Here is a 57,342-nt window from a genome sequence, read left to right on the forward strand (position 1 = left end):
GGGATCAAAAGACATTTCGGCCGGGCCCACCTGTGGATCGGCTCCGGGCACGCGGGCCGCAGGCGCCCATGGGGTCGCAAGCCCTCCGGCCCTCCCCCTCGTCATCCGGCGCGCGCCAGACCGACGGCGATGGGCGTACTCTCCGCGAGCCCATTCTGGCCGACCGCGAACCGAGGATTTATTTTCGAGCTTTTGTGGTCGACCGGATCGTCGACATGATGAACGGGCTCGCCGTCGGAGATCGAAAGGTCAGCTGGCCGCGGAGACTGCAGGGTCTTTCCGACCGAATGTAGCGCCTGCAGTCTGAAGGGATCTCTCTAGACCGGTCTTGGAAAGCGCCGCCTTGGGCGCTGAAATCAGAACGTCCGGACGCCCTGCCCTCAAGGCAATTGGACGATCTGTCCCTCGCGGATCGTGACGCGCCGGTCCATGCGGGCGGCAAGGTCCATGTTGTGCGTGGCAATCAGCGCGGCGAGGCGGGAGGCGCGCACGATGGCGACGAGGGTCTGGAAGACCCGGTCAGCCGTGTGGGGATCGAGGTTGCCCGTCGGCTCGTCGGCCAGCAGAAGCCGGGGCGCATTCGCCACCGCGCGGGCAATCGCGACGCGCTGCTGCTCACCGCCGGACAGTTCTCCTGGGCGGTTCTCAAGGCGCTGGCCGAGCCCCAGAAAAGTGAGGATCTGTGTCGCCCGTTCCTTTGCCTCACCCCGGGGCAGGCCGCGGATGATTTGAGGCAGCACCACGTTCTCGATGGCGGAGAATTCCGGCAGGAGATGGTGAAATTGATAGACGAAACCCAGCTCTTCCCTTCGGAGCTTGGTTCGCTCCTGGTCATTCATGGATGCGGTCGGTCGCGATCCGACGAAGACTTCGCCGCCGTCTGGTTTCTCCAGCAGCCCCGCCACGTGCAGAAGGGTGGACTTTCCCGTGCCGGACGGCGCCACCAGGGCCACGATCTCGCCGGGCCAGATGGCCAGATCCGTGCCGCACAGCACTTCGAGCGCGCCGCCTGCCTGAGGGTAGCGGCGCTCGACCTTCGACAGGTAGAGAGCGGGTTCGGGTTGACCGTTTGCCATGGATCACCCGTAACGCAGGGCTTCGACCGGGTCGAGCTTCGCAGCCCGCCAAGACGGGTAGAGCGTCGCCAGAAGCGACAGGATCATCGACATGAGCAGAACCGAGATGACTTCCCCCGGATTGATGACGGCCGGAATCTCAGACAGGAATCGCACGGTCGGATCCCACAGCTGCCGATTGAGAGCCCAGGACAGGAAGTTTTGGATGCTCTGGATATTGAGCGTGAACAGCATGCCCAACGCGAACCCGGCAATCGTCCCGACTATGCCGATGGACGCGCCGGTGATGAGAAACACTCGCATGATGGCACCTCGCGTGGCGCCCATGGTCCGCAGGATCGCAATGTCGTTGGACTTGTCCTTCACCAGCATGATGAGGCCCGACACGATGTTCAGGGCCGCCACGAGCACGATGAGCGTGAGGATCATGAACATCACGTTCCGCTCGACCTCCAAGGCACCGAAAAACGTTCGGTTGCGCTGGCGCCAATCAGTCATGAGGATGGGACGTCCCGCCGCCTCGTCGATGGCGGCGCGAGCCTGGTCCACCTTGTCGGCATCGTCGAGATAGACCTCGATCAACTGCACGTCGCCGTTGCGGTTGAAGTAGCTCTGCGCTTCGGACAGAGGCATGTACACAAAGGTCGAGTCGAATTCCGACATGCCGATTTCGAAGATCGCCTTGATGGGATAGCCCTTCACGCGTGGCGCCGTGCCGAAGGGTGTCGCGGCGCCTTTCGGGGTGATGAGCGTGAAGGTGTCGCCAGCCTGAAGCGAGAGCGATTCCGCCAGCCGGCGCCCAATGGCGACGCCTTCGCCGGCATCGAAGTCCTGCAGGGAACCCTGAGTGATGTGATTCGCGATGTTCTCGATCTTGCGCAGATCGTCGCCCCGCACACCGCGAACCAGGACGCCACTGCCGCCATAAGGCGAGGACCCGAAGGCTTGTCCCTCCACTAGCGGAAGCGCCCGTCTCACGCCAGGCACGGCGGCGATGCGCTTCGTGACCTCGTCATAATCGGTCAATGGGGAGTCGATGGGCGCCACGAAGATATGGCCGTTGATGCCAACGATCTTGTTTAGCAGCTCGGCCCGGAAACCGTTCATCACCGACAGCACGACGATAAGGGTGGCGACCCCTAGCATGATGCCGAGGAACGAGAAGCCGGCGATGACGGAAACGAACCCCTCTCGACGGCGCGTGCGGAGGTATCGCCCCGCCAGCATCCACTCGAAACGCGCAAAAGGCTTGGTCGTGGAGGTGCCGGCTGTTGCCATGGAGGACCGTCAGGCGCCTTTCGTCAGCCGCGCCGCGACCGAGTCGAGGGGCAGGGTTTCACGGGCGCCGGTGGCGCGGTTTTTCAATTCGACTTGGCCCTCGGCCAGCCCCTTCGGACCGACGACGAGCTGCCATGGAATCCCGATGAGGTCCGCGGTGGCGAACTTCGCGCCGGGACGTTCGTCACGGTCGTCGTAGAGCACGTCTCGGCCGCCGGCGGTAAGTTCGCGATACAGCCTCCCGCAGGCCTCATCCGTTGCGGCATCGCCCGCCTTCAGGTTGAGAAGGGCAACGTCGAAGGGTGCGACGGCTTCCGGCCAGATGATGCCGTTCTCGTCGTGACTAGCCTCGATGATGGCCGCCAGCAGGCGGCTCGGGCCGATGCCGTAGGATCCCATATGCACTTCGTGCTCCTGCCCATCGGGCCCCATGACCTTGGCGCCCATGGGTTTGGAATACTTGGTGCCGAAGTAGAAAATATGGCCGACCTCGATTCCGCGCGCCGACATCTTCTTGTCCGCCGGAACGGCGTCGAAGGCGGCTTCGTCGTGCATCTCGGAGGTCGCGGCGTAAAGCGACGTCCACTTGTCCACCGTCGCCTGGAGGCCTGGGATGTCGTCGAAATCCGTATCGGCGCCAGGGATCCCGAAGTCGAGATAATCGGCGTGAGAGAAGACCTCGCTCTCGCCCGTCGACGCCAGGATGATGAATTCGTGGCTGAGGTCACCCCCGATCGGGCCCGTATCGGCCCGCATCGGGATGGCCTTCAGGCCCATGCGGGCGAAGGTGCGAAGGTAGGCGACAAACATCTTGTTGTAGGAGTGCCGTGCGCCTGCTTGGTCCAGGTCAAACGAATAGGCGTCCTTCATGAGGAACTCGCGGGAGCGCATGACGCCGAAGCGTGGGCGCACCTCGTCCCGGAACTTCCATTGGATATGGTAGAGGTTCAGGGGAAGGTCCTTGTAGGAGCGCACATATCCCCGGAAGATCTCCGTGATCATCTCCTCGTTCGTCGGGCCGTAGAGCATATCGCGCTCGTGCCGGTCCTTGATGCGCAGCATCTCCTTGCCATAGGCCTCGTAGCGGCCCGACTCGCGCCACAGATCCGCCGACTGGATCGTCGGCATGAGCAGTTCGATCGCGCCTGAGCGGTTCTGCTCCTCGCGGATGATTGCGTTGACCTTGTTGAGAACCCGCAGGCCGAGCGGCAGAAAGGCGTAGAGCCCAGCGGCCTCCTGGCGGATCATGCCGGCCCGCAGCATGAGACGATGGGAGACGATCTCGGCCTCCTTGGGAGTCTCGCGGAGGATCGGGAGGAAGTAGCGGCTCAAGCGCATGGAAGGCCTTCAAGATCGAAAAGGGTGAGGGGCCGGCTTCGGCCCGCGACTCGCTTTATGCACACAACACAGGCACCCGCCAAATGACAAGATGGAAGGGATTCCAGGAGCGGTCCTTGCCCTCCCGAGAACCGGCGGCCCCTAAATTTTCGGAATTTATTCCCCATCTCGGGGATTAGACGAAAGATTAACCTCCCGTCTGCCAATTCTTCGATCAGATCCTGCCAAAAAAGGTGACACGGCTTATTAAAGAAATTATACAGATCGGGCTGAACGTCTCGGTGTTTCTCATGCTGAGACGGCGGTCCGGTGTTTCGGGAGGAACAAGCATCCTCGCCCGCCTTTTTCAGGGTGGCGGCGCAACAAGCCAAGGATGAAATCATTGCCTAAAGGCAATACAGGCAAGGCGTGAGCCTTGCTTTTTTCTTTTCTGACTACCGTGCCTGCCCGCATCGGACGTGAACCTACGAGCCCTTAGCGGTCCATCAGGCCGATCTGCCAGGACACGCCAAAGCGGTCCACCACCCATGCGAACTGGCGGCTGAAGGGGTACTCGCCCAATGGCATAAGGTCCTTGCCTCCGTCGGACAGCTTCCCGTGCAGGAATTGGACCTCCTCGACGGATTCGCAAGTGATGAAGACCGACATGGACGGCGTGAAGGTGAACTCGTGCTTGGCCGGCGAGTCGATGCACATGAAACTCTGGCCGTTCAGCGCGAAGCTCGCCAGCATGACCCTACCCTCCGGACCGCCTTCCCCGGGACCGTAGCGCTTCAGGCTCGTAACGCACGCCTTGTCGAATAGGGAGACGTAAAACGTCATCGCCTCCTCGGCTTGACCCTCGAACATCAGAAACGTGGCGATTTGAGGCATGGTCACAAGCCCGAAAGTGGCAACGCCGCGCAAACGAAGACCAGGATGGGACTGGAAACCAGTGTCGTCCAGAGAGCCTTTTCTCGCAAGGCTGGAACAGATGGCGCGCCAGGTTCGGTCCCCGAGATGATCTCTCCGCTCTCATGCTGGCTGCGAACGCCGAATGGCAGGACGGCGAAGAGCGCAATCCACCAGATCACGAAATAAAGTGCGCTGGCGCCGGTTACCCGCAGACCGAAGGCCATGACGGCGATCGTGATGCCAATGCCGGAGATGAGGACGATCGCCGCAAGGGTGGCGAGGGTCGAGGAGGCGATGCGTTTGACGAGGCGGACCATGCGATTCTCACGCCTGCTCGAGTTCGACAAGGGTCCCGTTGAAGTCCTTCGGGTGCAGGAACAGGACCGGTTTGCCATGAGCGCCGGTTCTCGGCTCGCCCGAGCCGAGGATGCGGGCACCCTTGCGAATGAGTTCGTCCCGCGCGGCCAGGATGTCATCCACCTCGTAGCAGATGTGATGGATGCCTCCATCGGTTGACTTTTCTAGGAATTTCGCGATGGGAGACCCCTCTCCCAGGGGCTCGAGCAATTCGATCTTGGTGTTCGGTAGGTTCACGAACACCACCGTGACGCCATGCTCGGGCAAAGGATCCGGGTTCGACACGTTTGCTCCGAGCGTATCGCGATAGAGCCGCGTCGCCGCGTCAAGGTCCCGGACCGCGATGGCGACGTGGTTGAGACGGCCGATCATCCCCTACCCTTTCGTTCAGACTTCGATGACCAGCACATGGCAGGCCGGTTTCTTCCCCCAAACCTCGTTCACCTTGGCCCGGATGGCGCGCTGGACCGCGTTCTCAACGGCCTCGGCGTCCCGGCGCTTGGCTTTCGACAGCCCGTCGAGGGTATCCTCCACAACGGTGGCGACGAGTTCCAGGATCACCTCGCCCTGGCGGGTTTTTTCGGGCAGGCCCATGGCGTCGATGATCGGATCGCCCGCGAGCTCGCCGTCTTCCTCGATGGCGATGGCTGCCGTCACAATACCAGCGAAGGCGAGTTTGCGCCGCTCGGGGACAGCCCGCTCCGCCGCATTGGTCACCAAGTTACCATCCTTGTAGAGCCTTCCCGCCGGCAGCGTGTCGACGATCTCGGCACCCCCTGGCGCGAGGCGGACCATCGTGCCGTTCTTGGCCTTCACGACTTCCGGCACGCCCTGCGCGCGTGCGAACTTCGCGTGCTCGGCCAGATGAAGCGGCTCTCCATGGGCCGGTATCGCGATACGGGGCCGCGTCCATTGGTACATCTGGGCGAGTTCGCCGCGGCGGGGATGGCCCGACACATGGACGAGTTCGGTGCGGTCGGTAATGACCTCGACACCCTGCTCGATCAGGCTGTTGACGATGGTTCCGACAGCCTTCTCGTTCCCTGGGATTGTGCGGGAGGAGAAGATCACCCTGTCGCCTTGTGACAGCGCCAGGTCAGGATGCTCGTCCTGCGCGATCCGCGCCAATGCCGCGCGGGGCTCACCCTGAGAGCCCGTGAGGACCGCGACAACCTTATCGCGCGGAAGGTACCCGAAGGTCTCCGGGGTGCGGAACTCGGGCAACCCTTCCAGATAGCCGCATTCCTTGGCCACATCCACCACGCGGTCCATGGCTCGGCCGACCACGACGACCTCACGTCCGCATTCACGCGCTGCCTCGGCAATGGAGCGGATGCGGGCCACATTCGACGCGAAGGTGGTGATCGCCACGCGTTGTGGCGCGTCCTTGATCAGCACTGCCAAGTTTCTGGCGACGTCCGCCTCGGATGGGCTCGTGCCGTCTCGCACCACGTTCGTCGAGTCGCAGACGAGGGCCAAAACGCCTTCGTCGCCTAGAGCCCGGAACGATTCCTCGGAGGTCAGACTTCCAAGATAGGGCGTCGCATCGATCTTCCAGTCACCCGTATGGACGACAAGACCGTGCGGGGTGCGGATCGCCATGGCATTCGATTCAGGGATCGAGTGCGCCACCGGCACGTACTCGATCTCGAACGGCCCAAGCTTGATGCGCTGCCCCGGCGCAATCTCGTTGAGGTCGACCTTTGGAGCGTTCGCCTCGGATAGGCGGCGCGTCTCCAGGAGACCGATGGCGAATCGGGTGGCGTAGACCGGCGCGCACAGGCGCGGCCACATCTCCACCAAGGCGCCGATATGGTCCTCGTGGGCATGGGTGATGAAGATGCCCAGGAGATTGTGGCGCTCCTCCTCGATGAAGCGGAGATCCGGATAGACCAGATCGATCCCTGGAAGGTGATCCTCGCCCCCAAATCCCATCCCGCAATCGACCAGGATCCACTGGCGGTTAGCCTCTGGACCGAATCCGTACAGGGCCGCGTTCATGCCGATCTCGCCAAGCCCTCCCAGGGGCAAGAAGACCAGTTCGTCTTGGGCAGATGCCATCGTGGTTATCCTATTGGGCCCGGTCAGGGCCGAGTCGTATGATCCATCAGGTGGGGAAAATAGAGGTCGCCGGCGTCGATCAGACTGAGACCGTCCGGGCCCCTGAGCTGCAGGCGCCCTGCCGGATCCATCCCCTCGAAAACCCCCCTCCGCTCCCCCGAAGGCAGTCTCAGCACGACCTCCTGACCGAGTCCGGCGGCCCGTTCGAGCCACAGGGCTCTTATGGCCGAAAACGAGCCCGAGGCATTCGCACCCATGGTTCTCCGCCAAGCCGCGAAGGTACGGGCAAAAGATGCCGAGAGAGCCGCGAACGTTGTCTCACGATCTAGGCCTGGGCGGACATCCTGCAAGGTATTGGCCGGGTAAGGCGTTCCTGCCGGTGCAAAGGCGACGTTGATGCCGATACCGAGGATGATGGCCAGCGCGTTCGAGCCAGGGAGGCGATGCCCCTCCAGGAGCAGACCTGAAACCTTTGCACCATCGAGGAGGAGGTCATTGGGCCATTTGAGGGCGAGTCGGGGTGCTCCAATGCCCGTGACCGCCTCGATGGCCTCATGCAGGGCCAATCCGGCGACGAAACTCAACAAAGGTGCGACGGCAGCCTCGCAAGGGTCGATCAGCAGCAGACTGGAATAGAGGTTGCCGGGCGGAGAGGACCATTGTCGTCCGTGCCGACCCCGTCCCGCCCGTTGTTCACCCGCGACGATCCACAATTGGCCGGGCTCGCCCGCGCGAGCGGCCCGAAGAGCATCGTCATTCGTGGATTCCGTCGCCTGGAGCGAGAGAAGCCGATATCCGGCCGCCTCGGCCTCCAGGGACAGGCGCACGTCAGAACAAGGAGCGCGCAGCGGCGCCCGCCGCGCTATTGAGGGGACCGGGGACCAGGCCGAAGAGCACCACGAACACGCTCGTCAGTCCGAGCACGAGTTTCACGCCGAACGGCATGGCGTCGTAGCGCTCGGCCGGCTCGTCGAAGTACATGACCTTGACGATGCGCAGGTAGTAGTATGCGCCAACGACGCTGGTCACCACACCGATCACGGCAAGCGTCACCAAGTTCGCCTGGATCGCGGCGTTGAACACCGCGAACTTGGCGAAGAATCCGGCGAGCGGCGGGATGCCTGCCAGCGAGAACATCATCATCGCAAGGCAGAACGCGATGACGGGATGGGTGCGGGCGATGCCCGACAGGTCCTCGACGTTCTCGAACATGACGTTCCGGCGCCGCAGGCTCAGGATGCAGGCGAACGAGCCGAGAGTCATGGCGAGGTAGATCGCCATGTAGACAGCGACGCCCTGGATGCCTTCGGCCGTGCCGGTGGCAAGGCCGATCAAGGCGTAACCCACGTTGCCGATGGACGAGTAAGCCATCAGGCGCTTGATGTTGCGTTGGCCGATGGCCGCGAAGGAGCCCAGCGCCATGGACGCGATGGAGATGAACACGATGATCTGCTGCCACTGCCCGGTGATGCCCGGGAAGGCATCGATGAACACGCGGGTGGCCATCGCCATGCCGGCCATCTTGGGCGCGGCGGCGAAGAAGGCCGTCACAGGCGTGGGCGAACCCTCATAGACGTCCGGCGTCCACATGTGGAACGGCACGGCCGAGATCTTGAAGGCGATGCCGGCCGCCACGAAAACGAGGCCGAAGATGACGCCATTGCCTGCCTGTCCGCCGGACACGGCCGCCGCGATGCCCGGAAACTGGACCGAACCCGTGAAGCCGTAGACCAGCGACGCGCCGTAGAGAAGCATGCCGGACGAGAGCGCGCCGAGGACGAAATACTTCAGACCGGCTTCGGTGGAGCGCACATTATCCCGGTCGAAAGCCGCGATCACGTAGGAAGACAGGCTCAGCAGCTCGATTCCGAGGTACAGCGCGATGAGGTCGTTGGCGGATGCGACCATGAGCATGCCGATGGTCGAGAGCACGATGAGGATCGGATACTCGAACCGGAAGATCCCTTCGCGGCGCATGTAATCCATCGACAGGATCAGGCCGCCGATGGATGCGATGAGTGTCAAGACCTTCATGAACTTGGCGAAGCCGTCGATCACGAACGAGCCGCTCATGGTTTCTGTATGAGTGCCCGGAAGCATCAGCACGGCCACGAGGGCGACCGCGAGGAGGCCCATGGCCAGGATGCTCATGATGCCGGCGGAGCGCTCGCCGCGGATGGCGCCGAACAGGATCATCACGAGCACGCCGGCCGCGAGGATGATCTCCGGTAGGACGGGGCCGAAGGCGGGTATGGCGAAGGCGGGGTTCATCGCAACCTCAGTGAACGGCCACGGCCGCGGTTTGGATGGTTGTGAGCGCGGCCTGATAGGTTTTCATCAGGGCGTCCGTCGGCGCCGCGAAGGCGTCGAGGATCGGTCCGGGCTGCACGCCGTAATAGATGACGAGAAGGACGAGAGGTATGAGGCTGATCATTTCCCGGCGGTTCAGGTCCGTGATGGACTGAAGCTCCGGCTTCTCCAGCGGCCCGTAAACCACTCGACGGTACAGCCAGAGGGCGTAAGCTGCCGACAAAATGACGCCCGTGGTGGCCAGGAACGACACCCAGGTATTGGCCCGGAACGCGCCCATGAGGCTCAGGAATTCACCCACGAAACCGGACGTGCCGGGGAGGCCCACATTGGCCATGGTGAGGATGAGGAACACCACGGCATAGAGCGGCATCCGGTTCACGAGGCCGCCATAGGCCTTGATCTCGCGGGTGTGCATCCGGTCGTAGACGACGCCGACGCAGAGGAAGAGCGCGCCCGATACGAGGCCGTGGGACACCATCTGGAACATGGCGCCCTGGATGCCCTGCGGATTCATGCTGAACAGGCCCATGGTCACGAAACCCATATGGGCGACGGACGAATAGGCGATCAGCTTCTTCATGTCCTCCTGCATCAGCGCCACGAGGGACGTGTACACGATGGCGATGACCGAAAGAGCGAAGACCAGCGGCGCGAAGTAGATCGAAGCATCCGGGAACATGGGCAGCGACACGCGGATGAAGCCGTAGCCGCCCATCTTCAGCAGGATGCCCGCCAGGATGACCGAGCCCGCCGTCGGCGCCTCCACGTGCGCGTCCGGGAGCCACGTGTGGACCGGCCACATCGGCATCTTCACCGCGAAGGATGCGAAGAAGGCCAGCCACAACCAGATCTGCATGTTGGCCGGGAACTCGTGGGTCAGCAGGGTCGGGATGTCGGTGGTGCCGGCCGCCCAGTACATCGCCATGATGGCAAGTAGCATCAACACGGAGCCGAGCAGCGTATAGAGGAAGAACTTGAAGCTTGCGTAGATGCGGCGCTTGCCGCCCCAAATACCGATGATGAGGAACATCGGGATCAGGCCTGCCTCGAAGAACAGGTAGAACAACACGAGGTCGAGGGCCTGGAACACGCCGATCATGGTGGTTTCGAGCACCAGGAAGGCGACGAAGTATTCCTTGACCCGGTGGGTGATCGATTCCCACGAGGCCAGGATGCAGAACGGCATCAGGAACGTGGTCAGCAGGATGAACGGCATGGAGAAGCCGTCCACGCCGAGCTTGAACGCGATGCCTTCGGCGAGCCAAGCGTGGCTTTCTACGAGCTGGAAGCTAGAAATTCCCGTGTCGAAGCGGCCCCAGGCCACGAGGGACAACAGGAAGGTGATAATCGTCGTGATCAGCGCCGCCCAACGCGCGTTGGAACGGGCCGCCTCGCTGTCACCGCGCAGGGTCAGGATGAACGCCGCGCCGAGGAGCGGCAGGATCAATAGGCCGGAGAGGATGCCAAAGCCGAGCATCAGTGCGCTCCCCTGAACAGATAGAAGGTGACGAGAGCGGCGACGCCAATCAGCATCGCGAAGGCATAGTGATAGACGTAGCCGGTCTGGACCCGCACCACGCCGCGGGTCACGTCCATGACGCGCGCCGAGATGCCGTCGGGCCCCAGGCCGTCGATGATGCGCCCGTCGCCGGTGCGCCACAGGAAGCGGCCAAGCCACATGGCCGGGCGGACGAAGATGAGGTCGTAGAGCTCGTCGAAGTACCACTTGTTCAGGAGGAAGCGGTACAGGAGAGGGTGCTCGGCGGCGAGCTGGGCCGGCTTCTTGGTGTCGAGCATGTACATGTAAACCGCCAGAACGAAGCCTAGGATCATCATGACGGTCGGCAGCAGCGGCACCCAGCCCGGGAGATGGTGCATCTCCTCCAGGATGTGGTTGTCGGGCCGGGTATAGAGGGCACCCTTCCAGAAGTCGTTATAGCCTTCACCGATAAAGTCATGGTGGAAGATGATGCCCGCAACGAGAGCGCCCAGCGCCAGCAGAGCCAGCGGAATGAGCATCACCAAGGGGCTCTCGTGGGGCTTGTGATCCCCATGGCCGTGATGGCCGTGCTCGTGGTCCGCATGATGAGCGGGCTCCACGTCGTGATTATGGTCGTCGTGCTCGACTCCCTCGTGGGAGCCGTGCGCATGATGGCCGTGGGCATGATCGTGTCCGTGAGACCAGCGGGCCTTGCCCTCGAAGGTCAGGAAGAACAGGCGCCAGGAATAGAACGAGGTCATGAACGCCGCCACCACCGTGGCGATGAACGCGAAGGTGCCGGCCGCCGAGTGCTTGGCGAAGGCGGCCTCGATGATGGCATCCTTGGAATAATATCCTGCCGTGAACGGAAAGCCCGTCAACGCCAGCGTGCCGATCGCCATCATGGCGGTGGTGAACGGAATGTACTTCCGCAGCGCGCCCATGTTCCGCATGTCCTGCTCATGGTGCATCGCATGGATGACCGAGCCGGCGCCCAGGAACAGGAGGGCCTTGAAGAAAGCGTGGGTGAAGAGGTGGAAAACGCCAGCCCCATAGGCGCCGACGCCGAGGCCCACGAACATGTAGCCGAGCTGCGAGCAGGTCGAGTACGCGATGACGCGCTTGATGTCGTTCTGAACGAGGCCGACGGTCGCGGCGAAGAAGGCCGTGATACCGCCGATGATCGTGACCACCGTCAGAGCCGCCGGGGCATACTCGAAGATCGGAGACAGACGGGCGACCATGAAGACGCCGGCGGTCACCATGGTGGCGGCATGGATGAGGGCCGAGACCGGTGTCGGGCCCTCCATGGCGTCCGGCAGCCAGGTGTGGAGCAAGAACTGCGCCGACTTGCCCATGGCACCCATGAAGAGCAGCAGGGCCGCGATGGTCATGGCATGCCATTCGACCCCGAGGAACCGGAAATTGGCATTCGCCATATCGGCCACACGGGGGAAGATCTGCTCGAAGGTCACGCTGTTGAACAGAACGAACAGGGTGAAGATGCCGAGCAGGAAGCCGAAATCGCCCACGCGGTTGACGATGAAGGCCTTCATGGCGGCCGCGTTGGCGGAATCCTTCTGGTACCAGAAGCCGATCAGCAGATAGCTGGCGAGACCCACGCCCTCCCAGCCGAAGAACATCTGCACGAGATTGTCGGCGGTCACCAGCATGAGCATGGCGAAGGTGAAGAGCGACAGATAGGCGAAGAAGCGCGGCCGGTGCGGATCCTCGTGCATGTAGCCGATGGAATAAAGGTGCACGAGGGCCGAGACCGAATTCACCACGATCAGCATCACGGCGGTGAGGGTATCGATCCGGAAGGCCCAATCGACGTTGAGGTCACCTACCGACATCCACTGGGCCACCTGGACCCGCAGCATCGGCGTATCGCCCAGCGCCACCTGGAAGAAGGCAATCCAGGACAGGAAGGCGGAGACGAAGAGCAGGGCCGTGGTGACGATCTCGCTCGGCCGGGGCCCGATGAGACGCCCGAAGAGGCCTGCGATGAGGAAGCCGACGAGCGGCAGGAAGACGATTGCGTGATACATGGCGTGTGCCTGAGCCGATCCGTTTGAGCCTTAGCCCTTCATCATGTTGACGTCTTCGACCGCGATGGAGCCGCGGTTTCGGAAGAACACGACGAGAATGGCGAGGCCGATGGCCGCCTCCGCCGCCGCGACCGTGAGGATCAGCAGCGCGAAGACCTGGCCGACGATGTCGTTCATGTGGGTCGAGAAGGCGACCATGTTGATGTTCACGGCGAGCAGGATGAGCTCGACGGACATCAGGATGACGATGACGTTCTTCCGGTTCAGGAAGATTCCCAGCACGCCCAGGGTGAAGAGGACGGCGGCGACGGTGAGATAATGTCCGAGACCGATCATAATCGCTTCTCCTTAGACGCCCTGACGGAAGGGAACCTTCCGCACTTCGACGGCGTCCGCCTGGGTCCTGGCGTTCTGCTTCGAGATGTCCTGGCGCCGCACGCCCACCCGCTCACGCAGGGTCAACACGATGGCGCCGATCATGGCGACCAGGAGGATCAAGCCCGCCGCCTGGAAGAAATAGAAATACCGGGTGTAGAGAACCTGGCCGATGGCCTGGGTGTTGGTCATCACGTCCGCCGGGGGGATCGGCACGGCGGCGGTTCGCATGAGGCCGGGGTCGACCACGTAGGTGCCGATGACCAGGATCAGCTCCAGCAGGAAGACGATCCCGATGAGCATGCCGATGGGGAGATATTGCAGGAAACCCTGGCGCAACTCCGCGAAGTCGACGTCCAGCATCATGACCACGAAGAGGAAGAGCACCGCAACCGCACCCACATATACGATGACCAGGATCATCGCCAGGAACTCGGCCCCCATCATCAGGAACAGGCCCGCCGCGTTGACGAAGGCCAGGATGAGGAAGAGCACCGACTGAACGGGATTGCGGGACGCGATCACCATGAAGCCGGACGCTATGGTGATGGTCGCAAACAGGTAAAAGAAGGCGGCAGTGACCGTCATGCTTGCAGCTCAAGCCGCGCAAGGCGGCCCCTTCCGACGTGGCGCCGACAACCGGCGGTTCGTCTATAGTTTCCGAATCCGAACGGGACAACCCGCCGGAGTGCTTCATCCCCTCCCCTTGCGGGTCCGGGATCGTTTCGATGGCGTCCCCGGGCGGACGACTTCGTCCGTTCCGGCTCTTCCCTAGCGATAGGGCGCGTTCTTCGCGATGTTGCGCGAGATCTCACGCTCCCAGCGGTCCCCATTGTCGAGCAGCCGCGCCTTGTCGAACAGCAGCTCCTCCCGGGTCTCGACCGAGAATTCCAGGCTGGGCCCCTCCACGATGGCATCCACCGGGCAGGCCTCCTGGCACAGGCCGCAATAGATGCACTTCACCATGTCGATGTCGTAGCGGGTCGTGCGGCGGGTGCCGTCGTTCCGGCGCGGTCCGGCCTCGATGGTGATGGCCTGGGCCGGGCAGATAGCTTCGCAGAGCTTGCAGGCGATGCAGCGCTCTTCCCCGTTGGGATAGCGGCGCAGGGCATGCTCGCCCCGGAACCGAGGGCTACGGTAGGACATCTCGAAGGGATAGTTGATCGTGGCCTTCGGCTTGAAGAAGTACTTCACGGTCAGGAGGAAGCCCGTGATGAACTCCTGAAGCAGCAGGCCCTTGGCAACCTGATCGAGTTTCATGGAACCGGCCTCCGTTAGCGCATGCCCGGCGCGATGCCGAGGACGAAGAGAACAGCCGCCACGACGATCACCATCACGAGCGACAGGGGCAGGAATACTTTCCAACCGAGCCGCATGAGCTGATCGTAGCGGTAGCGCGGCACCAGGGCTTTCACCATGGCGATCATCAGGAACAGGAAGCTGGCCTTCAGGATGAACCAAATCGCGCCTGGCACCCATGTGAAGGGTGCGAAGGGGATCGGCGAGAGCCAGCCACCCAGGAACAGGATAGTGCCGAGCGCGCACATGGTCATGATGGCCACGTATTCGCCCAGCATGAAGAGCAGGTACGGGGTCGAGGAATACTCGACCATGTAGCCCGCCACGAGCTCGGACTCGGCCTCAGGCAGATCGAAGGGCGGACGGTTCGTCTCGGCCATGGCCGAGATGAAGAACACCACGAACATCGGGAAGAGCGGCAGCCAGTACCAGCCCAGGATGCCCAGGCGGGTGTTCTGCGACTCGACGATGCCCGAGAGGTTCAGGGTCCCGGCGCACATCAGAACCGTCACTATGACGAAGCCGATGGACACCTCGTAGGACACCATCTGGGCCGCAGACCGCAGAGCGCCCAGGAACGGATACTTCGAGTTCGAAGCCCAGCCTCCCATGATGACCCCGTAGACGCCCAGCGACGAGATCGCGAAGATGTAGAGGATGCCCACGTTAATGTTGGCCATCGCCCAGCCGGCGTCGAGCGGGATCACCGCCCAGGCGGCCAGTGAGGTGGTGCAGAACACCAGAGGGGCGAGCAGGAACATGCCCTTGTTTGCCGAAGCCGGGATGACCGGCTCCTTCAGCACGAACTTGAGCAGATCCGCGAAGCTCTGCAGCAGGCCGAAGGGACCGACTACGTTGGGACCGCGGCGCAGCTGCACCGCCGCCCAGACCTTGCGGTCGGCCAGCAGCGCGTAGGCGATGAAGATCAAGAGGGCTACGAGCAGCAGCAGGCTCTTGCCCAGCATGATCGCGATCGAGAGGAGAATGTCTCCGAGTTCCATATCCGTCGTCTCTTACTCGGCCGCCTCGAGCCGGATCTCACGGGCGAGCGCGGAGCACTCGGCCATGACACCGGACGCGCGGGCGATCGGGTTGGTGAGATAGAAGTCCTTGACCGGGCTTGCGAAAGCCTCCCGGCCTGCCGCCCCGCCGAGGCCCGCGAGCGCCGTCACGGCCGATGCCGCATCGGCCGGGGTGACCCGGTCGAGGGCCGCGAAATGCGGAAACTCGCCATAAAGCTTCTGACGCAGGGCATTGAGGGAGTCGAAAGGCAGGCGCTGACCGAGAACGTCCGAGAGAGCGCGCAGGATCGCCCAATCCTCGCGCGCATCGCCCGGCGCGAAGGCGGCCCGGTTCGCCATCTGGGCCCTGCCCTCGATGTTCACGTAGGTGCCGGACTTTTCGGTGTAGGTCGCGGCCGGCAGGATGACGTCCGCCCGGTGCGCGCCCTTGTCGCCGTGAGTGCCCTGATAGATCACGAAGGCGCCCGGCGTGATGTCAATCTCGTCGGCTCCCAGGTTGAACAGCACGTCCACGCCGCCTTGGGCCATCTCGATCGCGGTCTTGCCGCCCTCGCCCGGCACGAAGCCGAGATCGAGAGCGCCGACGCGGGAGGCTGCCGTATGAAGCACCGAGAATCCGTTCCAGCCCTCCGCGATGGCACCCACGCCCTGCGCGAGCGAGGCCGCCGCTGACAGGATCGCGAGACCGTCCGGACGGGCCAAGGCTCCGGGTCCGACGATGACCAGCGGACGCTTGGCCTCCTTCAGCTTCTCGGCGAAGCTGTGACGGCCGGCGACAAGTTCCGCCAGGGAATCCGGACCCGCACCCAGATACTCGTAGGGGTAGGTCAGGTCGACCTGCTCGCCGATGAGGGCGATGGGCGGGGGAGCGATGCGCCAGCGCTTGCGGATGCGCACATTGACGAGCGACGCTTCGATGCGCGGGTTGGACCCGATGATGAGGATCGCGTCCGCGTCCTCGATGCCCGCGATGGTCGAATTGAAGAGGTACGACCCACGGCCATGGGCCGGGCTCACAATCGAGCCGTCCTGCCGCGCGTCGACATTCCTCACCCCAAGGCCCTGCATAAGGAGCTTCAGGGCATAGGTCTCCTCGACGGCCGCCAGGTCGCCCACGATGGCGCCGATGCGGTCCGGGCTGGTGCCCTTCACCTTGGCGGCGATAGCCGCGAAAGCCTCCTGCCAGGAGGCGACGCGCAGGCGACCGTTCTCCCGCACGAAAGGTCGGTCGAGGCGCTGGAGCCGCAGGCCGTCCACGATGTGGCGGGCCTTGTCGGTGATCCACTCCTCGTTCACGTCCTCGTTCACGCGCGGCAAGATGCGCATGACCTCGCGGCCACGGGAATCCACGCGGATGGCGGACCCGACCGCATCCATGATGTCGACGGAATCGGTCTTGGCGAGCTCCCACGGACGGTAATGGAAGGCTTCCGGCTTGTGGGTGAGCGCGCCCACCGGGCAGAGATCCGCCGCGTTGGACTGCAACTCGGAACCCAGCGCCTTTTCCAGGTAGCTCGTGATCTCCATGTCCTCGCCGCGCCAGATCGCGCCGAGATCTTCCACGCCCGCCACCTCCGTGGTGAAGCGGATGCAGCGGGTGCAGTGGATGCACCGGTTCATGGAGGTCTTGATCAGCGGGCCGAGGTACTTGTCCATGACCGCGCGCTTGTTCTCATGGAAACGGGTCGTGTCGACGCCGTAGGCCATGGCCTGGTCCTGGAGGTCGCATTGACCGCCCTGGTCGCAGATCGGGCAATCGAGCGGGTGGTTGATGAGGAGGAACTCCATCACCCCTTCCCGAGCCTTCTTGACCGTGCCGGACTTGGTGAGAATCTCCGGCGGCTCGCCGTTGGGGCCCGGACGGCAATCGCGAACGCCCCAGGCGCAGGAAGCGACCGGCTTGGGCGCGCCCTTCACCTCGACGAGGCACATGCGGCAATTGCCGGCGATGGACAGGCGCTCATGGAAGCAGAAGCGCGGAATCTCGGCCCCGGCCGCCTCGGCGGCTTGGAGGAGCGTGTATTCCGGCGGGACGTCGACCTCGACGCCGTCAACGATGATTTTCGCCATCCTGTTTCTTACTCCGCCGCCATCATCACCGACTCGCTATGCGGATTGGCCGCATAATCGTCGATCCGCTTTTCGATCTCATGCCGGAAATGCCGGATGAGGCCTTGAACCGGCCAAGCCGCCGCGTCGCCGAGCGCGCAGATGGTATGGCCTTCGATTTGGGTGGACACTTCGAGCAGCATGTCGATCTCGCGCTTCTGAGCGCGACCCTCGGCCATGCGGTTGAGCACGCGCCACATCCAGCCCGTACCCTCGCGGCACGGGGTGCACTGGCCGCAGCTCTCATGCTTGTAGAAATACGAGATGCGGGCGATGGCGCGCACGATGTCCGTAGACTTGTCCATGACGATCACGGCCGCCGTGCCGAGGCCCGAACGCAGGTTGCGCAGGGTGTCGAAATCCATCGGCGCGTCGATGATCTGGTCCGCCGGGACGCAGGGCACCGAGGAGCCGCCCGGGATGACCGCCAGGAGGTTGTCCCAGCCGCCCCGGATGCCGCCGCAATGGGTGTCGATCAATTCGCGGAAGGTCAGGCCCATGGCCTCTTCCACATTGCAGGGCTTGTTCACGTGGCCCGACACGCAGAACAGCTTCGTGCCCACGTTGTTGGGACGGCCGATGCCCGCGAACCAGGCCGCGCCCCGGCGCAGGATGGTACCCGCCACCGCGATGGATTCCACGTTGTTCACCGTCGTGGGGCAGCCATACAGGCCCATATTGGCCGGGAATGGCGGCTTCAGGCGCGGCATGCCCTTCTTGCCTTCCATGCTCTCGATGAGAGCCGTCTCCTCGCCGCAGATATAGGCGCCGGCGCCATGGTGGACGTAGAGGTCGAAGGGATAGCCGTGGATGTTGTTCTGGCCGATCAGCCCGGCCTCGTAGGCCTCGTCCACCGCGCGCTGGAGGGCGTGCTTCTCGGCGATGTACTCGCCGCGGATGTAGATGTAGGCCGCGTGCGCCCCCATGGCGAAGGATGCCAGCAGGCAGCCCTCAACCAGAAGGTGCGGGTCGTGCCGCATGATCTCCCGGTCCTTGCATGTGCCGGGCTCGGATTCGTCGGCGTTCACCACGAGGTAGTGCGGGCGCCCATCCGATTGCTTGGGCATGAACGACCATTTCAGGCCGGTCGGGAAGCCCGCGCCGCCACGGCCGCGCAAGCCCGACTTCTTCATCTCGTCGATGATCCAGTCCCGGCCCTTCTCGAGCAGGAACTTAGTGCCGTCCCACGCGCCGCGCATTTTCGCGGCGGACAAGTCCGGCGAATGGAGGCCGTAGAGGTTGGTAAAGATGCGGTCTCTGTCCTGGAGCATGTCAGGTCACCTCTGTCAGGACGTCTTGTTGTCTTTGTCGACGGTCACGCCGGGCTTGCTTTCGCTGCCGTCGCGGCGGGTGTCGGCGTCGGAGGGCGGCGTTCCGGCGATGGGCGTCGTCGGAGCGTCGGGCACCGGGCGGCCCGCCTCGGGCTTGCTCGGCGTCGCCACGTAGGACTTATCGCTCTGGGGCGCGGGCTTGGCCTTGTCCTGCGTCTCGGGATCGATCTTAGTCGCCTTCGACGGATCGGACGCTTCCTTGCGGTCGGCCGGGTGGATGGGCGTCTCGCCTGCCTTGGCGCGCGTGGCCGGGGTTTCGGCGGCCTTGCTTTCTTCTGGACGGCCGGCCGGGGGCTTGGCGGCCTTTCCGCCTTCCGGAACGCTGGCCGTGGCGGCGGCTGCCTCGCCCGTGTCGGCAGTCTTTACGGCCTCTTCCTCGAAGCGCTTGCGCCAGGCGCCGATCATCGAGCCGTCATAGAGCTTGGGGTCCTGCAGGGTCTTGATGTCGTCCTGCGGTTCGGAGGCATGACGGCCGTTCTGAGGGCCCGTCTTCACGGGGCGGCCCGCGGCAAGGTCGTCCAGGAGCGTCTCGAAGGTCTCGGTGGTGAGATCTTCGTAGTAATCGTCGTTGATCTGCACCATCGGGGCGTTGCAGCACGCGCCGAGGCATTCGACCTCGAGCCAGGAGAATTTGCCATCCGCAGACACATGGTTCTGCTCTCCGACCCGGCGCTCGAGCACCTTCTTGATGTCGCCCGCGCCGCGCAGGACGCAAGGCGTCGTGCCGCAGAACTGGATGAAGTACTTCCCCACAGGCTCAAGGTTGAACATCGTGTAGAAGGTCGCCACCTCCATCACGCGGATGGTCGCCATGTCGAGCTTCGCGGCCACGGCCTCGATGGCGCGGCGCGGCAGCCAGCCGCCGGATTGCTCCTGCGCGCGCCACAACAGCGAGATCACCGCCGAGGCCTGGCGGCCCGCCGGGTACTTGGCGATCTGTCCCTCGGCCCAAGCCTCGTTCTCGGGCGAGAACGCGAAGCTTTTGGGCTGTATGTCGTCAGGCGCGAGCTTTCGAACGGCCATCGTATCCTCTTAACCTACCGCGCCGCCCTGCCTTTTCGGCCGGACGGTCACGACTATCGTGTGCGCCCGACAGGCGCGAAAGGCCGGGCGGACCCGGCCCGAAACCTTACCGATCCACCTCGCCGAAGACGATGTCGAGCGAGCCGAGGATGGCCGAGACGTCGGCCAGCATGTGCCCGCGGCACATGAAGTCCATCGCCTGCAGATGGGCGAAGCCCGGAGCGCGCACCTTGCAGCGATACGGCTTGTTGGTGCCGTCCGCCACGAGATAGACGCCGAACTCGCCCTTGGGGGCCTCGACGCAGGCATAGACCTCGCCCGCCGGGACGTGGAAACCTTCCGTGTAGAGCTTGAAGTGATGGATCAGGGATTCCATCGAGCGCTTCATATCCTTGCGGGACGGCGGCGCCACCTTGCCGTCGAGGGTCCGGACAGGCCCCTGCCCGGCCGGCTCGCGCAGCTTTGCGATGCACTGCTTCATGATGCGCACGGACTGGCGCATCTCCTCCATGCGGATGACCTGACGGTCGTAGTTGTCGCAATTGCGTCCGACGGGGATGTCGAATTCCATCTCCTCGTAGCATTCATAGGGCTGCGCCTTGCGCAGATCCCAGGCGGCGCCGGAGCCGCGCACCATGACGCCGGAGAAACCCCACTTCCAGCAATCCTCCAGAGTCACCACGCCGATATCGACGTTGCGCTGCTTGAAGATGCGGTTGCCGATGACGAGAGTATCGAGATCGTCGAGAACCTGCAGGAACGGGTCGCAAAAAGCTTCGATGTCGTCGATCAGGTCGGGCCCGATATCCATGTTCACGCCGCCGGGCCGCACGTAGTTGGCGTGCATGCGCGAACCCGATGCGCGCTCATAGAAGATCATGAGCTTCTCGCGCTCCTCGAAGCCCCAGAGCGGCGGCGTCAGGGCGCCCACGTCCATGGCCTGGGTGGTCACGTTGAGCAGATGCGACAGGAGGCGGCCGATTTCCGAGTACAGAACCCGGATGAGCTGGGCCCGGCGCGGAACCGAAATCCCGAGCAGCTTCTCCACCGCGAGGCAGAAAGCGTGCTCCTGGTTCATCGGAGCCACATAATCGAGCCTGTCGAAATACGGGATCGCCTGCGTATAGGTCTTGTACTCGATCAGCTTCTCGGTGCCGCGGTGGAGCAGGCCGATATGCGGATCGACGCGCTCGACGATCTCGCCGTCCAGCTCCAGCACGAGGCGCAGCACGCCGTGCGCCGCCGGGTGCTGGGGCCCGAAATTGATCGAGAAGTTGCGGATATTATGCTCGCCCATGGGACGCCCTCTCCGCTCTTTAAGCTTTGGCTTTTTCGTCGCCGGGCAGCACGTAGTCCGTGCCTTCCCATGGCGACAGGAAGTCGAAATTCCGGAATTCCTGGTTGAGCTTCACGGGTTCGTAGACCACGCGGCCCTGGCCGTCGTCGTAACGGACCTCGACGAAGCCCGTCATGGGGAAGTCCTTGCGCAAGGGGAAGCCTTCGAACCCGTAATCGGTCAGGATCCTTCGCAGGTCCGGATGGCCCGAGAACAGGATTCCGTACAGGTCGTAGGCCTCCCGCTCGAACCAGTTGGCGGACGGGAAGACCTCGATGATGGACGGGACGGTGGTGACCTCGTCCGTCGTCACCTTGAGGCGGATGCGCCGGTTATGGCTGGGGGACAGGAAGTGGTAGACCACGTCGAAGCGGGCCTCACGCCCCGGATAATCCGCTCCGCACAGGTCGATGAAGTTCACGAACCGGCACTGGGCATCGTCCCGCAGGAAGGTCACCGCCCGCACGACGTCCTCGGCGCGGACGATCATCGTCAGCTCGTCATAGGCAATGGCCCAGTCGGTCACGGCCTCTCCGAGGGAGGCGGCGACGTGTTCGCCCAGGGCCTGCAATTCCGCGTTCATGCGATGAACCTTCGCTCAGCGTTCGATCGTGCCGGTGCGGCGGATCTTCCTCTGGAGGAGGAGGACGCCGTACAGCAGCGCCTCGGCGGTCGGGGGGCAACCCGGAACGTAGATGTCCACCGGCACGATCCGGTCGCATCCGCGCACCACCGCATAGGAATAGTGATAATAGCCGCCGCCATTGGCGCAGGAGCCCATGGAGATGACATAGCGCGGTTCCGGCATCTGGTCGTAGACCTTGCGCAGCGCGGGAGCCATCTTGTTGGTGAGCGTGCCGGCCACGATCATCACGTCGGACTGGCGCGGGCTGGCGCGAGGCGCGAAGCCGAAGCGCTCGACGTCGTAGCGCGGCATGGAGAGCTGCATCATCTCGACGGCGCAGCACGCCAGGCCAAAGGTCATCCACATCAACGAGCCGGTGCGGGCCCAGTTGATCAGGTCCTCGGCCGAGGTGACGAGAAAGCCCTTGTCGTCGAGCTCGCCCTTGATCCCGAGGAAGTAGGGGTCCGTCTGGCCGATGGGCTGGCCGGTCGCCGGGTCGAGAGCGCCCACAGGCTGCGGGGCAATCAGGGGCGTCCGGGGGGCGTCAGTGATCAATCCCATTCCAGGGCTCCCTTTTTCCACTCATACACGAAGCCCACCGTCAGGACGCCCAGGAAGATCATCATGGACATGAAACCGAACCATCCCAGGCCGCCGAACGTGATGGCCCAGGGGAAGAGGAAAGCCACTTCGAGATCGAAGATGATGAAGAGAATCGCGACCAGATAGAACCGGACGTCGAATTTCATCCGGGCATCGTCGAAAGCGTTGAACCCGCACTCGTACGCGGAGAGCTTTTCCGTATCGGGACGCTGGTAGGCGACCAGGAACGGCGCCACGAGCAGTGCCAGCCCGATGAAGAGCGACACACCGATAAAGATCACGAGCGGCAGGTAGTCGGCCAAGAGATTCGTCATGCGACACCTAAGGAAGGAGACCCGGTCACAAATGGCCGGGCGGCAATTCCGGATTTAGAAAGACCTAAGCCTGAAAAAAGGCCCTGCGACAACCGAAATTATGGCCGGAGGCTTATCCGAGTTCTCCTTCACTGACAAGTGTTTGCCGCGCCGCAGAAAGAACGGTTCCAAACTGAAAATCGCAATTTCCGGATGGCTCCGACGGTCTCGATTCGGCCCCGGGAACGCCCTGCCGCGGGCGAAATTCGGCCAAGGTTGCCGCCCGGCCGGATGCGCCCGTGGAGGCCCGTGTCGAGCGATCCTCTGTCATGCCCTGAGCACCATCCTGCCGAGTCCCGAACACATGCCAGCTCTTCCGCGACTGGAGGAAGGAGCGCCGGAACCGAGGATCCCAGTCATCGTGGCAAACCTCACCAGCAGGCATGTACGCGACCGCTCACCAACGGCACCGCTCTGCGGTGCAGCTTCGTCGATTATCTATGTTTTTCAGGGAGATGAATGGCGCGGGCGACGGGGCTCGAACCCGCGACCTCCGGCGTGACAGGCCGGCACTCTAACCGACTGAGCTACGCCCGCGCATCGGACCGCCGAAGCGGTGTGGCGGGGTTTAAGGGGGCCTCCCGGAACTGTCAAGCGCCGTTCGCGGCTAAGTTCGGGAAAACTGAAAAACCTTTTTCTGGCGGACGTGGGGTGCCCCGGAAGCCGCGCATCGAACCCGGACGCGGGCTCGTGACGCTTCTGCGAGGACCTTCCCCTAAGCGTTTGCGGCGACCGGACGAAGACGGGATGCTAGCGGGGCCCCATGGCCGGGGAGCGCTCGGTCTGCCGAACCTCTTCGGACGAAACCGTCCAGAGTCGGACCATTGGGACCGAAACCAGATAGGCCAGGGAAAACGTAATGAGGCCGATGAAAATCGCGGTCATGAAGGCTGCCCTCTTTCGCCGAGGTAGTCTCATCCATCATGGTCAATGAGACGTTAATCTATTGCGATTCTTTTAGCCGTTGACCTCTCCCGCGTCCAGACGGACGTAACGTCATATACTTTCTTTTGCTTAACGTGACTTTTCCGAGACACGTTTGGACAGGCCCCGCATCGCTGTAGGGTCCTGGCGCCGCGTCTGGTAGATCCGGTCCATAACGATCTCGGAGGCTCCTATGACCAAGACGATTCTCGTGACCGGCGGCAGCAGGGGGATCGGCCGCTCGACGGCGATTCTGGCAGCCGCCCAGGGCTGGTCCGTGGGTGTCAACTATCTCGCCGATAGGGAAGCCGCCGAGGAAGTGGTTCAGCGGGCTGAGCAGGCGGGCGGCCGTGCGGTTGTCGTGCAAGGCGATGTCGCCGTCGAGGCCGACGTCCTCGCCATGTTCGACAGGACGGAATCGACGCTCGGGCGCCTCGACGGCGTCGTCGTGAATGCCGGCATCGTCGCCCCGCCCCTCCCCCTGGCCGACATGAGCGCCGAGCGCATGAGACGGATCTTCGAGGTCAATGTGCTGGGCGCCTATCTGTGTGCCCGCGAGGCGGCACGGCGTCTCTCCATGAGCCGGGGCGGACGCGGGGGCTCGATCGTCAACGTCTCATCCGTGGCGGCCCGCATCGGCTCACCGTTCGAGTATGTGGATTATGCGGGTTCGAAGGCTGCCGTGGACACGCTGACCCTCGGCCTTGCCAAGGAACTCGGACCGGACGGCGTACGGGTCAACGCGGTGCGGCCGGGGGTCACGGATACGGACATTCATGCGAGCGGCGAGCAGCCGGATCGAGCCAGTCGCATCGGCGTCCAAACGCCCTTGGGGCGTGCCGGCCAGCCGGATGAGATCGCTCAAGCCATTGTTTGGCTTCTGGGCGATGCTTCGTCCTATGTGAGCGGAGCGCTGCTCGACGCCTCGGGCGGCCGATGAACGAGCGGGGTCTAGAGGCTCGAACATGGAGTAAAGGCCGTCGCGCTTTCCTTGGACGGCCGGCCTGGAACGAGGGCGATGTGAGCCGACCGTGCTCCGATGCTCCGGCACCTGTCGTGCCGTTCCCGATCGCCCTTCGATGAGATGTACCGCAAGGGCCAGCCGCAGTGTCGGCCGGGCAATCCGGCTGGCATCGCTGCGCCGTCGAATCCTGCCCGTCTCCTGATGCTCGACGGTATGGATCGGTCACGAAAAGCCTGAGGCCGGGAGACCGGACGACGAGGGCGCTGTTTCGCTTCGGGACGGGGATGGCGCGCCTGTCCCCGGGATCGTGGTGGGCGATGACGGGCTCGAACCGCCGACCCTCTCGGTGTAAACGAGATGCTCTACCAACTGAGCTAATCGCCCTGAGCCACCCGACATAAAAAGAGAAGGCCGACAACGCAAGGCGGTCGGCCCTCTTTTATGGGATCGGCAATCGAAAAAGCGATTACTTGCCGTTCACGGCGTCCTTCAAGCCGGCGCCGGCACGGAATTTGGGCGTCTTGGAAGCCGGAACCTTGACCTTCTCGCCCGTGCGCGGGTTGCGCGCCTCGCCGGCGGCGCGGTTCGTCACCACGAAGGTGCCGAAGCCGACGATCTTGACCTCGTCGCCCTGCTTGAGGGCACCCGTGATGGCGTCGATGGCGGCGTCAATCGCCTCGCCTGCCTGACCGCGCGACAAACCGACCTTATCTGCCACGGCAGCAACGAGCTCGCCTTTATTCATACGTAGTCCTCCAAATATAACGGTGGCCGCGAAAATAGTCCTGGGCTGCCGTTTTAGGGACGAACCGTGTGGCGCAAAGGTTGAAACCTTGCAACCCCCGGAACGGCCCGTTTCCGGGCCTTTTCCCCCGATAGACGCAAAAAAAGCCCCCGGATCCGAGATCCGGGGGCTCTGAATGCACCTTCCGTAAGGAAAGACTTTAGTGAGCGACGACACCCTTCGATTCGTCGTCCGACCCGCTGACCTTAGGCGTCTGAGCGGCCGATTCATCCCACTCGATGGGCTCGGGCATGCGGGTCAGGGCATGCTTCAAGACCTCATCCATCCGGGAGACCGGAACGATCTCGAGACCGTTCTTCACGCTGTCCGGCAGCTCGACGAGATCCTTGGCGTTGTCCATGGGGATCAGCACCTTCTTGATGCCGCCCCGGAGCGCCGCCAAAAGCTTCTCCTTCAGGCCGCCGATCGGGAGAACCCGACCGCGCAGGGTCACTTCGCCCGTCATCGCGATGTCCCGACGGACGGGAATACCCGTCATCACGGATACGATGGCGCTTGCCATAGCGATGCCGGCCGACGGACCGTCCTTCGGGGTCGCTCCCTCCGGAACGTGGACGTGGATGTCCTTCCGGTCGAAGAGCGGCGGCTCGATGCCGAAATCGACGGATCGGGAGCGGACATAGGACGCCGCAGCCGAGATCGATTCCTTCATCACGTCGCGAAGGTTGCCCGTGACGGTCATCCGGCCCTTGCCGGGCAGGACGACGCCCTCGATGGTGAGCAGCTCACCGCCAACCTCGGTCCAAGCCAGACCCGTGACTGCACCGACCGAATCTTCCTCCTCGACCTCGCCGTAGCGGAAGCGCGGCGGGCCCAGGTAATCGGGCAGGTTGTCCGTGGTCACCTCGACGCGCGAGACCTTGGAGATCAGGATCTCCTTCACGGCCTTGCGGGCAAGGTTGGCGATCTCGCGCTCCAGGTTACGTACGCCCGCCTCGCGGGTGTAGCGCCTGACCAGCATGAGCAGGCCGTCATCCGTGATCGCCCATTCCTTCTCGTCCAGGCCATGCTTCTTCATGGCGGACGGGATGAGGTGCGTGCGGGCGATCTCCGCCTTTTCTTCCTCGGTGTAACCCGCGAGGCGGATCACCTCCATACGGTCGAGGAGCGGACCAGGAATGTTCAGCGTGTTCGCCGTCGTCACGAACATCACGTTCGACAGGTCGTAATCGACCTCGAGGTAATGGTCGTTGAAGGTGGAGTTCTGCTCAGGATCCAGAACCTCGAGCAGGGCCGCCGACGGGTCGCCACGGAAGTCCATGCCCATCTTGTCGATCTCGTCGAGCAGGATGAGTGGATTGGACGTCTTGGCCTTGCGCATGGACTGCACGATCTTGCCGGGCATCGAGCCGATATAGGTCCGGCGGTGACCGCGGATCTCGGACTCGTCGCGAACGCCGCCGAGCGACATGCGCACGAACTCACGTCCCGTCGCCTTCGCGATGGACTTGCCGAGAGAGGTCTTACCGACGCCCGGAGGTCCGACGAGGCAGAGGATCGGGCCCGTCAGCTTGTTGGCGCGCTGCTGGACCGCCAGGTACTCGACGATGCGCTCCTTCACCTTTTCGAGGCCATAGTGATCGGCATCGAGCAGGTCCTGAGCCCCCTTGAGGTCCTTGCGCATCTTGGAACGCTTGTTCCACGGAATGCTCAGGAGCCAGTCGAGGTAGTTGCGGACCACGGTGGCTTCGGCCGACATGGGCGACATCTGCCGCAGCTTCTTCAGCTCGCCAAGGGCCTTGTCACGCGCCTCCTTCGAGAACTTGGTCTTGTTGATCTTGTCCTCGAGCTCGGCCAACTCGTCGCGACCTTCGTCGTCGCCGAGCTCCTTCTGGATGGCCTTCATCTGCTCGTTGAGATAGTACTCGCGCTGGGTCTTCTCCATCTGGCGCTTCACGCGCGTCCGGATCCGCTTCTCGACCTGAAGCACGGAGATCTCGCTCTCCATGAGGCCGAGAACCTTCTCCAGGCGCTGCGCGACCGTCGGGATCTCCAGGATCGCCTGCTTGTCGGCGATCTTGATCGCCAGGTGCGACGCGATAGTGTCGGCGAGCTTGGCGGGCTCCTCGATCTGCGTCACGGCCGAGACGACCTCGGGCGAGACCTTCTTGTTCAGCTTGACGTAATTCTCGAACTCCGAGACCACGGAGCGCGCAAGAGCCTCGGCCTCGATCTGGTCGCCCATCGAGTCCGGCAGGGCCTCGGCCTCAGCCTCGTAATACTCGTCCGTCTGGGTATAGGCCTGCACCTGAGCGCGGCTGACACCCTCCACCAGCACCTTCACGGTCCCGTCGGGCAGCTTCAGGAGCTGCAGGACGCTCGCCAGCGTGCCAACCTTGTAGATCGCGTCCGTCTTCGGGTCGTCGTCGGTCGCATCGACCTGCGTGGCCAAGAGGATGTGGCGGTCGGATTTAACGACCTCCTCCAGGGCACGGATCGACTTTTCGCGTCCCACGAAAAGGGGCACGATCATATGCGGGAAGACGACGATGTCACGGAGCGGCAGAACCGCGTAGGTCCCCGTCGAGCCTGGAACGATAGGCTGGCGCGGCTTCGACTGTGTCATTGAGACAATCCTTTCGACATCGTCCGACAGGATCCCTCCATTGAGCGGATCTGCGAACGGAGAACCGGAACGCTCAGGCTTTGTATGGGATACTCGCTGCGTCCGGTACGTGGGGCCGTCCCTCGGGAATGAGCGGGCAGCGACCACGCAAGAGATAATGTGGCGTGGCGGAAACAGTCTTTCAAGGACAGGTCCGCCACGACCTTGAGGGGGCTCTGGAGGGCGACGATCAGGCGCTTGCGCTCGCGGTCTGGTCGGCCCGGTCGCCATGGATGAAGAGCGGCTTGGCCTTCCCCTCGATGACCTCGGGACCGATCACAACCTGCTCGACGGAATCGAGGCCCGGCAGGTCGTACATGGTCTCCAGCAGGATCGACTCCATGATCGAGCGCAGGCCGCGGGCGCCGGTGCGGCGCTCGATGGCCTTGCGGGCGATGAGCGTCAGGGCCTCTTCCTGGAAGGTGAGGTTGACGTTCTCCATCTCGAACAGGCGCTGGTACTGCTTGACCAGGGCGTTCTTGGGCTCCTGCAGGATCTTCTTGAGGGCATCCTCGTCCAGGTCCTCCAGGGTGGCCAGGACCGGAAGGCGGCCGACGAATTCGGGAATGAGGCCGAATTTCAGCAGGTCCTCGGGCTCCACCTCGCGGAAAATCTCGCCGGTGCGCCGATCGTCGGGCGCGCTCACGCTCGCCCCGAAGCCGATGGACGTTCCCTTGCCGCGGCCCGCGATGATCCGCTCCAGCCCGGCGAAAGCGCCGCCGCAGATGAAGAGGATGTTCGTGGTATCCACCTGCAGGAATTCCTGCTGGGGATGCTTGCGGCCGCCCTGGGGCGGCACGGATGCCACCGTACCTTCCATGATCTTGAGCAGGGCCTGCTGGACGCCCTCGCCCGATACGTCGCGGGTGATGGAGGGGTTGTCGGACTTGCGGGAGATCTTGTCGATTTCGTCGATGTAGACGATGCCGCGCTGAGCCCGCTCCACGTTGTAATCCGAGGCCTGGAGCAGCTTCAGGATGATGTTCTCCACGTCCTCGCCGACATACCCTGCTTCCGTAAGGGTCGTGGCGTCAGCCATGGTGAACGGCACATCGAGGATCCGAGCCAGGGTCTGGGCCAGGAGGGTCTTGCCCGAGCCCGTGGGGCCGATCAGCAGAATGTTGGACTTCGCCAGTTCCACGTCGTTGTGCTTCGTGGCATGGGCGAGGCGCTTGTAGTGGTTATGGACCGCCACCGAGAGCACCTTCTTGGCGTGCTCCTGACCGATCACATAATCGTCAAGGACGCGGCTGATCTCTTTGGGGGTCGGGACGCCGTCCCGGGATTTCACGAGGGATGACTTGGATTCCTCGCGAATGATGTCCATGCACAGCTCGACGCACTCATCGCAGATGAATACCGTCGGGCCGGCGATCAGCTTCCGGACCTCATGCTGGCTCTTGCCGCAGAAGGAGCAGTAAAGCGTGCTCTTGGAGTCGTTGCCGCCAGCCTTGCTCATATATTCTCTCTCCAATCGGTGCCCGGCTGGTGCAACGCCCGCCCGGCACTTCACTTAAATCTAGGAGCGACGGGCCTAATAAAAGGTTCCGGCGCCGAGATTCGAGGCTTTTGTTAATGACCGCCTCGAATCCTCATGCAAACACGCTGCGGGCGCGTGATCAATAGGAACGGACCTGAAGGCCAAAAGGACGCAGAGGCCAGTTCTTGTCCCCAACTTTAAGGAATTAGGTCCGATTTCCCTCTTGGGGAGAACCGGACCTGCGACAACCTCATACCGATCGTGGCACAGCCAGCCCGCTATATTAACCCTGGGGAACGGTGGGCTCCGGACGCTTGGACACCACCTCGTCGATCAGGCCGAATTCCTTGGCGGCGTCCGCCGTCATGAAATTATCGCGCTCCAGGGCTGCTTCCACGGCAGCCAGGTCCCGGCCCGTGTGGGTCACGTAGATTTCATTGAGCCGGCGCTTGAGAGCCTCGCTCTCGCGGGCGTGGATCATGATGTCCGTCACCTGGCCCTGGTAGCCGCCCGATGGCTGGTGGACCATGATGCGGGCGTTCGGGAGGGCGAAGCGCTGACCCTTGGCTCCCGCCGTCAGCAGGAGCGAGCCCATGGAGGCGGCCTGTCCGACGCAAAGCGTCGAGACGGGGCAGCGAATGAACTGCATGGTGTCGTAGATCGAGAGGCCGGACGTGACCACGCCGCCCGGGGAGTTGATGTAGAAGGAAATTTCCTTCTTTGGGTTCTCGGCCTCGAGGAACAGAAGCTGCGCCACGATCAGCGAGGCCGAGTAGTCTTCAACCGGGCCGGTGAGGAAGATAATCCGCTCACGCAGCAGGCGGGAATAGATGTCGAAGGCGCGCTCGCCCCTATTCGACTGCTCGACCACCATCGGCACGAGCGTGTTGTTGTACAACGCGACCGGATCTCTCATCGTCTCACTGCTCCAAAGTCGGCTGCGCGGACGCGCAGCCGTCGAGATAAAGCAAGCAGCGAGGCGGCCGGTCCGAGGCCTTACTCGCCCTTGCTGGCTTTCTTTCCGCCCTCTTCGGATTCGTCGCCGAACAGCTCGTCCTTGGAGACGGCGTTGTCGACCACCTTCACCTCCGAGAGGATTCGGTCAACCACCTTCTCCTCGAAGAGGGGGGCGCGGATCTCGGCCAGGGCCTGGGGGTTCTTCTGGTAGAATTCCCACACCTGCTTTTCCTGCCCGGGATACTGGCGGACCCGCTCGACGAGAGCCTGCGTGACCTCGTCGTCGGAGACCTTGATATCGGACGTCTCGCCGATCTGTGCAAGGACCAGGCCGAGGCGCACGCGGCGCTCGGCGATCTTGCGGTAATCAGCCTTGGCGTCTTCCTCGGTGGTGTCCTCATCCGCGAAGGTGCGGTTGTTGGTCTTCATCTCGCCTTCGACCTGGGCCCAGATCGCGGCGAATTCCTGCTCCACGAGGCTCGGAGGCAACTCGAAGCTGTACTTGGAATCGAGGGCATCCAGCAGGTCCTTCTTGACCTTGCGGCGGGACTGGGCGTCGAAATCGCGCTTGATGGCGTCGCGGACGGCATCCTTGAGCTTGTCGAGCGACTCCATGCCGAAGCCCTTGGCGAGCTCGTCGTCGATCCTCAGCTCGCCCGGACCCTCGACGTCCTTCACGGTCACGTCGAACTCGGCGGCCTTCCCGGCCAGATGGGCGGCCATATAGTTCTCGGGGAACGAGACCTTCACGAGCTTGGTATCGCCCGCCTTGACGCCCGCGAGCTGGTCCTCGAAGCCCGGGATGAAGGTGTTGGAGCCGAGCTCAACCCGGATGTCCTGAGCCGATCCGCCCTGGAACTCCTCGCCGTCGATCCGGCCCACGAAGTCCACGACGACCCGATCGCCGTTCTCGGCGGCGCCGGCCTTCGACTCGAAGGAGCGGTTCTGCTTGGCCATGCGCTCGAGCGATTCGTCGACCTCGGCGTCGGTCACCTCGGTGACGGGCTTCTTTACCTCGACGCCGGACAGATCGACCAGTTCGAAGGTCGGCAGGACTTCGAGTGACACCGTGAAGGCGAGGTCGCTCTTGGCGTCCATCACCTGCTCGACTTCTTCCTTGCTCTCGGGGAACTGGACCTGGGGCTCGAAGGCGAGCTTGAGGCTGTTGTCCTCGACGATCTTCCGGTTCGCCTCGTTGACGGCGTTCTGCACCACGTCGGCCATCACCGAGCGGCCGTAGACCCGGCGCAGGTGGGTCACCGGCACCTTGCCGGGACGGAAGCCGTTGATCTGAACGCGGTTCTTCAGGGTGGACAGCTCATTCGTGAGGCGCTGCTCCAACTCGGTCGCCGGGAGCACGACCTTGAATTCTTTCTTCAAGCCCTGGGACAGAGTTTCCGTCACCTGCATGGTTTTGACTGCCTTCGTTAAACGAGAAAAATCCTTGTCCGGACCCCGGTCGGCGAAGCCTCGAGGCTCCAACCTGGACCACGGCCCATCCGGAAACCAACCCTTGCGGGACTGGTGCGGGCGGAGGGACTCGAACCCCCACAACTTGCGTCGCTGGAACCTAAATCCAGTGCGTCTACCAGTTCCGCCACGCCCGCGCGGAAGGTGGCGCCACACATGCGCCGCCTCGTCCGGGACGCGGCTCTATAGCACGCAATCCGGGCCGTGCACCAAAAAAGTTAGCCGCAACGGAGATTTGAACGCCTCGCGCCACGGCCAAGCCGCGGGAGCGGCCCGCCCGCCGCAATGACCGCTAGGCCCACGACCCGTTCACGCCCTATGGTCGAAGGATCATTCCATGCGAGCGTATCGACCACACCATGCACACACCCTATCGTCCGTCACGACGCACGGCCCTCGGTCTGGGACTGGGATGGTTCTGCTGGACGCTCAACCCCTTAGGGGCGCAAGCTCAGACGCCGCCTCAGTCCAAGGAGGCGCCGGAATGGAAGGCTGGCCCGGTCAAGGTTCACCTGCGCCCGGATGCGGCCGATGAAGCGGAGCTGTGGCGCTTCGATGGCGGGCCCGCCCCTGTCCTGCGGGTCCGTCAGGGCGAGGAGGTGAGACTTCGTGTGTCCAATGGGACGCCCGCGCCGCTCTCCCTCCATTTTCATGGCGTCCGCGGCCCCAATGCGATGGACGGGGTGGCAGGCCTCACCCAAGCGGCCGTTGGACCTGGGGAAGATTTCGAGTACCGGTTCACGCCGCCTGATGCCGGGACCTTCCTGATCCGCCCCTGCATTCCGGGCGGCAGCGCCGAGGCCACGGAGCGCGGTCTGACCGGCCTCCTGATCGTCGAGGAGATCACCCCACCACCGGTCGACAGCGACATTGCCCTCGTGCTGGACGACTGGAAGCTGTCCGAGACCGGAGCTCTCGCGCCGTTCGGGGTCGATCAGGGGCCGTCGGGCCGCCTCGGAAACTGGCTGACCGTCAACGGTGGGCCGGTGCCGGAGCGGGTGGAGGTTCGGCCGGGCTCCCGGGTTCGGCTCCGCCTCGCCAACGCCTCCAACGCGCGCATCTTGCGTCTTCAGTTCGATGGTATGAAGCCCTTCGTGATCGCCGTGGATGGGCAGCCGACCGACACCTTCGAGCCCTTGCGCGCCTCCCTGCCCTTCCCGCCCGGCACCCGCTACGACCTCCTCGTCGACATGCCCCGGCAGCAAGACGCGACGGGCACCGTCAAGGCCTTGCTGGGCAACGGGATCCCGTTACTGCAGCTCATCGCGGCCGGAGAAGTCGCAGCCCCAAAGCCCGCGATGGCGCCGATTCCGGAGAATCGGAAACTGCCAGAGGCGATCAGGCTCCAAAGCGCGACCCGGGCCGACCTCGCCATCACGTACGACGAGGGCGCACGGGCGTGGCGGATCAATGGCAAGCTAGGCTCGGTCGAGACGCCAGCACTGCGGGTCAAGCGCGGGGCGCCGGTGGTGCTGGCACTCGACAACCGGACGCCCTACCCCCAGCCTTTCCATCTCCACGGCCATTCGTTCCGTCTGCTCCATGCCATGGACGACGGATGGGAGCCCTATTGGCTCGACACCCTGCAGGTGCCGGAGAAGCGGACAATCCGCATCGCCTTCGTGGCCGACAACCCCGGCCGTTGGCTCTTGGCCTCGACGGTTTTGGAGCGCTTCGACGCTGGGCTGTGGTGCTGGATCGAGGTGACCTGACGTCTCATGCACCAGCCATCCGGCAGCCTCGCGCCGGGCCGAACAGGCGACACCGGGTCGGGCATCAGGCCAGCAGCGTCCTGAGCACCTTCGGAAGTTCTTCCGGGAGATCCTCGGCGATGAGGCCGGGACCGAAGCTTGCCGCCGCCTCGGCGTGGAGCCAGGTGCCCGCGCAGGCGGCATCGAAAGCGGGCATCCCCTGGGCCAGGAGGCCTGCGATGAAGCCGCACAGGGTGTCGCCGGAACCGGCGGTGGCAAGATAAGGCGAGCCATTTTCGTTGATGGCAGCCCGTCCGTCGGGCGCCGCCACGACCGTGTCGGGCCCCTTGAGCAGAACCACGGCTCCCAGATAGGCTGCGGCGCGGCGCGCCTTCTCGAGCTTCGACGGCGCCTCGAGCATGTCCGGGAGCCCTTCGAACAGGCGGGCAAACTCCCCGTCATGGGGCGTGAGGACGGTGGGTGCCGACCGAAACGCCTGGTGCAGCTCCGAGGCGATGCCCTCGAAGGACGTCAGCGCATCGGCGTCCAGCACGAGGCGACGGCGGGCTTGGACGGCCACGGACACCAGAGCCCGCGTGGCGGCGTGGACGCCGAGCGCGGGCCCCAGGACGAGGGCGTTGAAGCGTTTGTCATCCAGGATGCGGTGGAAGCCTTCGGGGCCGTCATAGCCCCTCAGCATGATCGCGGTGAGGTGGGCCGCATTCACGGCCAGAGCCTCGGGCGGGCAGGCCACGGTGACGAGACCCGCACCCATTCGCAGGGCGCCCCGCGCCACCATGCGGGCCGCACCGGTCTTCGTGGCGCCGCCCGACAGCACGAGGGCGTGGCCCCGGTCGTATTTGTGAGACGCCAGGCTGGGCTTGGGAAAGACCGGAAACCAGAGGGCTTTCTGGTTCACGACGGTCTTGGGCCGCAGGCTTTCCACGATCTCGGCGCCGATCCCGATCGCGCCCACCTCCACGGGGCCGCAATGGGCGCGGCCCGGCATGAGGAGATGGCCGGGCTTGCGCGTCACGAACGTGACCGTGCGGGTGGCCCGGATCGCGATCCCCCTCACGGCCCCGGTCTCGCCGTCGATGCCCGAAGGAAGGTCCACCGCCAGGATCGGGCGATTCGCGGCGTTGGCTCGGCTGACGAGCCGGTGTGCGGCACCGTCGAGGTCGCGGGTGAGGCCGGCGCCGAAAAGTGCGTCGACAATGAGATCCGCCTCATCGAACGCCGTCTGCTCGGGCTCGACCAGCGGGCCGTCCCATTCTGCCGCCATGAGGGCGGCATCGCCCGTAAGGCGGTCTCGTGCGCCCAGGAGAGCCACGGTGACCCGATGGCCCTCCCCGGCCAGCAATCGGGCGGCCACGAACCCATCGCCTCCATTCTGACCAGGCCCTGCCAGAACCAGGATTCTGCCTCCCGGACTGATCATCCGGGAGGCAGCCCCGGCCACGCAGGCGCCGGCACTGCGCATGAGATCCGGGCTCGGAATGCCCGCCGCGATGGCTCTCGCGTCCGCCAGCTTCATTTCATAGGGGGTGAGGAGGGGTTGGGGCTGCATAAAATCCACAGATGGCTCAATCCCAGGCTAAAACGACTGCCACTCTGGCCTGTGCACAAACTTTAATCATATACTGCCTTCGCAATATGCATTTGCTGCACGTCATAGGGCAGGAGCACATGGAAGAGCTCCGGTTTTTGGTGCTAAGTGCCGCAAATGCTCGGATGAAGGCAGCCCAGCGACCATGAAAAAGATCGAAGCCATCATTAAGCCCTTCAAGCTTGATGAAGTGAAGGAAGCGCTCCAGGAGGTCGGTCTCCAGGGCATCACGGTCATCGAGGCCAAGGGCTTCGGCCGCCAGAAGGGCCACACCGAACTGTATCGCGGCGCCGAGTACGTCGTCGATTTCCTCCCCAAAGTGAAACTCGAGATCGTTCTCGGCGACGATCTCGTGGAAGGCGCCGTCGAGGCGATCCGCAAGGCCGCCCAGACCGGGCGGATCGGCGACGGGAAGATTTTCGTGTCGAGCGTGGAAGAAGCCATCCGCATTCGCACGGGCGAGACCGGATCCGACGCGATCTGATCCCGCCACACTCCGAACCGCGCCCATCAACGGGAGCGGACAATCTCAAACAGGGCAGAAGGACCACGAGACCATGCAGACCGCCAATGATGTGCTGAAGGCCATCAAGGATAACGACATCAAGTACGTCGATTTCCGCTTCACGGACCCGCGCGGCAAGTGGCAGCACGTCACCTTCGACGTTTCCATCGTCGACGAGGATGTGTTCGCCGACGGCATCATGTTCGACGGTTCGTCGATCGCCGGCTGGAAGGCCATCAACGAGTCGGACATGACCCTCATGCCCGATCCGGCCACGGCCCAGATGGATCCCTTCTTCTCCGCCGCGACGCTCTCCATCGTCTGCGACATCCTCGAGCCCGCCACCGGCGAGCCCTACAACCGCGATCCGCGCGGCATCGCCAAGAAGGCCGAGGCCTTCCTGAAGTCCACGGGCGTGGGCGACACCGTCTATGTCGGTCCGGAAGCCGAGTTCTTCGTGTTCGACGACGTGAAGTTCATGGCCGACCCCTACAACACGGGCTTCAAGCTCGACGCCTCCGAGCTGCCGACCAACGGCGACACGGATTACGAAGGCGGCAACCTCGGCCACCGCATCCCGATCAAGGGCGGCTACTTCCCGGTTCCGCCGCTGGATTCCGCCCAGGACATGCGCGGCGAGATGCTGGCCGCCATGGCGGCCATGGGCGTGAAGGTCGAGAAGCACCACCACGAGGTGGCGTCCGCCCAGCACGAACTCGGCATGAAGTTCGACACCCTCGTTCTCATGGCCGACCAGATGCAGGTGTATAAGTACTGCATCCACAACGTCGCCCAGTCCTACGGCAAGTCGGCGACCTTCATGCCGAAGCCGGTCTACGGCGACAACGGTTCGGGCATGCACGTGCACCAGTCGATCTGGAAGGGCGGCAAGCCGGTCTTCGCGGGCAACAAGTATGCGGACCTGTCCCAGGAATGCCTGTGGTACATCGGCGGCATCATCAAGCACGCCAAGGCGCTGAACGCCTTCACCAACCCGTCGACGAACTCCTACAAGCGTCTCGTCCCGGGCTACGAGGCTCCGGTGCTGCTGGCTTACTCGGCTCGTAACCGTTCGGCCTCCTGCCGTATTCCTTGGACGACATCCCCGAAGGCCAAGCGCGTCGAGGTTCGCTTCCCTGATCCGACAGCGAATCCCTACCTGGCTTTCGCGGCCCTGCTCATGGCGGGCATGGACGGCATCCAGAACAAGATCGATCCGGGCGCAGCCATGGACAAGGATCTCTACGACCTGCCGCCGCGCGAGCTGAAGAAGATCCCGACCGTATGCGGTTCGCTCCGCGAAGCCCTCGCCAGCCTCGACAAGGACCGCGCGTTCCTGAAGGCCGGCGGCGTCTTCAACGACGACTTCATCGACAGTTACATCGAACTCAAGATGACGGAAGTCGCTCGCTTCGAGATGACCCCACATCCGGTCGAGTTCCAGATGTACTATTCCTGCTAAACGCGGGTTTCCTCCCGGCTGCAGGCGAGCAGCCAACCTTGACCGGGGCCTCAGCGCCCCGGTTTTTTGTTGTCCGCCAGGGACCCTGGCAGGGTTCCGATGTCTGCTCTCGCAGGAGGGTCGAGCGCTCGACTTCGGCATCCATCGGGACAGACACCGCCTTGCCATTGGCACCTGCGAGGAACGCAACAGTGAGCGCCCGAGACGGCTTGGGCAATAACCTGTCGGCCCGTGCCGCCGACATCGGAACAACGGTCGTCTTCGCGCTCAAGCATTACCGATCCGCGTCAGCGACGGAGGCAGGCAAGAGGTCAGCGCCTTGCTCGGCCTTGCGGTGAGGCCCAAAAGAAAAGGCCCGGTGTTTCCACCGGGCCTCTCGTCGATCGCTTTCGAAGGATCTTAGTAGGTGCCGAACTTGAAGTTCAGGCCGGCGCGAACCACACCGAACTCGGTGTTGCCGTTGCCGGTGTAGTACAGGCCGCCCGTGTTCTTCGTGTCGAGGTTCACGTACAGACCTTCGACCTTGGCGGTCAGGTTGTTGGTGAACGCGTACTCGACACCGCCGCCGATCGTCCAGCCGCCGTTGGCATCGCTGCCACGGTCATAGTAGTACGGGGTGGTGGCCAGGCCGTAGTAGTTGTTGTTGCCGAGGTCGCCGTAAGCGAAACCGCCGGTCACGTAGATGAGGGCGCGGTCGAAGGCGACACCGGCGCGAGCGCGGACCGTGCCGAAGTAACCGTCATTGCTGCCGCCGCCATAGTAGTAAGCGCCGTAGTAGTTGCCCTTGTTGCCGACAGCGGCGTACTGCAGGTCGGTCTCGACGCCGATGACGAACGAGCCGATCTGGTAGTTGTAGCCGATCTGACCGCCGCCGATGAAGCCGCCGTCGCTGCCGCCGCCGGTGTAACCGAAGGCGGGGTCGAGGTAGCGGTTCTCACCGGTGCTCCAGCCGTAGCCGGCGTTCACACCGACGTAGAAGCCGGTCCAGGTGAAGACCGGAACGGCGGCGATGATCGGAGCCGGGGCGCGGCGGGAAGGAAGGTCGGCGGCCATGGCGCCAGCGGTGAGGCTGAGCAGAGCGACCGAAGAGAGAAGAATCTTTTTCATTGTTTGGTCCGTTTTTTGGAAGAAGTCCGGCTCCGCTCATAGCTCAGCCGCAGCGGCGGTGTCTGTCACCAATCTGCAACACACCCCCTCACCTTTCACCGAGATCCAGGGCTCCGGCGCCGTGGGCGGGAATTCCGATCCGGCCCACGCCCAGGCCGATGCGTCGCCGCCCGCATTTTCTGATTTTTCACAGTGACTTAACGGCATGACCATCAGACCTTAACCTAAGGTTACCTGGTAACGAATGATTCACCATGCCGGATCATCGGTGGTGGATGCTCTACTCCGTTTCGAGCCAGAGCCGCAGGGCTTCCGCCACCTGATCGGGCCGCTCCAGGGTGGACGTGTGGCCGCAATCGGGAATCATCACGAGAGAAGACCATTCGATCCGGTCGGCCATCTCCCGCGCGACCTCCGGCGGCGTGATCGCATCCTCTTCACCGACCAGAACGAGGGTCGGGATCTCGACCGAGGGCAAGAGATCCCGCGAGTCGGGGCGGGCCATGATAGCGCGCTGCTGACGAACGAAGACCTCGGGCCCGAGAGATTCGGCCATGGCTAGAACGAGTCCCTGCAGATCCCGATCGCCCTGCCGCGCCGGGGCGACGAGTTTCGGCCAGAGCGACGGGACCACGTCCCGAAAACGCCCGGCCTGGGCCAGGCCGATCAACCGGAGCCTGTTTTCCGTGGCCTCGGGCGTGTCGGCGCGCGCGCTGGTATCGAGCAGGGCAAGCCGCGTCACGCGGCCCGGCGCCTGTCGCAGGACCTCAAGGGCCACGTAGCCGCCCATGGACAACCCCGCCAGCGCGAACCGTTCGGGCGCGCCCCGAAGAAGGCGGGCCGCGATGGCCGGAAGGTCGTCGTCGAGCGTGGTATTGGCCACTTGAAACGGCCAGCGGGGCGCTAGGCGCTCGATCTGAGGAGCGAAAAGTCGCTCGTCGGTCAGCAATCCGGGAATCATTACAATCGTTTCGGCCATCCGTTTCCATCCTCGGATTGACAAGCGGTCCGCTTGTCCTATGGTCCCGCGCAGTTTTACTTGAGCCCGTGCTTCGGGCGAACCCGCCGCGCGCCTGTTTGTTGCCATAGAGAACGGCACGGAAAGCGTTATCTGGCCCTCAATGGTATTATGATCTCATGTCGTTCGCTGAACTCGGACTGAGCGAGAAGGTTCAACAGGCGGTTTCGTCCGCCGGTTACACCGACCCGACCCCGATCCAGGCCCAGGCCATCCCCCACGTGCTGGCGCGCAAGGATGTTCTCGGCATCGCCCAGACGGGCACGGGCAAGACCGCCGCCTTTACCCTGCCGATGCTCACCATGCTGGAGACCGGCCGGGCACGGGCGCGAATGCCCCGGACCCTTATCCTGGAGCCGACCCGCGAACTGGCTGCCCAGGTCGAGGACAATTTCGACAAGTACGGCATCAACCACCGCCTCTCCGTGGCCTTGCTGATCGGTGGCGTTTCCTTCGGGGACCAGGATGCCAAGATCACCCGCGGCGTCGACGTCCTGATCGCTACCCCCGGCCGGCTGCTCGACCATTTCGAGCGCGGCAAGCTCCTGCTTTCGGGCGTCGAGCTCCTCGTTATCGACGAGGCCGACCGCATGCTCGACATGGGCTTCATTCCCGATATCGAACGGATCGTGAAGCTGGTGCCGTTCACCCGGCAGACGCTCTTTTTCTCCGCCACCATGCCGCCGGAGATCCAACGGCTCGCGGACGCCTTCCTTCACAATCCCGTCAGGGTCGAGGTGGCCAAGCCGGCCTCGACCGCCAGCACCATCACCCAGCGCCTCGTGGCCACGGGCCGGGAGGATTTCGACAAGCGCGAGACCCTGCGCGATCTGATCCGGAACGCGACGGACCTCAAGAACGCGATCATCTTCTGCAACCGCAAGCGCGATGTAGCCATCCTCCACCGCTCCCTTCAGAAGCACGGTTTCAACGTGGCGGCCCTGCACGGCGACATGGACCAGAGCGCCCGCATGGCGGCGCTGGCCGGCTTCCGCTCGGGTGAAACCCCTCTCCTGGTGGCCAGCGACGTGGCGGCGCGCGGCCTGGACATTCCGGCGGTCAGCCACGTCTTCAATTACGACGTGCCCCATCATGCCGAGGATTACGTGCACCGTATCGGCCGCACCGGCCGCGCTGGACGCACGGGCTATTCCTTCACGCTGGTCGGACCCGGAGACGAGAAGTCTTTGGCGGCGGTCCAGAAGCTGACGGGACAGGATATCGAGTGGGATGGCCCCACGCTCGCGGAGCGCCCTGCCTCCCCGGCCCGCGAGGGCCGTCGGGTCCGGATTGAAGGCCGTGGAGAGCGCGGGCGGGGACGCCGCGACCGGGAACGGGCACCGCGCCGCGAGCGGGAAGCCGCCCCGGAGAGTGCCGAGGTCGAAATCGTTCAGGACGCCGCCCCGGCTCCCATGCGTGAAAACGGTGCCTCCGAGCGCCGGTCCGACCGTGGCGACCGGGGAAGAGAACGCACGGAGAGGGACCGGCCCGATCGGGATCGGCCGGACAGAGACCGCCGCCGCCGCTCGAACCATGACAGTGACGGCGACACGCCGGTCGTCGGGTTCGGCGACCACGTACCGACCTTCCTCACCCGTCCGGCGACCATCAAGAAATCGTCCTCATAGAGGCCTGGCGAGGCCCGCACCGTCGATTGGGCGGCCATCCGCTGAGCCAGACCGGAAATCCGCTCAGGTGCCGGTCTTGCGCCTCGACTTCTTGGCATTCCGGCCGCGCCGGGCCCTCAGCGCGGCCGCCATGGCGAGATCGGCGAAACGGGCTGCCTCATCGGGTTCGTCGAATCCGGAGGCCGGCATCAGCCAGTAGCTTGTGATGGTGGTCGTGCCGCCCTTCGTGTCGAAGGCGAAGGGCTTCGAGCCGAGGTTTCGAAACTCGTCGACGGTCTCGGCGTCCGCTTTCAGGTAAATCTCGTCGCGAGCCACCAGCGCGAACATCACGTCCCCCTGGTAAACCCCTTGGCCGCCGAACATCCGCCGGATCTGGAGAGGTCTCCCGACCGCCTGGAAGACGTCGCGGATCGCCTCCGAGTCCAAGGGCTAACCTGCCGCTTGGAGCGCTTCCGGGTTGGCCGGCGTGATGGCCACCGACTCGCCGCACCCGCAGGCCGAGGTCTGGTTCGGGTTCCGGAACACGAACTGGGACGACATCTTGGTTGTCTCGAAATCCATCTCCGTACCGAGCAGGAAAAGGATTGCCTTGGGGTCGACGAGAACCGTCACGCCCTTGTCCTCGAGCTTCTCGTCGAGGGGGTTCACGGTCTCGGCATATTCCATGGTGTAGGACATGCCGGCGCAGCCGCCGTTCTTCACGCCGACGCGCACGCCCATGATCGGGCGGTCTGCCTTGGCGATGATATCCTTCACGCGGGCGGCCGCCGCGTCGGTCAAGCTCATGACCTTGAAGCCTGGTAAAGCCATTGTTCTCTCCGGCAGCCGGGTTCAAGGCCCGGGCAGAATGAGGGTTGTTGACTTTATTTAGGTGATCCACGGCCATCCGTCGAGATTCATCACCACATGAAGGCACGGCCCGGTTGACGGAGAACCGTTTTTCCCAGCTTTAGTACGCGAAACCCGAGGGTTAGAAGGAGAGCGGATGCCGCACCACACCCCATTGATCTCAACGATCGTTGTCGGTCTCGTGCTGGCCTTCATCCTGGGCGCCGTCGCCCACCGCATCCGCATCTCCCCCCTCGTCGGCTACCTTCTGGCCGGGGTCCTCGTGGGCCCGTTCACGCCCGGCTACGTGGCCGACCAAGGCTTGGCCAACGAGTTGGCCGAAATCGGCGTCATCCTGCTCATGTTCGGCGTCGGCCTGCATTTCTCCCTGAAGGATCTCCTCTCGGTCAAAGCCATCGCGATTCCGGGCGCCATTGCCCAGATAGCCGTGGCGACCCTTCTGGGCATGGGCCTGGCCTGGGCCTTGGGCTGGGGGATCGCGGCCGGGTTCGTGTTCGGCCTTGCCCTATCCGTCGCCAGCACCGTGGTGCTCCTCCGGGCGCTCCAAGAGCGGCGCCTGATTGAGACGGAGCGTGGCCGCATCGCCGTCGGATGGCTGATCGTCGAGGATCTGGCCATGGTCCTGACCCTGGTGCTGCTGCCGCCCATCGCCGATCTGCTCAAGACCAGTTCGTCCGATCCGCTCATGCTGCTCGAACCGCTGGTGATCACCCTGGGCAAGGTGGTGGCCTTCATGGCCCTCATGCTCATCGTCGGCCGCCGGCTCATCCCGTGGATCCTACATTTCGTGGCCCATACGGGCTCACGCGAGCTGTTTCGGCTCTCCGTGCTGTCCATCGCCCTCGGCGTGGCCTATGGGGCCGCCGTGCTGTTCGGGGTGTCCTTCGCGCTGGGAGCCTTCTTCGCCGGCATGATGATGGCCGAGTCGGAGCTCAGCCACCGCGCCGCATCCGAATCGCTGCCGCTGCGGGACGCCTTCGCGGTGCTGTTCTTCGTATCCGTGGGCATGCTGTTCGATCCGACCATCGTATTCCGCGATTTCGGACCCGTCCTGGCAACCTTCCTGATCATCGTGGTGGGCAAGTCTCTGGCTGCTCTCGCCATCGTCCGCCTGTTCCGCCACAAGCGGGCGACCGCGCTCACCATCGCGGCCAGCCTGGCGCAGATCGGCGAGTTCTCGTTCATCCTGGCGGGGTTGGGCGTGGACCTCGCCCTGCTCCCGGAGCGCGGACGGGACCTCATCCTGGCGGGCGCCATCCTGTCGATCCTCGTCAACCCGGTGCTGTTCGCGATCCTCGACCGGCGGCTGGCGAAAACCGCCGATCCTCTCCCGCCGCCCGTCGACACACCCACGGCCGACACTCCAGCGGCCGCCATGGAGGTGAAGCCTCGCACCATGACGGATCTCTCCGGCCACGTCGTCCTCGTCGGTCACGGCCGGGTCGGACAGTTCGTCAGCGCCAAGCTGCAACGATCCGGCACGCCTTTTCTGGTCATCGAGACCAATGACGGCAAGACGTCCGAGCTGCGCCAGAGCGGCATCGAGACCGTCACGGGCAATGCGGCGGATCCGGAGGTCGCGGCGTCGGCCAACATCGCCGGCGCCCGGTGCCTGCTGGTGGCGATCCCTGACGCCTTCGAGGGCGGCCAAGTCGTGGAGCAGGCCCGCAAGATCAATCCCGGCCTGCCGATCATTGCCCGCTCGCACTCGGATGCCGAAGCGGAACACCTGCTCAAATACGGCGCCAGCACGGTGGTGCTGGGCGAGCAGGAGGTCGCGAAGGCCATGCTCGGAGCCATCTCGGACAGAACCGCGCCGGGGAACGCCGCAGCCGACGTACCTCCAGTCGATGAGCCTCCGGGGACATCCGCTTCCGGCCCCGCTCCGCAGCCGACCTGAACGAAAAAGCCCGCCTTTGGGGCGGGCTGATCTTCACCATTTGGCTCCCCGGGTGAACCCTGGGGCGGCTATCGAGCTACCACATGTCGAGGGCGACACGGGCTTCGTCCGACATCCGGCTCTGATCCCAGGGTGGATCGAACACCATGTTTACCTGCACGTTCTGGACGCCCTGCACCGAAGCGACGGCATTCTCGACCCATCCGGGCATCTCGCCGGCCACGGGGCATCCAGGGGCCGTCAGCGTCATGTCGATGGCGACGTTGCGGTTATCGTCGATATCGACCCGGTAGATCAGGCCGAGTTCGTAGATGTCGGACGGGATCTCGGGATCGTAGACCGTCTTCAGGGCCGCGATGATATCGTCAGTCATCCGGTCCAGCTCTTCCGGCGGGATCGCGGAGCTCGGCGAAACCTGCGGCGCGTTCGGGACGGCGGCGTCGGTAGGGTTGGAGGTATCCATGGGGCGTCCTCACGCGAACAGGGTTTCGGCCCGTTGCAGGGCCTCGGCCAGCTTATCGATTTCGGCAGGGGTGTTATAGAGCCCAATCGACGCGCGGCAGGTGGAAGTGGCGCCGAAGCGCTCCAGGAGCGGCATGGCACAGTGAGTGCCGGCACGGACGGCGACGCCCTGCCGGTCGATGATGGTCGCGACGTCGTGCGCGTGGGCGTTCTTCATCTCGAAGGCGATGATGCCGCCCTTGCCCTTGGCCTGCCCGATGATGCGCAGCGAATTCATGGCGCCGAGGCGCTCATGGGCATAGGCCGAGAGCGCCGCCTCATGGGCCTGGATGTTGTCCCGTCCCAGCTCCATCATGAAGCGCACGGCAGCGCCGAGGCCGACGGCCTCGATGATGGCGGGCGTTCCGGCTTCGAAGCGGTGGGGCGGGTCGTTATAAGTGATAGCGTCCAGGCGGACTTCGCGGATCATCTCACCTCCCCCTTGATAGGGAGGCATCCGCTGGAGCCATTCGCGCTTGCCGTAAAGGACGCCGATCCCGGTCGGCCCATAGACCTTGTGGCCCGTGAGCACATAGAAATCCGCGTCCAGATCCTGTACGTCCACGTTCAGGTGAACGGCCCCCTGAGCGCCGTCGATGAGGACCGGAACCCCATGAGCGTGGGCGATGCGCACGATCTCCTTCGCGGGTGTCACCGTGCCGAGCACGTTGGACATATGCGTGAGCGCGACGAATTTGGTGCGGGGCGTGAAGAGCTTCTCGAATTCCTCGACCAGGAAGTTGCCGTCCTCGTCCACGGGCGCCCACTTGATCACCGCGCCCTTGCGCACCCGCAGGAAATGCCAGGGCACGATGTTGGAGTGATGCTCCATGATGGAGAGGATGACCTCGTCCCCCTCCCCGATCCCGGCGCCGTCCGTCATGCGGCCGAAGCAATCCGCCACGAGGTTGTAGGCTTCCGTGGCGGATTTGGTGAACACGATCTCGTCCACCGTGCCGGCATTCAGGAAGGCCCGCACGCTCTCGCGGGCGGCCTCGAAGGATTCGGTCGCCGCATTGGCCATGTAGTGAAGGCCGCGATGGACATTGGCGTAGCCCGTCTCCATCGTGTTGACCATGGCGTCGATCACGGCGCGGGGCTTCTGCGCCGAGGCGGCGTTGTCGAGATAGACGAGCGGCTTGCCGTAGACCTGTTGCGACAGGATCGGAAACTCGGCCCGGATGGCCTCGACGTCGTAAGTGCCTTTGAACGGTGCATTCATGGCTTCATCCACCATTTGGGTCTCATCCCTTCCGGGGAAGCTTTTCGTTTCGCAGTCTCATCGCGAGGGATCTGCGAAACAATTCGTATCGCAGCCTCATCCTGAGGGAATGGCGCAGCCATTCGTCTCGAAGGACGAGGCGTCTCCAGTGCTCTCTGGACCCTCCTTCGAGACGCGACTTTCGCCGCTCCTCAGGATGAGGGTGACCGCAGCGGAAACCCTTATCCCCGCGCCCTGAGCCAAGCCTCGACGGACGCGATCAGCGCCTCGCGGAGGCTGTCGTTCTCGACGAACTCGATGGCCTCGCCCAGGAAGGCCTGGACCAGAAGGCTTTCCGCCTCGGGCTTCGGCAGGCCGCGCGCCATGAGGTAGAAGAGCAGATCGTCGTCGAGCTGACCGCAGGTGGCGCCGTGAGCGCATTGCACGTCGTCGGCGAAAATCTCGAGTTCCGGCTTGTTGTTCATGGCGCCGCCCTCCGACAGGAGGAGCGCGGCCGACATCATGCGCCCGTCGGTTTTCTGCGCGTGCGGCGGCACGATGATCTTGCCCTGGAACACGCCCGTGGCCTCACCGTCGATCACCGTCTTGAACAGCTCGCGGCTCTCGCAATGAGGCGCGGCGTGCTCGATGATCAGCGTCGTGTCGCCGTGCTGGCGATCCTTCAGCATCGACGCGCCGTTGATCTGAGCCGTCGTGTTCTCGCCCGAGAATACGCCGAAGACCTGGTGGCGGAACACGGACGAGCCCACGGCCACGTTGATCGTGTTGAGCGACGCCTCGGCGCCGAGCTTTACCGCGAAGGTGGACAGCGCGATCGCCTGGTCGCCCTCGGCGTTGAGACGGACGTGGCGCACGTGCGCGCCGTCGGCCGCGATCAGCTCCACCACGTCGTTGGGCTGGTGGGCCGCACCGTTCGTGCTCTCGTGGCTCTCCACCAGGGTCACCGACGCCTCCGGCTCAACCACGACCAGCACGCGGGTGGCGGTGGCGACCGGGGTCGTGCTCGACGTCACGAACTGGAGGTGGATCGGCGTCGTGACTTCGCCGACGACACGGATCATCACCCCATCGGCCATGAAGGCGGAGTTGAGCTGATAGACCGGGTTTTTGCTCGCCCAGTCGACGGGGCTCAGACGCGACAGCCATTCGTGGCCGGACGCCAGGGCGCTCGCGAGCGGGACGACATCGATGCCTTCCGGCAATCCGTCGAACGCGATGGCGGAATCCACCAGGTGGCCGTTCACGAAGGGAATGCGAACCGCGTCCACGCCTGCGAAGGACTTCGCGTCGAGGAGCGCCCGCTTGGCCTCGTCCAAGGACGGCTTGGCCGCGAACGGCGCCGCCTCCCGCACGAGCGCGCGGAGGTCCGTGTACTTGAACTCCTCCACCCGGCGGTGGGGAAGGCCGTTGCGGTTGAAGGTTTCGAAGGCCTGGGCGCGGGATTCCACGTCGCCAGGCAGGGTCGCCTTGGCGGCCTCGAAAGCCTGCACCAGCGCGGTCTCGGCCGGTGTCTTCATGAGAGTGATCGCGGCCATGTCAGGCGGCCTCGCTTTCCCGGTAATCGGCATAGCCGTTGGCCTCAAGCTCGAGCGCCAGCTCCTTGCCGCCCGAGCGCACGATGCGGCCCGAATGCATCACGTGCACGGTATCGGGCACGATGTGGTTCAGGAGACGCTGATAGTGCGTGATGACGAGGAACGAGCGGTCTGGGGACCGCAGGGCGTTCACGCCCTCAGACACGATGCGGAGCGCGTCGATGTCGAGTCCGGAATCCGTTTCGTCGAGGATGCAGAAGGACGACCGGAGAAGGGCCATCTGCAGGATCTCCATGCGCTTCTTCTCGCCGCCCGAGAAGCCGACATTGAGAGCGCGTTTGAGCATGTCCTTGGGGATTTCGAGCTGCGCCGCGGCCGCATTGACGCGCTTGATGAAATCCGGCGTCGACAGCTCGCTCTCGCCGCGCGCCTTGAGCTGCGCGTTCATGGCGGCCTTGAGGAAGGTCATCGAAGCGACGCCGGGGATCTCTAGGGGATACTGGAAGGCGAGGAACACGCCTGCGGCGGCGCGCTCGTCCGGCCCCATCTCCAGGATGTTCTCGCCGTCCAGCAGGATCTCGCCGTCGAGGACCTCGTAATCCTCCTTGCCGGCGATCACGTAGGACAGGGTCGACTTCCCCGAGCCGTTCGGGCCCATGATGGCGGCAACCTCGCCGTTATTCACGGTGAGATTCAAGCCGTTGAGAATGCGCTTGTCCTCGATCTGGACAACGAGGTTCTTGATTTCGAGCATTGGTTTATTCCATTCGCGTCATCCCGGGCGAGCATAGCGAGACCCGGGACCGATATCCGAATTTTGAACTGGTTTCCGCGATCCCGGCTCTGCGCTACGCTCCGGCCGGGACGACGCCTGTTTGGTTAACCCACCGAGCCTTCCAGCGAGATCGAGATTAGCTTCTGGGCTTCCACGGCGAACTCCATCGGGAGCTGCTGGAGAACATCCTTCACGAAGCCGTTCACGATGAGCGCCGTCGCCTCCTCATCCGAGAGGCCGCGCTGCTGGCAGTAGAACATCTGGTCTTCGGAGATCTTCGAGGTGGTGGCCTCGTGCTCGAAAACGGCGGTCGCGTTCTTCGACTCGATGTAGGGCACCGTATGGGCCCCACACTCGTTGCCGATGAGGAGCGAGTCGCAGTTCGTGAAGTTGCGCGCGCCCGTGGCCTTCCGGTGAGCCGAGACGAGACCGCGATACGTATTCTCGGAACGGCCCGCCGCAATGCCCTTCGAGATAATCCGGCTGGTCGTGTTCTTGCCGAGATGGATCATCTTGGTGCCGGAATCGACCTGCTGCATGCCGTTGGACACCGCGATCGAGTAGAACTCGCCCCGCGAGTTGTCGCCGCGCAGGATGCAGGACGGATACTTCCAGGTGATCGCCGACCCCGTTTCAACCTGCGTCCAGGTGATGACCGAGTTCTTGCCCCGGCAATCGCCGCGCTTGGTCACGAAATTGTAGATGCCGCCCTTCCCTTGCGCATCGCCCGGGTACCAGTTCTGGACGGTGGAATATTTGATCTCGGCATCGTCGAGAGCGATCAGCTCGACCACCGCCGCGTGGAGCTGGTTCTCGTCGCGCTTCGGGGCCGTGCAGCCCTCCAGGTACGAGACGTAGGAGCCCTTGTCGGCGATGATGAGGGTGCGCTCGAACTGGCCAGTGTTCTTCTCGTTGATGCGGAAGTACGTGGACAGTTCCATGGGGCAGCGGACGCCCGGCGGCACGTAGACGAAGGACCCGTCCGTGAAGACAGCCGAGTTGAGGGTCGCGAAGAAGTTGTCCGTGACGGGGACCACCGTGCCGAGATATTGCTTCACCAGATCCGGGTATTCGCGGATGGCCTCCGAGATCGGCATGAAGATCACGCCGGCCTTCTTCAGCTCCTCCTTGAAGGTCGTGGCAACCGAGACCGAGTCGAACACCGCGTCCACGGCCACCCGGCGCTCCGGCTCGACCCCGGCCAGGATCTCCTGCTCACGCAGGGGAATGCCGAGCTTCTCGTAGGTGCGCAGGATTTCCGGGTCGACCTCGTCGAGGGACTTCGGAGCCGGATTGTTCTTCGGCGCCGCGTAATAATAAATCTCGTTGTAATCGATCTTGTCGTAGGACACGCGGGCCCAGTTGGGCTCCTGCATGGTCTGCCAGCGCTTATAGGCGTCCAGGCGCCATTGCAGCATCCATTCCGGCTCGCCCTTCTTGGCCGAGATGAAGCGGATCACATCCTCGGAGAGGCCCTTGGGGGATTTCTCCATTTCGACTTCGGTCTCGAAGCCGTACTTATACTGGTCCACGTCGATCAGGCGCACCTGATCGATGGTCTCCTGCACTGCAGGCATCTGTCTCTCCCACCTCTCACGGCTTCAAGGGCCGCGGGTTGACGACGACGAAAGGCTCCGCAGCCCCTTCAGGCCGCGCTCGCCCTTCTCTTATATAGGTTCGATGCCACCCTTTCGCACGTCTCCACGAAGCGGGAAACGTCCTCTTTGGTGGTCATCCACCCCAAACTGACGCGCAAGGCTCCCTCGGCGAGAGCCGGCTCGACCCCCATGGCATCGAGCACATGCGACCGCCTGACCTTGCCGGACGAGCAGGCGGACCCGGACGAGAGCGCGATTCCAGCCAGATCGAACGCGATGAGCGCCGTCTCCGCCCTCAGGCCCGGAATGGCAAAGGCAAGCGTGTTTGGCAACCGCCGGGTTCCGTCCGCGAAGACGACGGCCTCCGGCGCCACCCGGCGAAGCTCCGCTTCGGCTTCGTCCCGCAGGGCTTCGAGCCGGGCAGCCTCTTCCGCGAGATGACCTGCCGCAAGGGAAGACGCAACCCCGAAGCCCGCGATGGCCGCGACATTTTCGGTGCCGGCTCGATAGCCCCTCTCCTGGCCGCCGCCGCGGATGAGCCGGTCTGCGATCTCGAGCCGGTCGGAGGCCAGGATCACCGCCCCGGCTCCCTTCGGACCGCCCAGCTTGTGGGCCGAAAGGGTCAGGACGTCGGCTCCGAGGGCTTCCAGGTCGAGCGGAATCTTGCCGGCCGCCTGGACGGCATCCGTATGCAGGAGCCCGCCCTCCTCGCGCACCAGCGCCGCCGCCTCGGCGATCGGCTGCAGGGCGCCGGTCTCATTATTGGCGGCCTGGATGGAGACGAGCGCGCGCGGACCCGCTTGGAGCTGGGCCCGCAGCCGCGCCAAGTCCACGACCCCTTGGCCGTCGACCGGAATGGTCTCGACCGCGCCGGGATCGAATCGATGTCCAGACAGGACGCTGGGGTGTTCGCCGGCGCTGATCAGGAGTCGTTCGGGGCCGGCCTGGCCGGACTGGCGCAAGGACGGCGACAGAGCCAGATTGTTGGCCTCCGTGCCGCCGCTGGTGAAGATCACGTTCTTCGGCCTCGCACCCGCCAGCGCTGCGACCTGTTCGCGGGCGGATTCCATCTCGGCGCGGGCCGCCCGGCCCTCCGAATGAACCGACGAAGCGTTTCCGGGAAGCCCGAGCGCGCGCAGGACCGCCTCGGCGACCATGGGCCTCAGGGGCGCGGTCGCATTATAGTCGAGGTAGACGCGCTGCTGCGTCATGAGGCCTGCGCCCTTTCCAAACCCGCTCTGCGAGGCCCTCGCACGAAATCCTTGCATTGGCCCCTGGTAGACGTGCTAAAGCACCACGACATCCGCGTCAGGCCTCGGCCCGACAGAGTGCTGCCGCGCGCAGTAACGCGATAACAGCCCTCTTTAGAATAATTCTAAGGCGGTTTTAGGGAAATGAAGCACCTCAAGTCAAGGGTGCTTGCTCATTCTATCCTTCATCGGAAGGGTAAGTCCATTCAAGAGGTTCAGAATGCCAGAGGTCGTCTTCACGGGGCCCGCCGGTCGTATTGAAGGTCGCTACCAGCCCGCGAAGCAGAAGGGCGCGCCGATCGCCATCGTGCTGCATCCCCACCCGCAGTTCGGGGGCACGATGAACAACCAGATCGTCTACAACCTCTACTATAATTTCCTGAACCGGGGCTTCTCGGTTCTTCGCTTCAACTTCCGGGGCGTCGGCCGCAGCCAGGGCGCCTTCGACCATGGCCAGGGCGAACTCTCCGACGCCGCAGCCGCCCTCGACTGGGCCCAGTCCATGAACCCGGACGCCCGGGCTTGCTGGATCGCGGGCGTGTCCTTCGGGGCCTGGATCGGCATGCAGCTCCTCATGCGCCGCCCGGAGATCGAGGGTTTCATCTCCATCGCCGCCATGGCCAACCGGTATGACTTCTCGTTCCTGGCCCCCTGCCCGTCCTCCGGGCTGTTCGTCCATGGTTCCGAGGACCGGGTCGCGCCCGTCAAGGACGTGGTCAGCGTCATCGAGAAGGTGAAGACCCAGAAGGGCGTCAAGCTGGAGCACGCCGTGGTGGACGGCGCCAACCACTTTTTCGACGGAAAGGTGGACGAGCTCATGCTCTCGGTCGATGAGTACCTCAACAAGCGCCTCGGCACGGCCGAGGAAGCGGCTTGAGCGTGACGGCGCAGATTTGAAAGAAAAAAGGCCGGGCGCGATGCCCGGCCTTTTCGTTGGGTGACGTGCCGTCTCAGATGAAGACGAAGTCGTTGAGATGCAGGGCGGTCTTGCCCACGCCCGTCAGGGTGAGGCTGAACTCGCCCTTGGCGATGACCGTGTTGCCCCCCGACTGATAGGCCGTGCTCATAAGAGCCGCGTAGTCGGCAAACACGCTCTTGTAGACGATGATCTTCTCGTAATCGTCAGGCCCGGCGGCAAAGTCCGCAATGGTGGTCTTGGCCCAGGGGCGGATGTGGTAGGTGTCCCGGCCCCAGCCGCCGATCAGCAGCGAACCCACCCCGTCGCCGATGAGGATGTCGTCGCCGTAGCCCCCGTCGAGGGTGTCCGCCCCGGCCGATGAACCCGCATCCATGTCGAGGTAGTCGTTGCCGTCGCCGCCCATGAGGAGATCGCTGCCCGTGCCGCCGATCAGGCTGTCGTTGCCGAGATCGCCGTAGAGTGCGTCGTCTCCGCCCGCTCCCGACAGGAAGTCGTTACCGGCGTTACCGTACAGAGCGTTGGCCATGTGGTCGCCGAACAGGCTGTCGTTGTAGCGGCTGCCATGGATACCCTCGACTCCGCTATAGGTGTCCCCCGCCGCCTCTCCGGTGTTCATCGACGGGCTTGCCAGGCTGACCACGAGTCCGGTGCTCGACCTGTCGTACATGGCATAATCATGATTGCCGCTGCCGCCGATCAGGCGGTCCGCTCCCGCCCCACCGTAAAGAAGGTCGTTGCCGCCGTTGCCTTCCAGCGTATCGTTCCCGCCGTTGCCCGTGAGCGTGTTGGCGGCGGCATTGCCCGTGATCCGGTCATTGCCGGAGCCCCCGATGGCGTTCTCGATCAGGGAGCGTGGGTCGTCGTTGTACTGGAGGGCATTGTACACGTTGCCCCGGACGAAGAACGAGCCATTGTCGATCGACGCCAACTGGGCGAACGAGAACTGGGAATGCCCCCCCGGCGTCAGGTCGATGACGGCATTGCTGCCGTAATTTGACATGTCGTAGGTGTCGTTTCCGCCTCCGTCCCACAGGGTCAGGAAGATCGTGTTGTCATAAGGCAGCCCTTGCCCGACGCCATTCACGAGCGTTTCACCGGTCTGCGGATCCCACTTGTAGACGGTGTTTCCGGCGTTCGTCGTGAAGTCGGCGCCATAGAGGGCCTGCAAGGCGGCGATATCGTAAGCCATGAATGTCTGCGGCTTATCGAACGACGCCGCATAGGACATGACCGTGTATTCCGGCGAGTCATGCAGGGCGCTCATGGCCGGCAGGTTGCCGCCCGCTTCATGGGGATGCTTCAGGCCGAGGGCGTGACCCAGCTCGTGCAGGACATAATAGTTGGCCCGAGCGCCGGGAGCGGCGCTTGTGGACGACCCCATGGTCAGCCACGTATCGCCTCCAAGGAGCGGAATGCCAGGATAATAGGCATGGTTGCGGTTGATGAGATCGCCCGGCACGTAACCGCTGACCTGGATATTGGCGTCGTCGCGTCCAACGTAGTCGAGGTTCAGGTTCGTGAAGCCCTCGACGGACATCAGTGTCATCCTGGGACCGCCACTGAGCGGGCTGTACCCTTCCAGGACGTGCCGGATCGCCTGCTCGTTCTCGAACGACAGCGGCGCATAGCCCGCCGCGCTCGGATTGAGCCAGTGGAAGTCGGACCGTGAGTCCGGGAAGGAATAGGTGACCGTCGCGTTGCTCCACTGAGAGCCGGAGAACAGCGCCTTGACGTCGGCATCGGCCGTATATGGGATGCTGTACTTTGCGTTTGCGACGGGAACGTTGGGGAAGTTCGATGCGATGGCGGAGAATGCCTCGAGCGGGACGGCCGAGATGTTCTCGGAGATGGTGTCGTAAACCCTCTCGACCCTGTCGCCGAACCAGGACGTGACGCTGTCCCAGATCGGAGCCGCGCTCGCGAAAGCTCCCATGGCCGCATAGGCTCCAGTGCCCGTGGACGCCGTGAAGAGCCCGAGGCCGTGTCCCGAAAGAGCCGAGTCTTGTACGGGAGAAGCCCAAAATCCGCTTTGGGCTTGGCTGTCGAGGCACGCATAGCACATGGTAAACGCTCCCTGTGTTCCTATCTGAACTATATAACATATCTTAAGCATAAGCTTGTCAATAATTTTCTCCTCAGGAAAATTTCAACTAAAGCACATTGTATTCGTCGAGTTCATATCCCTAGGTTGCAATCGTCTGTGCTGGACCTGGTCCTAAAAGCTGATAAGAGGCGAACGATGCCGACACCCGAGCCCCGATCATGAACGCGCCCAAGTCCGAATTCCTCAAGGTCCTCACCGAACGGGGCTTCATCCATCAGACCTCCGACTTCGACGGCCTCGACGCCGCCGCCTTGGAAGGGCGCCTGACCACCTATGTCGGCTACGATTGCACGGGCCCATCGCTCCATGTCGGCCATCTGCTGTCGATCATGATGCTGCACTGGCTGCAGAAGACGGGCGCGGGCAGACCCATTACGCTGATGGGTGGTGGCACGACGCGGGTGGGAGACCCGTCCGGCAAGGACGAGAGCCGCAAGCTCCTCACCGTCGAGCAGATCGAGGACAACAAGCAGAGCATCAAGGGCGTTTTCACGCGCTTCATCGGCTTCGGCGAGGGCCGGCACGACGCCATGATGGCGGACAACGCCGAATGGCTGACCAAGCTCAACTATATCGAATTCCTGCGCGATGTCGGCCGCCACTTCTCGGTCAACCGGATGCTGTCCTTCGACAGCGTGAAGCTACGGCTCGACCGCGAGCACGAGCTGTCGTTCCTGGAATTCAACTACATGATCCTCCAGGCCTACGATTTCGTGGAATTGCACCGGCGCTACGGCTGCGTTCTCCAGATGGGCGGCTCGGACCAGTGGGGGAACATCGTCAACGGCATCGATCTCGGACGCCGCCTCGGCACGTCTCAGCTCTACGCCATCACCTGCCCTCTCCTCACGACAGCGTCCGGCGCCAAGATGGGCAAGACGGCGTCCGGCGCGGTCTGGCTCAACGCGGACCTGCTGAGCCCGTACGATTACTGGCAATTCTGGCGCAACACGGAAGATGCGGATGTGGGGCGCTTCCTGAAGCTGTTCACGATCCTGCCCCTGGACGAGGTCGCGCGGCTGGAGGCCCTCGCCGGCGCCGAGATCAATGAAGCCAAGAAGGTTCTGGCAACCGAGGCCACCGCCCTCCTCCATGGCCGGGACGCGGCGCTCCAGGCGGAGGAGACCGCCCGGAAGACCTTCGAGCAGGGCACCCTGGCCGAGACGCTGCCCACCATCGAGGTGCCGGCGAGCCTCCTCGATGCGGGTCTCGGCGTCCTCACGGCCTTCGGGCCAGACTATGCCAAGCTCGTGCCGTCCACGGGCGAGGCTCGGAGGCAGATCAAGAGCGGCGGCCTGCGGGTCAACGACGAAGCCGTGTCCGACGAGCGGGGCGTGCTCCGGGCGGAAGACCTGACCCCCGAGGGCGTGATCAAGCTCTCCTTCGGCAAGAAGAAGCACGTCCTGCTGCGGGCGGTCTGACGCGAAACCGCACGGCGCCGTGTTTGAAAGCCGCCTCTCGGGGCGGCTTTTCGCTAGGCGATGGGATGCGGCTCAGCGGTCGGGGGTCGCGGGGAGCGGGTTGCCGGCCTGTGGCGCCTCGCCGGCGCCGAAGAGCTTGCGCAGGAAGCCCGGCGCCACCGCCGAGAGCGGGTTGACCGTCAGCGTCGGGGAGGTGGCGGCACCCGACACGCGGAAATTCACGGCGAACAGGCCCTCGTACTGGCTGCCGCCGAGGAGCGGACCGAAGAGGGGCACCTGGGCGAAGGCGTTGTTCAATCCATAAGCCGGCACGAAGGTGCCGCTGATGTCGAGCTTGTCCCGCGCATAATCGACATAGCCCCCCAGGGTAAAGCCGATGGACGCCCCCCAAATGGCCGCATCCTTGAAGTCGAGCCGCCCGGCATTGCGCTGGAAATCCACCCGCGCCTTGCTGAAGTCGATCCGGTTCGTATCGACCTGCACGACCTTCGGCCGGCCCGCCGCATCCTGCCCCGAGACGACCTGGGTCTGGGTGGGAATGATCCGGCGCAGGGCAGGCTCGTTGGTCAGCGTGAATTCCCGCAGCATCACGTTGCCGGATTGCGGGCCGTCCCCCGTGCTCATCTGCAGGATCAACTCGCCCCCCGTCATGCGGCGGTAGATGTCGAGGAAGCGCAGCAGGGACCCGGCGTCGTCCGATTGCAGCAGGATGAGCGGCGTCGTACCGGGCTGGCTCACCGTGCGGGACACGAGATTGGTGGCGCCGAGGCGTCCCTTCACGTCGAGCTGGCGGATGTTCTCCTTGCGGATAGAGGCCTTGACCACCGCGTTGGTGACCGCCTCGTCGTTGTATCCAGTGAGAATGTTCAGAGCGAGATCGAGGTCGAAATCCTTGGAATCCTTGGCCGACTGGCCGGAGCTGCGCCCCCCGCCAGCCGTCGGAGACGGCCCGCTGAGAGTCTTCGTGAACGGGCGGGCGTCGCCCACGTTGCCGCGCACGATTACCTTGTAGACATTGCCCTGGCGGTCGAGCTGGGCTCGCATGTCGTCGCCGGGCGAGAGCTTGAAGGTCGTCAGGTCGGCCTTGTCCAGACTGCCGTCTCCCGACAGCACGGCGGAGCCGCGGATTTGTACCGAACCGCTGTCGAGCTGCAGGTCCTGGACTTCGCTGGTGGCTCCCTCGACCAGCGTGAGACTGAGCTTGCCGGGGCGACCGGCCGCCTTCGTCCAACCGGGAATGAGCTGGTCCACGGAGGTCTTGGCGAGGTCGGCCTCGATGCGGATGCCGGCTTTGGCGTCCCGGCCCATCGGCACCGTCGCCTTGACGGCGAGGGGGCCCGTGAGCTGCGATCCGAAGGAGAGCCCCCGGCGCTGCCGGGCCGCCTCGTCGAGCGTGAAGGCCACATTGGCTTCGCCGACGCCCTTGGCCCTCTTGACATCGATGGTGGCGGGGCTGCCCGCGAGTTTGCCTTCACCCTTGATCGACAGGCTGCCCCGGTCGTAGGCCAGGGCGAGGTTGGCGTTCTCGAGCTTGTCCTTCCCGAAAAGCTTGTCCACCGTCATGTCGCTCACGGTGCCGTTGACGGTGATGGGCAGGTCGACGAAGGGCGGGATATCGTTCACGGCGAGGTCGATCCCGACCCGCAGCTCGGTAGCGCCCTTCATGGTCGCGGGATCGACGTCGAACCCCGTGATTTCGCGGATGCGCGGGGCCTGGAGCAATCCGCCCAGACCTTCGGCGCTGCCCTTGAGCCGAAAGCCGATCCGCGCCAGGGAAGCGTCGTCCCAGTAATTCTTCAGATCGAAGGTCCCGTCGATGGCCTGAAGGCTTCGACCCTCGGCCATCTCGACAAGCCCCGAGGCGGCGCGCAAGGTTACGCTCGTTCCCGTGACGCTGCCCGTGACCGGAACCCGGGCGATGGGCGGCAGCCCTTGCGCAGCGACCAGGGTGGCGCCCGCGATGCGGAAGTCGATGGCGAGCGACTTGTCCGGAACAGGCCCTCCCGAAATGGACTTCTCCACATCGGCGCCCGACATGTCGACCTTAAGGCGGATATCCTCGACGGTGCCGGCCTTGAGGTTATCCACGAGGAAACGACGCACGGGAGGCGCGACGGCC

Annotated in this window: 49 protein-coding genes and 3 tRNA genes (1 of these 52 running past the window's edge); 8 read left to right on the plus strand and 44 right to left on the minus strand. The window is 64.0% G+C overall.

What is annotated here, in order from left to right:
• Nucleotides 1-380: 380 nt before the first annotated feature.
• The 24 genes from ILT42_RS17370 to ILT42_RS23110 form a co-directional block, all read right to left on the minus strand.
• Complete coding sequence (locus ILT42_RS17370; protein WP_204216966.1) at nt 381-1,076, minus strand: ABC transporter ATP-binding protein; 696 nt, start codon at nt 1,074-1,076, stop codon at nt 381-383.
• 3 nt (nt 1,077-1,079) lie between these two features.
• Nucleotides 1,080-2,354, minus strand: a complete 1,275-nt coding sequence (locus tag ILT42_RS17375) for a lipoprotein-releasing ABC transporter permease subunit (RefSeq protein WP_204216967.1) — start codon at nt 2,352-2,354, stop codon at nt 1,080-1,082.
• A gap of 9 nt (nt 2,355-2,363) precedes the next feature.
• On the minus strand, nt 2,364-3,692 hold the full coding sequence (gene proS / locus ILT42_RS17380) for a proline--tRNA ligase (RefSeq protein ID WP_204216968.1): 1,329 nt from the start codon (nt 3,690-3,692) through the stop codon (nt 2,364-2,366).
• Nucleotides 3,693-4,166: 474 nt separating this feature from the next.
• Nucleotides 4,167-4,565 carry a VOC family protein gene (locus ILT42_RS17385; protein WP_204216969.1) on the minus strand — a complete coding sequence of 133 codons (399 nt, stop codon included), beginning with the start codon at nt 4,563-4,565 and terminating at the stop codon, nt 4,167-4,169.
• 2 nt (nt 4,566-4,567) lie between these two features.
• On the minus strand, nt 4,568-4,903 hold the full coding sequence (locus ILT42_RS17390; protein ID WP_204216970.1) for a DUF1467 family protein: 336 nt from the start codon (nt 4,901-4,903) through the stop codon (nt 4,568-4,570).
• Nucleotides 4,904-4,910: 7 nt separating this feature from the next.
• Nucleotides 4,911-5,315: a methylmalonyl-CoA epimerase gene (gene mce / locus ILT42_RS17395; protein WP_204216971.1), complete on the minus strand. Its 405-nt coding sequence runs from the start codon at nt 5,313-5,315 to the stop codon at nt 4,911-4,913.
• A 15-nt stretch (nt 5,316-5,330) separates the two neighbouring features.
• Complete coding sequence (locus ILT42_RS17400) at nt 5,331-7,004, minus strand: ribonuclease J (protein WP_204216972.1); 1,674 nt, start codon at nt 7,002-7,004, stop codon at nt 5,331-5,333.
• A 23-nt stretch (nt 7,005-7,027) separates the two neighbouring features.
• The gene (locus ILT42_RS17405; protein WP_204216973.1) at nt 7,028-7,831 is read right to left on the minus strand and encodes a biotin--[acetyl-CoA-carboxylase] ligase; all 804 of its coding nucleotides are present in this window, start codon (nt 7,829-7,831) and stop codon (nt 7,028-7,030) included.
• A gap of 1 nt (nt 7,832) precedes the next feature.
• A complete protein-coding gene (nuoN, locus tag ILT42_RS17410; protein ID WP_204216974.1) occupies nt 7,833-9,275 on the minus strand; it encodes an NADH-quinone oxidoreductase subunit NuoN in 1,443 nt (480 codons plus the stop codon).
• A gap of 7 nt (nt 9,276-9,282) precedes the next feature.
• Nucleotides 9,283-10,794 carry an NADH-quinone oxidoreductase subunit M gene (locus ILT42_RS17415; protein ID WP_204216975.1) on the minus strand — a complete coding sequence of 504 codons (1,512 nt, stop codon included), beginning with the start codon at nt 10,792-10,794 and terminating at the stop codon, nt 9,283-9,285.
• The gene (nuoL, locus tag ILT42_RS17420) at nt 10,794-12,848 is read right to left on the minus strand and encodes an NADH-quinone oxidoreductase subunit L (protein WP_204216976.1); all 2,055 of its coding nucleotides are present in this window, start codon (nt 12,846-12,848) and stop codon (nt 10,794-10,796) included. The genes ILT42_RS17415 and nuoL overlap by 1 nt, the downstream gene beginning before the upstream one ends.
• A gap of 30 nt (nt 12,849-12,878) precedes the next feature.
• Nucleotides 12,879-13,187, minus strand: a complete 309-nt coding sequence (gene nuoK, locus ILT42_RS17425) for an NADH-quinone oxidoreductase subunit NuoK (protein ID WP_324617749.1) — start codon at nt 13,185-13,187, stop codon at nt 12,879-12,881.
• Between the two features lie 9 nt (nt 13,188-13,196).
• A complete protein-coding gene (locus ILT42_RS17430; RefSeq protein ID WP_204216978.1) occupies nt 13,197-13,811 on the minus strand; it encodes an NADH-quinone oxidoreductase subunit J in 615 nt (204 codons plus the stop codon).
• 183 nt (nt 13,812-13,994) lie between these two features.
• A complete protein-coding gene (nuoI, locus tag ILT42_RS17435) occupies nt 13,995-14,483 on the minus strand; it encodes an NADH-quinone oxidoreductase subunit NuoI (RefSeq protein ID WP_204216979.1) in 489 nt (162 codons plus the stop codon).
• Nucleotides 14,484-14,497: 14 nt separating this feature from the next.
• On the minus strand, nt 14,498-15,523 hold the full coding sequence (nuoH, locus tag ILT42_RS17440; RefSeq protein ID WP_204216980.1) for an NADH-quinone oxidoreductase subunit NuoH: 1,026 nt from the start codon (nt 15,521-15,523) through the stop codon (nt 14,498-14,500).
• Between the two features lie 12 nt (nt 15,524-15,535).
• On the minus strand, nt 15,536-17,614 hold the full coding sequence (gene nuoG / locus ILT42_RS17445) for an NADH-quinone oxidoreductase subunit NuoG (protein ID WP_204216981.1): 2,079 nt from the start codon (nt 17,612-17,614) through the stop codon (nt 15,536-15,538).
• Nucleotides 17,615-17,622: 8 nt separating this feature from the next.
• Nucleotides 17,623-18,924 carry an NADH-quinone oxidoreductase subunit NuoF gene (nuoF, locus tag ILT42_RS17450; protein WP_204216982.1) on the minus strand — a complete coding sequence of 434 codons (1,302 nt, stop codon included), beginning with the start codon at nt 18,922-18,924 and terminating at the stop codon, nt 17,623-17,625.
• 15 nt (nt 18,925-18,939) lie between these two features.
• Nucleotides 18,940-20,007, minus strand: coding sequence for an NADH-quinone oxidoreductase subunit NuoE (nuoE, locus tag ILT42_RS17455; RefSeq protein WP_204216983.1), 1,068 nt, complete (start codon nt 20,005-20,007; stop codon nt 18,940-18,942).
• A gap of 106 nt (nt 20,008-20,113) precedes the next feature.
• Nucleotides 20,114-21,304, minus strand: a complete 1,191-nt coding sequence (locus ILT42_RS17460) for an NADH-quinone oxidoreductase subunit D (RefSeq protein WP_204216984.1) — start codon at nt 21,302-21,304, stop codon at nt 20,114-20,116.
• A 19-nt stretch (nt 21,305-21,323) separates the two neighbouring features.
• A complete protein-coding gene (locus ILT42_RS17465) occupies nt 21,324-21,926 on the minus strand; it encodes an NADH-quinone oxidoreductase subunit C (protein ID WP_204216985.1) in 603 nt (200 codons plus the stop codon).
• A gap of 15 nt (nt 21,927-21,941) precedes the next feature.
• Nucleotides 21,942-22,529 carry a NuoB/complex I 20 kDa subunit family protein gene (locus ILT42_RS17470; RefSeq protein ID WP_204216986.1) on the minus strand — a complete coding sequence of 196 codons (588 nt, stop codon included), beginning with the start codon at nt 22,527-22,529 and terminating at the stop codon, nt 21,942-21,944.
• On the minus strand, nt 22,520-22,885 hold the full coding sequence (locus tag ILT42_RS17475; RefSeq protein ID WP_204216987.1) for an NADH-quinone oxidoreductase subunit A: 366 nt from the start codon (nt 22,883-22,885) through the stop codon (nt 22,520-22,522). Before ILT42_RS17475 ends, ILT42_RS17470 begins: the two co-directional genes overlap by 10 nt.
• Before the next feature lie 499 nt (nt 22,886-23,384).
• Nucleotides 23,385-23,461 (minus strand) — tRNA-Asp (locus ILT42_RS17480).
• A 213-nt stretch (nt 23,462-23,674) separates the two neighbouring features.
• Nucleotides 23,675-23,809: a hypothetical protein gene (locus ILT42_RS23110; RefSeq protein WP_267874477.1), complete on the minus strand. Its 135-nt coding sequence runs from the start codon at nt 23,807-23,809 to the stop codon at nt 23,675-23,677.
• 232 nt (nt 23,810-24,041) lie between these two features.
• Here ILT42_RS23110 and ILT42_RS17485 point away from each other — a divergent pair, with 232 nt between their 5' ends.
• The gene (locus tag ILT42_RS17485; protein WP_204216988.1) at nt 24,042-24,788 is read left to right on the plus strand and encodes an SDR family oxidoreductase; all 747 of its coding nucleotides are present in this window, start codon (nt 24,042-24,044) and stop codon (nt 24,786-24,788) included.
• Nucleotides 24,789-25,120: 332 nt separating this feature from the next.
• Here the strand turns inward: ILT42_RS17485 and ILT42_RS17490 are convergent.
• The 7 genes from ILT42_RS17490 to ILT42_RS17520 form a co-directional block, all read right to left on the minus strand.
• Nucleotides 25,121-25,196 (minus strand) — tRNA-Val (locus ILT42_RS17490).
• 82 nt (nt 25,197-25,278) lie between these two features.
• Nucleotides 25,279-25,557: an HU family DNA-binding protein gene (locus ILT42_RS17495; protein ID WP_204216989.1), complete on the minus strand. Its 279-nt coding sequence runs from the start codon at nt 25,555-25,557 to the stop codon at nt 25,279-25,281.
• Between the two features lie 199 nt (nt 25,558-25,756).
• Nucleotides 25,757-28,183 carry an endopeptidase La gene (gene lon / locus ILT42_RS17500; protein ID WP_204216990.1) on the minus strand — a complete coding sequence of 809 codons (2,427 nt, stop codon included), beginning with the start codon at nt 28,181-28,183 and terminating at the stop codon, nt 25,757-25,759.
• Between the two features lie 229 nt (nt 28,184-28,412).
• Entirely contained in the window at nt 28,413-29,681 is a 1,269-nt protein-coding gene (clpX, locus tag ILT42_RS17505; protein ID WP_204216991.1) for an ATP-dependent Clp protease ATP-binding subunit ClpX, read from the minus strand.
• A 304-nt stretch (nt 29,682-29,985) separates the two neighbouring features.
• Nucleotides 29,986-30,618 (minus strand): ATP-dependent Clp protease proteolytic subunit, encoded by a 633-nt coding sequence (locus tag ILT42_RS17510; RefSeq protein ID WP_204216992.1) that lies wholly within the window; start codon nt 30,616-30,618, stop codon nt 29,986-29,988.
• A gap of 80 nt (nt 30,619-30,698) precedes the next feature.
• Nucleotides 30,699-32,069, minus strand: coding sequence for a trigger factor (tig, locus tag ILT42_RS17515; RefSeq protein ID WP_204216993.1), 1,371 nt, complete (start codon nt 32,067-32,069; stop codon nt 30,699-30,701).
• A gap of 112 nt (nt 32,070-32,181) precedes the next feature.
• Nucleotides 32,182-32,266: transfer RNA gene (locus ILT42_RS17520), tRNA-Leu, on the minus strand.
• 222 nt (nt 32,267-32,488) lie between these two features.
• On the opposite strand from ILT42_RS17520, the gene ILT42_RS17525 reads away from it, so the two are divergent.
• Nucleotides 32,489-33,841 carry a multicopper oxidase family protein gene (locus ILT42_RS17525; protein ID WP_204216994.1) on the plus strand — a complete coding sequence of 451 codons (1,353 nt, stop codon included), beginning with the start codon at nt 32,489-32,491 and terminating at the stop codon, nt 33,839-33,841.
• A gap of 64 nt (nt 33,842-33,905) precedes the next feature.
• On the opposite strand, the gene ILT42_RS17530 is transcribed toward ILT42_RS17525, so the two are convergent.
• Nucleotides 33,906-35,390: an NAD(P)H-hydrate dehydratase gene (locus tag ILT42_RS17530; RefSeq protein ID WP_204216995.1), complete on the minus strand. Its 1,485-nt coding sequence runs from the start codon at nt 35,388-35,390 to the stop codon at nt 33,906-33,908.
• A gap of 184 nt (nt 35,391-35,574) precedes the next feature.
• Between ILT42_RS17530 and ILT42_RS17535 the strand changes: the two genes are divergently transcribed.
• Both ILT42_RS17535 and glnA read left to right on the plus strand, forming a co-directional pair.
• The gene (locus ILT42_RS17535) at nt 35,575-35,913 is read left to right on the plus strand and encodes a P-II family nitrogen regulator (RefSeq protein ID WP_204216996.1); all 339 of its coding nucleotides are present in this window, start codon (nt 35,575-35,577) and stop codon (nt 35,911-35,913) included.
• A gap of 73 nt (nt 35,914-35,986) precedes the next feature.
• Nucleotides 35,987-37,396 carry a type I glutamate--ammonia ligase gene (gene glnA / locus ILT42_RS17540; protein ID WP_204216997.1) on the plus strand — a complete coding sequence of 470 codons (1,410 nt, stop codon included), beginning with the start codon at nt 35,987-35,989 and terminating at the stop codon, nt 37,394-37,396.
• 399 nt (nt 37,397-37,795) lie between these two features.
• Here glnA and ILT42_RS17545 read toward each other — a convergent pair whose 3' ends face one another.
• Nucleotides 37,796-38,503: an outer membrane protein gene (locus tag ILT42_RS17545; protein ID WP_204216998.1), complete on the minus strand. Its 708-nt coding sequence runs from the start codon at nt 38,501-38,503 to the stop codon at nt 37,796-37,798.
• A gap of 280 nt (nt 38,504-38,783) precedes the next feature.
• The gene (locus ILT42_RS17550; protein ID WP_204216999.1) at nt 38,784-39,482 is read right to left on the minus strand and encodes an alpha/beta fold hydrolase; all 699 of its coding nucleotides are present in this window, start codon (nt 39,480-39,482) and stop codon (nt 38,784-38,786) included.
• A 158-nt stretch (nt 39,483-39,640) separates the two neighbouring features.
• Between ILT42_RS17550 and ILT42_RS17555 the strand changes: the two genes are divergently transcribed.
• Nucleotides 39,641-41,149, plus strand: a complete 1,509-nt coding sequence (locus ILT42_RS17555; protein ID WP_204217000.1) for a DEAD/DEAH box helicase — start codon at nt 39,641-39,643, stop codon at nt 41,147-41,149.
• A gap of 63 nt (nt 41,150-41,212) precedes the next feature.
• On the opposite strand, the gene ILT42_RS17560 is transcribed toward ILT42_RS17555, so the two are convergent.
• A complete protein-coding gene (locus tag ILT42_RS17560) occupies nt 41,213-41,575 on the minus strand; it encodes a TfoX/Sxy family protein (RefSeq protein WP_204217001.1) in 363 nt (120 codons plus the stop codon).
• A gap of 3 nt (nt 41,576-41,578) precedes the next feature.
• On the minus strand, nt 41,579-41,959 hold the full coding sequence (locus tag ILT42_RS17565) for a HesB/IscA family protein (protein WP_204217002.1): 381 nt from the start codon (nt 41,957-41,959) through the stop codon (nt 41,579-41,581).
• A gap of 175 nt (nt 41,960-42,134) precedes the next feature.
• Between ILT42_RS17565 and ybaL the strand changes: the two genes are divergently transcribed.
• Nucleotides 42,135-43,898 (plus strand): YbaL family putative K(+) efflux transporter, encoded by a 1,764-nt coding sequence (ybaL, locus tag ILT42_RS17570; RefSeq protein WP_204217003.1) that lies wholly within the window; start codon nt 42,135-42,137, stop codon nt 43,896-43,898.
• A gap of 76 nt (nt 43,899-43,974) precedes the next feature.
• On the opposite strand, the gene ILT42_RS17575 is transcribed toward ybaL, so the two are convergent.
• From ILT42_RS17575 to ILT42_RS17600, 6 genes are all read right to left on the minus strand, one after another.
• Entirely contained in the window at nt 43,975-44,361 is a 387-nt protein-coding gene (locus tag ILT42_RS17575) for an SUF system Fe-S cluster assembly protein (RefSeq protein ID WP_407664606.1), read from the minus strand.
• 9 nt (nt 44,362-44,370) lie between these two features.
• Nucleotides 44,371-45,621, minus strand: coding sequence for a cysteine desulfurase (locus ILT42_RS17580; RefSeq protein WP_204217004.1), 1,251 nt, complete (start codon nt 45,619-45,621; stop codon nt 44,371-44,373).
• A gap of 221 nt (nt 45,622-45,842) precedes the next feature.
• Nucleotides 45,843-47,156, minus strand: coding sequence for a Fe-S cluster assembly protein SufD (gene sufD / locus ILT42_RS17585; protein ID WP_204217005.1), 1,314 nt, complete (start codon nt 47,154-47,156; stop codon nt 45,843-45,845).
• A gap of 1 nt (nt 47,157) precedes the next feature.
• Entirely contained in the window at nt 47,158-47,910 is a 753-nt protein-coding gene (sufC, locus tag ILT42_RS17590; protein ID WP_204217006.1) for a Fe-S cluster assembly ATPase SufC, read from the minus strand.
• A 125-nt stretch (nt 47,911-48,035) separates the two neighbouring features.
• Nucleotides 48,036-49,508: a Fe-S cluster assembly protein SufB gene (gene sufB, locus ILT42_RS17595; RefSeq protein ID WP_204217007.1), complete on the minus strand. Its 1,473-nt coding sequence runs from the start codon at nt 49,506-49,508 to the stop codon at nt 48,036-48,038.
• A gap of 68 nt (nt 49,509-49,576) precedes the next feature.
• Nucleotides 49,577-50,740 (minus strand): cysteine desulfurase family protein, encoded by a 1,164-nt coding sequence (locus ILT42_RS17600; protein WP_204217008.1) that lies wholly within the window; start codon nt 50,738-50,740, stop codon nt 49,577-49,579.
• Nucleotides 50,741-50,999: 259 nt separating this feature from the next.
• Here ILT42_RS17600 and ILT42_RS17605 point away from each other — a divergent pair, with 259 nt between their 5' ends.
• Nucleotides 51,000-51,656 carry an alpha/beta hydrolase gene (locus ILT42_RS17605; protein ID WP_204217009.1) on the plus strand — a complete coding sequence of 219 codons (657 nt, stop codon included), beginning with the start codon at nt 51,000-51,002 and terminating at the stop codon, nt 51,654-51,656.
• 73 nt (nt 51,657-51,729) lie between these two features.
• Here the strand turns inward: ILT42_RS17605 and ILT42_RS17610 are convergent, their stop codons facing one another.
• Nucleotides 51,730-53,760, minus strand: coding sequence for a M10 family metallopeptidase (locus ILT42_RS17610; protein ID WP_204217010.1), 2,031 nt, complete (start codon nt 53,758-53,760; stop codon nt 51,730-51,732).
• A gap of 200 nt (nt 53,761-53,960) precedes the next feature.
• On the opposite strand from ILT42_RS17610, the gene tyrS reads away from it, so the two are divergent.
• Complete coding sequence (tyrS, locus tag ILT42_RS17615) at nt 53,961-55,223, plus strand: tyrosine--tRNA ligase (RefSeq protein ID WP_204217011.1); 1,263 nt, start codon at nt 53,961-53,963, stop codon at nt 55,221-55,223.
• A gap of 72 nt (nt 55,224-55,295) precedes the next feature.
• On the opposite strand, the gene ILT42_RS17620 is transcribed toward tyrS, so the two are convergent.
• Nucleotides 55,296-57,342, minus strand: the 3' portion of a protein-coding gene (locus tag ILT42_RS17620) for a YhdP family protein (protein ID WP_204217012.1). The gene runs 1,418 nt beyond the window's last position; the window shows 2,047 of its 3,465 coding nt (coding positions 1,419-3,465); its start codon lies off the right edge, out of view; the stop codon is at nt 55,296-55,298.

The sequence above is a fragment of the Microvirga pudoricolor genome, from assembly GCF_016892705.1.
Taxonomy (GTDB): Bacteria; Pseudomonadota; Alphaproteobacteria; order Rhizobiales; family Beijerinckiaceae; genus Microvirga; species Microvirga pudoricolor.

Bases quoted from the DNA above. Each gene is read 5' to 3' on its own strand.
- ILT42_RS17565 (WP_204217002.1), bottom strand. From the start codon at position 41,959: ATGGCTTTACCAGGCTTCAAGGTCATGAGCTTGACCGACGCGGCGGCC.
- proS (WP_204216968.1), bottom strand. From the start codon at position 3,692: ATGCGCTTGAGCCGCTACTTCCTCCCGATCCTCCGCGAGACTCCCAAG.
- sufB (WP_204217007.1), bottom strand. From the start codon at position 49,508: ATGCCTGCAGTGCAGGAGACCATCGATCAGGTGCGCCTGATCGACGTG.
- clpX (WP_204216991.1), bottom strand. From the start codon at position 29,681: ATGAGCAAGGCTGGCGGCAACGACTCCAAGAGCACGCTTTACTGCTCC.
- sufD (WP_204217005.1), bottom strand. From the start codon at position 47,156: ATGGCCGCGATCACTCTCATGAAGACACCGGCCGAGACCGCGCTGGTG.
- lon (WP_204216990.1), bottom strand. From the start codon at position 28,183: ATGACACAGTCGAAGCCGCGCCAGCCTATCGTTCCAGGCTCGACGGGG.
- nuoI (WP_204216979.1), bottom strand. From the start codon at position 14,483: ATGAAACTCGATCAGGTTGCCAAGGGCCTGCTGCTTCAGGAGTTCATC.
- ILT42_RS17510 (WP_204216992.1), bottom strand. From the start codon at position 30,618: ATGAGAGATCCGGTCGCGTTGTACAACAACACGCTCGTGCCGATGGTG.
- ILT42_RS17370 (WP_204216966.1), bottom strand. From the start codon at position 1,076: ATGGCAAACGGTCAACCCGAACCCGCTCTCTACCTGTCGAAGGTCGAG.
- ILT42_RS17575 (WP_407664606.1), bottom strand. From the start codon at position 44,361: ATGGATACCTCCAACCCTACCGACGCCGCCGTCCCGAACGCGCCGCAG.
- nuoF (WP_204216982.1), bottom strand. From the start codon at position 18,924: ATGCTCCAGGACAGAGACCGCATCTTTACCAACCTCTACGGCCTCCAT.
- ILT42_RS17580 (WP_204217004.1), bottom strand. From the start codon at position 45,621: ATGAATGCACCGTTCAAAGGCACTTACGACGTCGAGGCCATCCGGGCC.
- ILT42_RS17390 (WP_204216970.1), bottom strand. From the start codon at position 4,903: ATGGTCCGCCTCGTCAAACGCATCGCCTCCTCGACCCTCGCCACCCTT.
- glnA (WP_204216997.1), top strand. From the start codon at position 35,987: ATGCAGACCGCCAATGATGTGCTGAAGGCCATCAAGGATAACGACATC.
- ILT42_RS17525 (WP_204216994.1), top strand. From the start codon at position 32,489: ATGCACACACCCTATCGTCCGTCACGACGCACGGCCCTCGGTCTGGGA.
- ILT42_RS23110 (WP_267874477.1), bottom strand. From the start codon at position 23,809: ATGACCGCGATTTTCATCGGCCTCATTACGTTTTCCCTGGCCTATCTG.
- ILT42_RS17415 (WP_204216975.1), bottom strand. From the start codon at position 10,794: ATGCTCGGCTTTGGCATCCTCTCCGGCCTATTGATCCTGCCGCTCCTC.
- nuoL (WP_204216976.1), bottom strand. From the start codon at position 12,848: ATGTATCACGCAATCGTCTTCCTGCCGCTCGTCGGCTTCCTCATCGCA.
- ILT42_RS17375 (WP_204216967.1), bottom strand. From the start codon at position 2,354: ATGGCAACAGCCGGCACCTCCACGACCAAGCCTTTTGCGCGTTTCGAG.
- nuoH (WP_204216980.1), bottom strand. From the start codon at position 15,523: ATGGAACTCGGAGACATTCTCCTCTCGATCGCGATCATGCTGGGCAAG.
- ILT42_RS17530 (WP_204216995.1), bottom strand. From the start codon at position 35,390: ATGCAGCCCCAACCCCTCCTCACCCCCTATGAAATGAAGCTGGCGGAC.
- ILT42_RS17475 (WP_204216987.1), bottom strand. From the start codon at position 22,885: ATGACGAATCTCTTGGCCGACTACCTGCCGCTCGTGATCTTTATCGGT.
- ILT42_RS17460 (WP_204216984.1), bottom strand. From the start codon at position 21,304: ATGGGCGAGCATAATATCCGCAACTTCTCGATCAATTTCGGGCCCCAG.
- ILT42_RS17385 (WP_204216969.1), bottom strand. From the start codon at position 4,565: ATGCCTCAAATCGCCACGTTTCTGATGTTCGAGGGTCAAGCCGAGGAG.
- ybaL (WP_204217003.1), top strand. From the start codon at position 42,135: ATGCCGCACCACACCCCATTGATCTCAACGATCGTTGTCGGTCTCGTG.
- ILT42_RS17545 (WP_204216998.1), bottom strand. From the start codon at position 38,503: ATGAAAAAGATTCTTCTCTCTTCGGTCGCTCTGCTCAGCCTCACCGCT.
- ILT42_RS17555 (WP_204217000.1), top strand. From the start codon at position 39,641: ATGTCGTTCGCTGAACTCGGACTGAGCGAGAAGGTTCAACAGGCGGTT.
- ILT42_RS17495 (WP_204216989.1), bottom strand. From the start codon at position 25,557: ATGAATAAAGGCGAGCTCGTTGCTGCCGTGGCAGATAAGGTCGGTTTG.
- nuoN (WP_204216974.1), bottom strand. From the start codon at position 9,275: ATGAACCCCGCCTTCGCCATACCCGCCTTCGGCCCCGTCCTACCGGAG.
- tyrS (WP_204217011.1), top strand. From the start codon at position 53,961: ATGAACGCGCCCAAGTCCGAATTCCTCAAGGTCCTCACCGAACGGGGC.
- ILT42_RS17610 (WP_204217010.1), bottom strand. From the start codon at position 53,760: ATGTGCTATGCGTGCCTCGACAGCCAAGCCCAAAGCGGATTTTGGGCT.
- mce (WP_204216971.1), bottom strand. From the start codon at position 5,315: ATGATCGGCCGTCTCAACCACGTCGCCATCGCGGTCCGGGACCTTGAC.
- ILT42_RS17465 (WP_204216985.1), bottom strand. From the start codon at position 21,926: ATGAACGCGGAATTGCAGGCCCTGGGCGAACACGTCGCCGCCTCCCTC.
- sufC (WP_204217006.1), bottom strand. From the start codon at position 47,910: ATGCTCGAAATCAAGAACCTCGTTGTCCAGATCGAGGACAAGCGCATT.
- ILT42_RS17600 (WP_204217008.1), bottom strand. From the start codon at position 50,740: ATGACGCAGCAGCGCGTCTACCTCGACTATAATGCGACCGCGCCCCTG.
- ILT42_RS17400 (WP_204216972.1), bottom strand. From the start codon at position 7,004: ATGGCATCTGCCCAAGACGAACTGGTCTTCTTGCCCCTGGGAGGGCTT.
- nuoE (WP_204216983.1), bottom strand. From the start codon at position 20,007: ATGGCCGTTCGAAAGCTCGCGCCTGACGACATACAGCCCAAAAGCTTC.
- ILT42_RS17470 (WP_204216986.1), bottom strand. From the start codon at position 22,529: ATGGGATTGATCACTGACGCCCCCCGGACGCCCCTGATTGCCCCGCAG.
- ILT42_RS17535 (WP_204216996.1), top strand. From the start codon at position 35,575: ATGAAAAAGATCGAAGCCATCATTAAGCCCTTCAAGCTTGATGAAGTG.
- tig (WP_204216993.1), bottom strand. From the start codon at position 32,069: ATGCAGGTGACGGAAACTCTGTCCCAGGGCTTGAAGAAAGAATTCAAG.
- nuoG (WP_204216981.1), bottom strand. From the start codon at position 17,614: ATGGCGAAAATCATCGTTGACGGCGTCGAGGTCGACGTCCCGCCGGAA.
- ILT42_RS17605 (WP_204217009.1), top strand. From the start codon at position 51,000: ATGCCAGAGGTCGTCTTCACGGGGCCCGCCGGTCGTATTGAAGGTCGC.
- ILT42_RS17485 (WP_204216988.1), top strand. From the start codon at position 24,042: ATGACCAAGACGATTCTCGTGACCGGCGGCAGCAGGGGGATCGGCCGC.
- ILT42_RS17430 (WP_204216978.1), bottom strand. From the start codon at position 13,811: ATGACGGTCACTGCCGCCTTCTTTTACCTGTTTGCGACCATCACCATA.
- ILT42_RS17550 (WP_204216999.1), bottom strand. From the start codon at position 39,482: ATGGCCGAAACGATTGTAATGATTCCCGGATTGCTGACCGACGAGCGA.